The organism is Enterococcus sp. NBRC 3427 (assembly GCF_007996925.1).
GTDB lineage: Bacteria > Bacillota > Bacilli > Lactobacillales > Enterococcaceae > Enterococcus_B > Enterococcus_B lactis.
On the sequence record NZ_BJLL01000004.1, the window covers coordinates 1 to 57,671 of the forward strand.

At 38.2% G+C, this 57,671-nt stretch carries 44 protein-coding genes, 1 tRNA gene, 2 pseudogenes and 1 other annotated feature (1 of these 48 running past the window's edge); of the genes and pseudogenes, 11 read left to right on the plus strand and 36 right to left on the minus strand.

The genetic code is table 11. The features are described from left to right. Positions 1–86 precede the first annotated feature (86 nt). Positions 87–635, minus strand: a complete 549-nt coding sequence (gene aac(6') / locus ESP02_RS01560) for an aminoglycoside N-acetyltransferase AAC(6')-Ii (protein ID WP_002373947.1) — start codon at positions 633–635, stop codon at positions 87–89. 552 nt (positions 636–1,187) lie between these two features. On the opposite strand from aac(6'), the gene ESP02_RS01565 reads away from it, so the two are divergent. After that, positions 1,188–2,291 carry an iron-containing alcohol dehydrogenase family protein gene (locus ESP02_RS01565; protein WP_002373950.1) on the plus strand — a complete coding sequence of 368 codons (1,104 nt, stop codon included), beginning with the start codon at positions 1,188–1,190 and terminating at the stop codon, positions 2,289–2,291. Here ESP02_RS01565 and ESP02_RS13570 read toward each other — a convergent pair. The 7 genes and pseudogenes from ESP02_RS13570 to ESP02_RS01600 all read right to left on the minus strand — a co-directional run bounded on the left by ESP02_RS13570 (position 2,288) and on the right by ESP02_RS01600 (position 10,118). Then, a pseudogene (locus ESP02_RS13570) lies at positions 2,288–2,495 on the minus strand (hypothetical protein). The gene ESP02_RS01565 and the pseudogene ESP02_RS13570 sit on opposite strands and share 4 nt — an antisense overlap. Further along, positions 2,485–3,552, minus strand: a complete 1,068-nt coding sequence (rlmN, locus tag ESP02_RS01575) for a 23S rRNA (adenine(2503)-C(2))-methyltransferase RlmN (protein WP_002293564.1) — start codon at positions 3,550–3,552, stop codon at positions 2,485–2,487. Before rlmN ends, ESP02_RS13570 begins: the two are co-directional and overlap by 11 nt. A gap of 232 nt (positions 3,553–3,784) precedes the next feature. Continuing rightward, the gene (locus ESP02_RS01580; protein WP_002373952.1) at positions 3,785–6,232 is read right to left on the minus strand and encodes a DNA translocase FtsK; all 2,448 of its coding nucleotides are present in this window, start codon (positions 6,230–6,232) and stop codon (positions 3,785–3,787) included. 188 nt (positions 6,233–6,420) lie between these two features. Then, a complete protein-coding gene (locus tag ESP02_RS01585; protein ID WP_002373954.1) occupies positions 6,421–7,857 on the minus strand; it encodes a glycoside hydrolase family 1 protein in 1,437 nt (478 codons plus the stop codon). A gap of 132 nt (positions 7,858–7,989) precedes the next feature. Further along, positions 7,990–8,805 carry an amino acid ABC transporter substrate-binding protein gene (locus tag ESP02_RS01590; protein ID WP_002373955.1) on the minus strand — a complete coding sequence of 272 codons (816 nt, stop codon included), beginning with the start codon at positions 8,803–8,805 and terminating at the stop codon, positions 7,990–7,992. A gap of 17 nt (positions 8,806–8,822) precedes the next feature. After that, on the minus strand, positions 8,823–9,458 hold the full coding sequence (locus tag ESP02_RS01595; protein WP_002293345.1) for an amino acid ABC transporter ATP-binding protein: 636 nt from the start codon (positions 9,456–9,458) through the stop codon (positions 8,823–8,825). 18 nt (positions 9,459–9,476) lie between these two features. Then, positions 9,477–10,118, minus strand: coding sequence for an amino acid ABC transporter permease (locus ESP02_RS01600; RefSeq protein WP_002293344.1), 642 nt, complete (start codon positions 10,116–10,118; stop codon positions 9,477–9,479). Between the two features lie 44 nt (positions 10,119–10,162). Next, positions 10,163–10,508: a binding site (T-box leader), on the minus strand. A gap of 89 nt (positions 10,509–10,597) precedes the next feature. Here ESP02_RS01600 and ESP02_RS01605 point away from each other — a divergent pair. Beyond that, positions 10,598–11,083 carry a prolyl-tRNA synthetase associated domain-containing protein gene (locus ESP02_RS01605; RefSeq protein WP_002373961.1) on the plus strand — a complete coding sequence of 162 codons (486 nt, stop codon included), beginning with the start codon at positions 10,598–10,600 and terminating at the stop codon, positions 11,081–11,083. Positions 11,084–11,373: 290 nt separating this feature from the next. Here the strand turns inward: ESP02_RS01605 and ESP02_RS01610 are convergent. Together ESP02_RS01610 and ESP02_RS01615 are read right to left on the minus strand one after the other, a co-directional pair. Next, positions 11,374–14,098, minus strand: a pseudogene (locus ESP02_RS01610) (Cna B-type domain-containing protein). A gap of 501 nt (positions 14,099–14,599) precedes the next feature. After that, entirely contained in the window at positions 14,600–14,899 is a 300-nt protein-coding gene (locus tag ESP02_RS01615; protein WP_002289237.1) for a bacteriocin immunity protein, read from the minus strand. 350 nt (positions 14,900–15,249) lie between these two features. On the opposite strand from ESP02_RS01615, the gene ESP02_RS01620 reads away from it, so the two are divergent. Beyond that, positions 15,250–15,882: a pentapeptide repeat-containing protein gene (locus ESP02_RS01620; protein WP_002289236.1), complete on the plus strand. Its 633-nt coding sequence runs from the start codon at positions 15,250–15,252 to the stop codon at positions 15,880–15,882. A gap of 122 nt (positions 15,883–16,004) precedes the next feature. Then, entirely contained in the window at positions 16,005–16,643 is a 639-nt protein-coding gene (locus ESP02_RS01625) for a CPBP family intramembrane glutamic endopeptidase (RefSeq protein WP_002374728.1), read from the plus strand. A gap of 118 nt (positions 16,644–16,761) precedes the next feature. Here the strand turns inward: ESP02_RS01625 and ESP02_RS01630 are convergent. Then, a tRNA-Thr gene (locus ESP02_RS01630) sits at positions 16,762–16,834 on the minus strand. A 120-nt stretch (positions 16,835–16,954) separates the two neighbouring features. Between ESP02_RS01630 and ESP02_RS01635 the strand changes: the two genes are divergently transcribed. Next, a complete protein-coding gene (locus ESP02_RS01635; protein ID WP_002291542.1) occupies positions 16,955–17,197 on the plus strand; it encodes a hypothetical protein in 243 nt (80 codons plus the stop codon). A gap of 138 nt (positions 17,198–17,335) precedes the next feature. On the opposite strand, the gene upp is transcribed toward ESP02_RS01635, so the two are convergent. The 7 genes from upp to ESP02_RS01670 all read right to left on the minus strand — a co-directional run bounded on the left by upp (position 17,336) and on the right by ESP02_RS01670 (position 24,322). Then, positions 17,336–17,965, minus strand: coding sequence for a uracil phosphoribosyltransferase (gene upp, locus ESP02_RS01640; protein ID WP_002291540.1), 630 nt, complete (start codon positions 17,963–17,965; stop codon positions 17,336–17,338). 133 nt (positions 17,966–18,098) lie between these two features. Continuing rightward, positions 18,099–19,046 (minus strand): alpha/beta hydrolase, encoded by a 948-nt coding sequence (locus ESP02_RS01645; RefSeq protein WP_033795755.1) that lies wholly within the window; start codon positions 19,044–19,046, stop codon positions 18,099–18,101. 154 nt (positions 19,047–19,200) lie between these two features. After that, positions 19,201–20,445 (minus strand): serine hydroxymethyltransferase, encoded by a 1,245-nt coding sequence (glyA, locus tag ESP02_RS01650; RefSeq protein WP_002374734.1) that lies wholly within the window; start codon positions 20,443–20,445, stop codon positions 19,201–19,203. Between the two features lie 165 nt (positions 20,446–20,610). Next, a complete protein-coding gene (locus ESP02_RS01655) occupies positions 20,611–21,636 on the minus strand; it encodes an L-threonylcarbamoyladenylate synthase (RefSeq protein WP_002374736.1) in 1,026 nt (341 codons plus the stop codon). Positions 21,637–21,829: 193 nt separating this feature from the next. After that, on the minus strand, positions 21,830–22,669 hold the full coding sequence (gene prmC / locus ESP02_RS01660; RefSeq protein ID WP_002374739.1) for a peptide chain release factor N(5)-glutamine methyltransferase: 840 nt from the start codon (positions 22,667–22,669) through the stop codon (positions 21,830–21,832). Continuing rightward, positions 22,662–23,735, minus strand: coding sequence for a peptide chain release factor 1 (prfA, locus tag ESP02_RS01665; protein ID WP_002291519.1), 1,074 nt, complete (start codon positions 23,733–23,735; stop codon positions 22,662–22,664). The genes prmC and prfA overlap by 8 nt, the downstream gene beginning before the upstream one ends. A 2-nt stretch (positions 23,736–23,737) precedes the next feature. Then, positions 23,738–24,322, minus strand: a complete 585-nt coding sequence (locus tag ESP02_RS01670) for a thymidine kinase (protein ID WP_002291517.1) — start codon at positions 24,320–24,322, stop codon at positions 23,738–23,740. A gap of 319 nt (positions 24,323–24,641) precedes the next feature. On the opposite strand from ESP02_RS01670, the gene ESP02_RS01675 reads away from it, so the two are divergent. Further along, positions 24,642–25,244 carry a class I SAM-dependent methyltransferase gene (locus tag ESP02_RS01675; protein ID WP_002374740.1) on the plus strand — a complete coding sequence of 201 codons (603 nt, stop codon included), beginning with the start codon at positions 24,642–24,644 and terminating at the stop codon, positions 25,242–25,244. Between the two features lie 118 nt (positions 25,245–25,362). On the opposite strand, the gene lepB is transcribed toward ESP02_RS01675, so the two are convergent. From lepB to ESP02_RS01695, 4 genes are all read right to left on the minus strand, one after another. After that, entirely contained in the window at positions 25,363–25,932 is a 570-nt protein-coding gene (gene lepB / locus ESP02_RS01680) for a signal peptidase I (RefSeq protein WP_002316795.1), read from the minus strand. 173 nt (positions 25,933–26,105) lie between these two features. Continuing rightward, the gene (locus tag ESP02_RS01685) at positions 26,106–26,873 is read right to left on the minus strand and encodes a DUF6681 family protein (RefSeq protein ID WP_002291511.1); all 768 of its coding nucleotides are present in this window, start codon (positions 26,871–26,873) and stop codon (positions 26,106–26,108) included. Continuing rightward, positions 26,870–27,349, minus strand: coding sequence for a hypothetical protein (locus ESP02_RS01690; protein WP_002294107.1), 480 nt, complete (start codon positions 27,347–27,349; stop codon positions 26,870–26,872). The genes ESP02_RS01685 and ESP02_RS01690 overlap by 4 nt, the downstream gene beginning before the upstream one ends. 124 nt (positions 27,350–27,473) lie before the next feature. Beyond that, the gene (locus ESP02_RS01695; protein WP_002374742.1) at positions 27,474–28,211 is read right to left on the minus strand and encodes an epoxyqueuosine reductase QueH; all 738 of its coding nucleotides are present in this window, start codon (positions 28,209–28,211) and stop codon (positions 27,474–27,476) included. A gap of 160 nt (positions 28,212–28,371) precedes the next feature. On the opposite strand from ESP02_RS01695, the gene ESP02_RS01700 reads away from it, so the two are divergent. Beyond that, a complete protein-coding gene (locus ESP02_RS01700; protein ID WP_025478519.1) occupies positions 28,372–29,772 on the plus strand; it encodes a TrkH family potassium uptake protein in 1,401 nt (466 codons plus the stop codon). Between the two features lie 184 nt (positions 29,773–29,956). On the opposite strand, the gene ESP02_RS01705 is transcribed toward ESP02_RS01700, so the two are convergent. Both ESP02_RS01705 and ESP02_RS01710 read right to left on the minus strand, forming a co-directional pair. After that, positions 29,957–31,702, minus strand: coding sequence for a hypothetical protein (locus ESP02_RS01705; RefSeq protein ID WP_002374745.1), 1,746 nt, complete (start codon positions 31,700–31,702; stop codon positions 29,957–29,959). An 18-nt stretch (positions 31,703–31,720) separates the two neighbouring features. Then, positions 31,721–37,060 carry a QWxxN domain gene (locus tag ESP02_RS01710; RefSeq protein WP_002374746.1) on the minus strand — a complete coding sequence of 1,780 codons (5,340 nt, stop codon included), beginning with the start codon at positions 37,058–37,060 and terminating at the stop codon, positions 31,721–31,723. A 1,022-nt stretch (positions 37,061–38,082) separates the two neighbouring features. Between ESP02_RS01710 and ESP02_RS01715 the strand changes: the two genes are divergently transcribed. Both ESP02_RS01715 and ESP02_RS01720 read left to right on the plus strand, forming a co-directional pair. Then, positions 38,083–39,435, plus strand: a complete 1,353-nt coding sequence (locus ESP02_RS01715; RefSeq protein ID WP_002287244.1) for a Mur ligase family protein — start codon at positions 38,083–38,085, stop codon at positions 39,433–39,435. Beyond that, a complete protein-coding gene (locus tag ESP02_RS01720) occupies positions 39,428–40,126 on the plus strand; it encodes a type 1 glutamine amidotransferase (RefSeq protein WP_002315738.1) in 699 nt (232 codons plus the stop codon). Before ESP02_RS01715 ends, ESP02_RS01720 begins: the two co-directional genes overlap by 8 nt. 61 nt (positions 40,127–40,187) lie before the next feature. Here ESP02_RS01720 and ESP02_RS01725 read toward each other — a convergent pair whose 3' ends face one another. The 3 genes from ESP02_RS01725 to ESP02_RS01735 are packed head-to-tail and all read right to left on the minus strand — an operon-like array spanning position 40,188 to position 43,570. Beyond that, positions 40,188–41,339 carry a mannitol-1-phosphate 5-dehydrogenase gene (locus ESP02_RS01725; protein WP_002374747.1) on the minus strand — a complete coding sequence of 384 codons (1,152 nt, stop codon included), beginning with the start codon at positions 41,337–41,339 and terminating at the stop codon, positions 40,188–40,190. A 12-nt stretch (positions 41,340–41,351) separates the two neighbouring features. Beyond that, positions 41,352–41,789, minus strand: coding sequence for a PTS sugar transporter subunit IIA (locus ESP02_RS01730; RefSeq protein WP_002374748.1), 438 nt, complete (start codon positions 41,787–41,789; stop codon positions 41,352–41,354). Positions 41,790–41,803: 14 nt separating this feature from the next. Next, on the minus strand, positions 41,804–43,570 hold the full coding sequence (locus ESP02_RS01735; protein WP_002374760.1) for a PTS mannitol-specific transporter subunit IIBC: 1,767 nt from the start codon (positions 43,568–43,570) through the stop codon (positions 41,804–41,806). Positions 43,571–43,833: 263 nt separating this feature from the next. Between ESP02_RS01735 and ESP02_RS01740 the strand changes: the two genes are divergently transcribed. Together ESP02_RS01740 and ESP02_RS01745 are read left to right on the plus strand one after the other, a co-directional pair. Beyond that, positions 43,834–44,511 (plus strand): ABC transporter ATP-binding protein, encoded by a 678-nt coding sequence (locus tag ESP02_RS01740; protein ID WP_002374762.1) that lies wholly within the window; start codon positions 43,834–43,836, stop codon positions 44,509–44,511. Between the two features lie 2 nt (positions 44,512–44,513). Continuing rightward, positions 44,514–45,641, plus strand: a complete 1,128-nt coding sequence (locus ESP02_RS01745; protein WP_002374764.1) for a hypothetical protein — start codon at positions 44,514–44,516, stop codon at positions 45,639–45,641. Between the two features lie 198 nt (positions 45,642–45,839). Here the strand turns inward: ESP02_RS01745 and ESP02_RS01750 are convergent, their stop codons facing one another. The 9 genes from ESP02_RS01750 to ESP02_RS01790 form a co-directional block, all read right to left on the minus strand. After that, on the minus strand, positions 45,840–46,280 hold the full coding sequence (locus ESP02_RS01750; RefSeq protein ID WP_002287254.1) for a PTS sugar transporter subunit IIA: 441 nt from the start codon (positions 46,278–46,280) through the stop codon (positions 45,840–45,842). 10 nt (positions 46,281–46,290) lie between these two features. Further along, positions 46,291–48,324 (minus strand): BglG family transcription antiterminator, encoded by a 2,034-nt coding sequence (locus tag ESP02_RS01755; RefSeq protein WP_002374766.1) that lies wholly within the window; start codon positions 48,322–48,324, stop codon positions 46,291–46,293. Position 48,325: 1 nt separating this feature from the next. After that, positions 48,326–50,029, minus strand: coding sequence for a PTS transporter subunit EIIC (locus ESP02_RS01760; protein ID WP_025478520.1), 1,704 nt, complete (start codon positions 50,027–50,029; stop codon positions 48,326–48,328). A gap of 92 nt (positions 50,030–50,121) precedes the next feature. Further along, positions 50,122–51,072 (minus strand): mannose-6-phosphate isomerase, class I, encoded by a 951-nt coding sequence (gene manA, locus ESP02_RS01765; RefSeq protein WP_038399078.1) that lies wholly within the window; start codon positions 51,070–51,072, stop codon positions 50,122–50,124. Between the two features lie 38 nt (positions 51,073–51,110). Next, positions 51,111–52,136: a serine hydrolase gene (locus ESP02_RS01770; protein ID WP_038399080.1), complete on the minus strand. Its 1,026-nt coding sequence runs from the start codon at positions 52,134–52,136 to the stop codon at positions 51,111–51,113. A 207-nt stretch (positions 52,137–52,343) separates the two neighbouring features. Beyond that, a complete protein-coding gene (locus ESP02_RS01775; protein WP_002374774.1) occupies positions 52,344–53,213 on the minus strand; it encodes a VOC family protein in 870 nt (289 codons plus the stop codon). A 204-nt stretch (positions 53,214–53,417) separates the two neighbouring features. After that, positions 53,418–55,310: an ABC transporter ATP-binding protein gene (locus ESP02_RS01780; protein ID WP_002374776.1), complete on the minus strand. Its 1,893-nt coding sequence runs from the start codon at positions 55,308–55,310 to the stop codon at positions 53,418–53,420. Continuing rightward, the gene (locus ESP02_RS01785) at positions 55,307–57,034 is read right to left on the minus strand and encodes an ABC transporter ATP-binding protein (RefSeq protein WP_002374779.1); all 1,728 of its coding nucleotides are present in this window, start codon (positions 57,032–57,034) and stop codon (positions 55,307–55,309) included. The genes ESP02_RS01780 and ESP02_RS01785 overlap by 4 nt, the downstream gene beginning before the upstream one ends. 15 nt (positions 57,035–57,049) lie before the next feature. After that, positions 57,050–57,671 carry the 3' portion of a TetR/AcrR family transcriptional regulator gene (locus ESP02_RS01790; protein ID WP_002374782.1) on the minus strand. It continues 29 nt past the right edge of the window, so only the last 622 of its 651 coding nucleotides appear in the window; its start codon lies beyond the right edge, outside the window; it ends in the stop codon at positions 57,050–57,052.

Sequence of the window (57,671 nt, forward strand, 5' to 3'; positions counted from 1 at the left end):
CTCACAACCTCTTGATAAACGGTGTTCAATCAGCTGACCCCCGATATTAGCTCAGGTCAGGACGCTGATTTCACAACCTCTTTTTATTATTGAGAATCTGGTCGAGGAATAATCGTTTTTGCCATCCAAATATCCGGTTTGTCCCAGCCATTTGCATTTGGTAAGACACCTACGATTTTATAACCTAATTTTTCATAGAACTCATACGGATGTTCACGAAGGTTCTGGATGGAAGCCACTTTATCAAATGTATGCTCATACAGGTCCGTTTGACTTAACGTTGTTCCATGGTCTAAATCATCCGTACCTAAATAAATCGTTATTCCTCCTCTGGAAGCTACTTCTTTTTCTAAGTAATTGACTAATCGAGTACCTATTTGGTTCTTTCGTCGGGAGCTTTCTACGACTAATGGATGCAATTCCCAACCTGTGATACCGTATTGAGGGATTGCACCAATAAATCCTACTAACTCATCTTGGTCAACTGCTGCTACCGCGATCCGTTCTGGATTCATCATTTCTTCTACTTCTTCTGCCGAGCTGTCTCCATATTCTTCCGGCCATGTCAGTCTCAGTAAATCAGAAAGCTGATCTTTCAATACTAGATTATTACGGTCAAATTCACTGATTATCATACGTCTTCCCCCTTGTTCTTGCTTATTCTAACAGTCCTTTTGAAAAAACGAAATGTTCTCGCTCAAAAATCTTTAGCTACCAATCATTATCCCTATTCTTTCATTATTTACCTTACTTATAAAATAAAAAAATTATACAGAAACACTTTATTCAAAATAGGAAAGATCAGGAAGGCCATCAATTGGAGGGAAAAACTCTGTTTGTTCATCATGATATAGATTATCTTTTGCTTTTAAAAAAACCAATTATGAATTGACAAATGAAACACATTTTTGTAAAATAATCTAAATATTCAGAATTTTTAGATCATTTAAATAAGTAAGAGGAATCGTAGAAAATACTAAGAGGAACAAAAATTCATTATTTTCGTTTTCAATGTTTTTGTACTTATTTTATTTTTAGGATACTTATTGATGATTTCAAGGTGTTCATGCCACCTTATTCATTACTTATCCTGTCTTAGGTTCGCCTCTACTCCATCTACAGCCGCGGTCAGAAAGATCACTCTTTAAAATTTTAACCCGTTTCAACGAAGAAAGAAGGAAAAGAATATGAGTCAAAGTGTTTTCTTACCAAATTATACCATTGGAACAGATGCGTATGAAAAAGCAAATGGAATCGTCAAAGAATATGGGAAAAAAGTAGTGCTGATTGGAGGGAAGACTGCACTTTCAAAGGCAGAAAGCAAAATAAAAGCAGCTTTGACTCAGGAAATAGAAGTTATCGCCAGTCTCTGGTACGGGGGTAATTCAACTTATGGAAATATTGAACAGTTGATCCAGCATGAAAGTGTCCAAAAAGCAGACGTCCTGTTTGCAGTCGGCGGTGGCCGTGCTTGCGATACTGTAAAAGTCATTGGTGAAAAACTAGCTAAACCAGTCTTCACCTTCCCCACTATTGGTTCGAACTGTTCGCCCGTCACTGCGGTATGTGTCATCTATAACGAAGAAGGCGTAATGGACGGACTCTTCTTTCCTTCAAAACCACCTGTACACACCTTCATTGATACAGCAATTATTGCCGAAGCACCTGATAAATACTTATGGGCAGGTATTGGCGATGCTTTATCCAAAGAAGTCGAATCTACTTTTTCTGCTCGTGGCGATAATCTAGGCTACACGGATAGATTAGGAATCCAAATCGGAAAAATGTGCATTGATCGTCTCTTGACTTATGGTACGCAAGCATTGAAAGATAGTGCCGACAATCGTCCCTCATATGCAATTGAACAAGTCGTTTCGGATATCATTGTTACTACCGGATTGGTTTCTGTTTTAGTTAACAATAACTATAATTCTGCTATGGCACACTCATTCTATTACGGTACGACTGTTCTAGAAAAAATGGAGGGATACCTTCACGGAGCATCTGTCAGTTATGGTGTACTGACCTTATTGATGATGGATCAGCAGTTCGATTTGTTTAATAAAATCTATGTGTTTATGAAAAAGAACCAACTTCCAGTATCGTTAACCGACATGAATCTCAATGTCACGACCGATTTAGAAGCAATCTTAGATAAAGCCATGACCACAAATGATATTAAACATGTGCCTTATGAAATCTCCCGAGAAAAATTTAAACAGGCCATTCTTGACGTAGAAACTTATCATGCTACACAAGAAAGCCAGCAAGGATATAAGAAAATCAGTTAAATAATTGCTAAAACCCCCATCAAGCAGGCTGTCATCAAATTGAGGACATTTCTTTGCTTAATGAGGGCTTTTCTTGTCAAAAAACGCTTTATAACTTTCGCTATAGAATCTTTTCACTTATTTAAGTTGAACAGTTCCTTAATTAAGAAAGCTGCTCCTTTTATGGTAATTTAAAAAACGAAGTAGGCTACGATTATTTGGCAGCTGTTTTTTTCATTTGCTTGCTTCGCAATTGTCCGCAAGCTGCATCAATATCTGTACCATGTTCTTTACGTATCACACAGTTTACGCCGTTTTTCTTCAATACATCATAAAATCTCAATACATCAGCTTTTGGACTGCGAGAATATTGATCATGTTCACTGACTGGATTATATGGAATCAAGTTGACATATGCTAACTTTTTCTTATCTTTTAATAGATCTGCTAATTGTTGCGCATGCTCTGGTCTATCATTTACTTGATTCAACATGATATATTCAAACGTGATTCGACGGTTTGTTTTCTCTAAATACTCATCCACAGCTTCCATCAATTTCTCAATTGGGAAACTTCGGTTGATCCGCATGATCGATGTTCGCACCTCATTATTCGGCGCGTGCAAGGAAATAGCCAGATTGACTTGCAAGCCGTTATTAGCGAATTCCTTGATTTTGTGTGCTAATCCACTAGTAGAAACTGTAATATGTCGCGCACCAATCGCCAATCCTTTGGCATCATTGATAATATGCAAAAAGTCCATTACATTGTCGTAATTATCAAATGGCTCGCCGATTCCCATTACGACGACATGGGAAACACGTTCGCCAAGATTGCGCTCATCAAAATAATGTTGAACCATCATGATCTGCGCAACGATTTCTCCAGCGGTCAAATCACGGTTCTTTTTAAGCAACCCGCTTGCACAAAATGTACAGCCGATATTACATCCTACTTGTGTCGTCACGCAAACGGACAAGCCGTATTCTTGTCTCATTAGTACGGTCTCAATCATATTTTTATCAGGAAGTTCAAACAAATATTTAACTGTACCGTCCGAAGCTTCTTGGACGACCATTTGTTTCAGAGGATTGATGATAAAATGCGCCGATAACTTTTCTATCAATTGCTTTGATAGATTCGTCATTTCTGTGAAGTTACTTACACGTTTTTGATACAACCATTCCCAAACTTGGGCAGCTCGGAATTTTTTCTCACCGTTTTCTATAAACCAATTGATTAATTCTTCATTCGTCAAGCCATAGATGGATTGTTTTTCCAAAGTATTTTCCCTCTTTTTCTCAAAGTTTCGCTACATACTATACATGATTCGTTTAGTTAATGCAATACTTCACAAATAAATCGAATAGAACTTTAATCTCATAAAAATCAAAAAAGACAAGACATCGTACCGTATTAGAAAAGATGGGAAAAAAACCATTTTTCTCTTGGTATCATCATGTCTTGTCTTTTTTATATAGTTATTCGTTTTTCAACCGTTCATCGAACAAGTTTTACATATCATTATCTTCCGGCAGTGGTTCTGATGTTTCCTCTTGCTCAATGAATACTTTCCGAGGCTTACTTCCTTCTGATGGGCCAACAACTCCATGAGCTTCCAGTTCATCTACGAGTCGAGCGGCTCGGTTGTAACCGATTCGAAATCTTCTTTGGAGAAGGGAGATACTTGCTGTTTGCATTTCAACAACAAGTGCTTTTGCTTCCTCAAACAGCTCATCTTGTGGCTGTTCTGGGGCACCTGCCGTTTCAACTTCATCTGTCGGCATCATTTTCTCTTCATAATGAGCTTCTTGCTGATCTGTAACAAATTGAACGACCCGCTCCACTTCATGGTCAGAGATGAATGCTCCTTGCACACGGATAGGTTTATTCTCACCCATTGGCAAGAACAGCATATCTCCTCGCCCTAAGAGCTTTTCTGCTCCATTAGAGTCGATGATCGTCCGAGAATCTGTACCGCTTGATACAGCAAATGCCATTCTGGAAGGTACATTTGCTTTGATGATCCCTGTGATAACATCCACACTTGGACGTTGAGTAGCTAGGATCATGTGGATGCCCGCTGCCCGAGCCATTTGCGCTAAACGAATAATCGCATCTTCGACTTCGTTACTAGCTACCATCATCAAGTCAGCTAATTCATCTACGATTACTACGATGAATGGTAAGGTTGGATGTTTCGTTCCGTTTTCTAAGTTTTTCTGCTGAACAAATTCATTGTAACCAGAAATATTTCTTACACCAGTTGCCGCAAATTTTTCATATCGTTCTTCCATTTCTTGTACTACTTTTTGTAAGGCTTGTGCCGCTTTTCTAGGGTTTGTCACGACCGGCGTCAACAGATGAGGTATCCCGTTGTACATATTTAATTCAACCATTTTCGGATCGATCATCATCAGTTTTACTTCATGGGGCTTAGCACGCATCAATATACTTGTAATGATCCCATTGATTGCTACTGACTTCCCACTACCAGTCGAACCAGCTACAAGTAAGTGAGGCATTTTCGAAAGGTCAGCCGTTTGTACTCGTCCAGAAACATCACGTCCTAAAGGTACTTCCAGTAATTTATCTGGATGGTTTGGCTGAGCTTCGATGATTTCTCTAAAGGAAACCATACTGATCTTTCCATTTGGTACTTCAATACCAATCAGTGATTTACCTGGGATCGGTGCTTCCATCCGAACATCTTTCGCCGCTAAAGCAAGTGCGATATCATCTGTTAAGTTCACGATTTTACTTACTTTTACCCCTACAGCTGGTTGGACTTCGAATTTTGTGACGGATGGGCCTAAACTAGCTTTGACGACCTTAGCATCCACACCGAAACTTTGGAAAGTTTGTTCCAATACACCGATATTTTTTTCGATTTTTTTATACTCATCACTTTGATCCACAGTTGGTATAGAATCAAGCAAGTCAACTGTCGGCAATTCATAATCTTGATTTTCCTGTTCTGCTTCGATCTCAAATTCTAATGAGGTACCGTCATCCTCTGGCAACTCATCAGCAAAACCTTCCGCTGTATTGGTCTGTTTTGGTGTATCTGGTACTGGTTTTTCTAGATTCGCAGGATGGATATTTTCTTGAAAACTGTCAATTGGAACAAAACTTAACTGCTCAGGTTCGGCATTTTCTGGTTCCTGCCATTCATCAGGAGTATTTTTCCTTTGCTGGTTCACAGCTTTTTTCTTCTCATATTCTGCAGCTTCTTTTTCTGCTGCTTCTTGTGCCGCTAAGCGTCTTGCTTCTTTCGCTTCTGCACGCTGTTTCATTCTTTCTTCCTTTGCTGCTTGCTTTTGAGCTTGCTTGGCAGGATCACCTTCCAATAATTCCTGTACCCGTTCTCCAATTGATTGGATACCATTCAGCAGCTGATAGCCTTCCAAATTACTGAACAGGAATGCCCCACCCGCCAGTAATAGAACGGCTGCTAAATAACTTCCAGGCTGTGCAATCAAGAAATAAGTGAAATGATAAAGAATTGCTCCGATCATCCCTCCGCCAACGTTATTATCTACTTGACTTTGTTTTATATCGCTAGCCAATAAGTCCCATGTCGTCCCCATGATATTTGGTTCCCCAGTATGGAGTTTGCCGAATAAATGGGCATGTAGCAATAATAAGATACCGAAATAAAAGAGTATACCGCCAAACCAACGTCGGTTTTTGCCAATTGAAAACTCTGTATTCCTAATGACAATCCAAAATCCTAATACGGCTAATAAAAGACAGAGGATTTGGTAAGTATTTCCTGCAATGATCCGAAAGCCGTTTGCAATCAATATTCCTAAAAAACCTAATTTTAAAAAGCCGAATACAGCAAATAGAATCAAGGCAAATCCAACACCAATCGTCAGCATTTGTTCTTGCTGCTGTTTTTGCTTTTTCGTTTTTTTCGTCTTTTTCCTTTTCTTAGTAGGCCGTTTCTTTTGTGCCATTTATTATCCCTCATTTCATCAAGTTTCATTATACAAAAAAAAGCAAGGGAACTAAAGTTTTGTTTGAAAGAACTGTCGCTTTCTTTCATTTTTCAGCTTATTTTACAGTTTTTCTTAATTTCTAAATGATTTTATCAAAAAAAGGCACGGCCATATCCAGCCGTACCTTCTTGTTTTAAGTATGTGAACTAAAGGTTCTCTCCATTTTCTTCAATCAGTTTTTGGTACCAGTAATAACTGTCTTTCTTATATCGTTCCAAAGATCCTTCTTGTGTTTCATCTTGATCGACATATACAAATCCATATCGCTTTTGATAACCGTTCAGCCAACTCAGCAAATCTGTATAAGACCATGTACAATAGCCTAATACTTCTGCTCCATCTGAAATTGCTTCTTTGATTGCTTTGACATGGCTTTGTAAGTAATGGATTCGATAGTCGTCATGGATTTGTTTGTCTTCTGTCAACTTGTCATACTCTCCTAAGCCATTTTCCGTAATCAGCACCGGCATGCGGTAACGGCTCGTGATACGACGCAATCCGATCCTTAAGCCTTCTGGGTCGATCTCCCAGTCCCAATTTGTTCGTTCGACAAATGGATTCTCAACTTTTTTATACATTCCAGGAACCCCTGTTTCTTCTGATGAACCTTTTTTCCCAGTCGTATTCATTTTTCCTGCTCCAACCCCATCTAATGGATTGAATGCATTCGTCGCTGTTTGATAGTAATTGATCCCAAGAAAATCTGGCTTGGCCGATTCTAGCAATTCTGCATCGCCCGCTTCAATCGTAGGCGCCCATCCTTTTTCTTCTAAGAATCTCATAGCAGCAATAGGATATTTCCCCCACATGTAGACATCCATCCAATAATTGGCCATCAGATCTTCTGCATTTTCGGCTGCCAGAACATTTTCAGGATTACTGTCGATTGGATAATTTGGTGTATACGCAAAGCTTGGTCCGATTTTCCCAGGCATTTCTAACTCATGGAATTTGTTGATGACAGATGCATTTGCTAGATTTGCGATATGGTTGACTTCATACATTCGTTTTGGATCCGTCACGCCTGGCGGATGTGCTGCTAATAAATAGCCTAATGAAGTAAAGATATTTTGTTCATTCAAACTAATCCAGTAATGGACTTTCCCGCGGAATGCCTCAAATAATGTTTCTGCATAATTAGTGAAATCTTCAATGATCTGACGTGATTCCCAACCATTATATTCATCTTGCAATGCTTGTGGAAGATCCCAATGATACAAAGTCAACATAGGTTCGATACCGTTTTCAATCAGTTCGTCGATCAATCTCTCATAAAAAGCGAGCCCAGCTTGATTGACTTCTCCTCGTCCATTAGGAAAAATCCGTGTCCAAGCTACAGAGAAGCGGTAAGCTTTCAGACCTTGTTCTTTCATTAAAGCAATATCTTCTTTATAACGATGATAGTGGTCTACTGCCAGATCACCGTTTGTTCCTTTAAATGTCTTTCCTGGAATCCGAACAAATCGATCCCAGACTGATTCGCCTTTCCCATCTTCTTGCCAAGCTCCTTCTACTTGATACGCTGCAGAAGCAGAGCCCCACAGAAAATCTTTTGGAAATGAGGTAAGTTCTTTGTGTTCCATTCATCTCTTCCTTTCCTATAACCTTCAATCGTTCCTCTTTTAGAATAACACGAAACCCCTTCCACAACAAAATAAAATTATGTAAAAAAAGCAAAGGTTCTCAGATATACTAAGTCCCTTTGCATCTATTTGTTAATTTCTCGGCGTGACATCTTCACCAAACCATTTATTGGAGATTTTTTGGAATTCCCCTGTTTTTTCTAATCGGTCAAGTGCTTCATTTATCTTCTTCACTAACGTATCATCTGACTTACGCGCGCCAACCGCAAAATCCTCACTTTCGTAAGAACCTTTTGTCATGTTGAAGTCTTCTAGTTCGTTTCTTTGTTTCAAATAATAGTCCGCATATACTTTATCCATCAGCAAACCATCGATCCGTCCGCTTTTCAGATCAATCAGTGCTTCATTAAAACTATCATACAAAACAGCATCTTGGTTTTTGACAATCTCTTTTAATACTTCTGGTTGTTTCGTAAATACATCATAACCAGATGACCCATTTTGCGCACCTAATCTCTTATTCTTCATTTGCTCAAAGCTTGTGATTCCTGATTCTTTAGGTGTGATCAGCACTTGATCATTTTCCATATAAGGTTTTGTAAACTGCACTTTCTTTTCTCTTGCCGGTGTCTTGGAATAGCCGTTCCAGATCAAATCGATCGTTCCATTGTTCAATTCAAATTCCTTCATCGACCAGTCAATAGGCTGAAAGTCTACCGTAATCCCATATTGTTCAAAGACTGCTTTGGCTAAATCAATATCGAATCCTGTAAGCTTCCCATCTTTATCTCTAAATCCCATAGGAACAAATGTATCGTCCAAACCTATAACGATTTTTTTCTCTTCGTTGATAGCCGCCCAATTATCTGCTGAAGCCTTTTTATTCGAACAGCCTGCAAAAAGAAGAAGACCTACGAGCAAAGCGAATAGAAAACTGATTTTTTTCATCTCTATCTTCTCCTTTCTTAACGAATTGGGGAAACTTTTAATAGTTGATCACCGACATTTTCTGCAAATACGAGATCATGGGTGACAATGATTTGGGTTACCCCGTCTTCTTTCAATGATAGGATCAAACGCTCGACTTGCTGACGCAACTCAGGATCTAAAGCACTCGTTGGTTCATCATAAGCCAATACTCTCGGATTCATGGCCAATGCTCTGGCAATCGCTACACGTTGTTTTTGTCCGCCAGAAAGCTGATAAGGATAGTTATTCAATAAATCGCTAATCCCTAATGAAGCCGCTAATTCTTCTGCTTTTTTGGTGTATTCTTCTTTTGTCTGTTTCAGTACCATTTTCGGTGCTAAGGTAATGTTTTCAAAAATATTCAGATGTGGAAATAGCTGGAAGTCTTGGAATACCACTCCTACAACTTGTTCTTTCATTTTAAGCTCAAATGGGTTGAACGGTACACCGTCTAAATAAAATTCTCCGCTGTCAGAACTTTCTAAGCCAGCCAAGATACGTAAAAGCGTGGTTTTACCGCCACCGGAAGGACCTACGATAGCTAATGTTTTCCCATCTGGAATGATTAGATCCAAATCTTTGATTATTTCTTTTTCACCAAATGCTTTGTTCACTTTCTTCAATTCAATCATATTTCTTCCTCCTATCAGTTAGCGGTAATAATTTAATTTTCCTTCAACTTGTTTCATTACGATTGTTAGAATACCAGTCAATGTAAGATAGATGATTGCCACGCCTAGCAAAGGCAGTAAAGTCGCGTCGCGTTCCATCGCGATTTTCCCGGCACGCATTACGTCACCTAAACCTAATATATAGATTAAGGAAGAATCTTTGACCAAGTTGATAACTTCATTACCTACAGAAGGTAAAACAATCTTTGTCACTTGCGGGATGACGATTTTCGTTACCGTTTGAAAGGGACTTAATTGCAAAACTTGCGCTGCTTCATATTGACCTTGAGGAATCGATTGTATCCCTCCACGGAAGATCTCTGCAAAATAAGCTGCATAGTTCAAGATAAAAGCAATGAGCGCTGCTTCGAATCGATCAAAAACGATCCCAATCGTCGGCAAACCATAAAAAACAAAAATCAGCTGTAACAATAGTGGCGTTCCCCGCATGATCCATACATATGTTTGAAGAAAGTAGCGTAGTGGCTTAAAATGCAAGGACAATCCTAGTGCTAAAATAATCCCTAATGGCAACGAGCCAATCAAGGTAAATAAAAATAATTTCAATGTTGTGAGTGCTCCTACTAATAATTGCGGCATAACTTCAATTAAATACTCCATCTTCTTTTCCTCCTTTAAAATAAAAAAATCCTCTTGGCAAATGCCAAGAGGACGTATTATACGTGGTTCCACCTCTGTTTATTTTTTCCTTGCAGAAAAAACCTCACACAGTCGTTGCAAATCAGATGAAAACAAAAAGTCCTTTGATCCGAAGATCAAAGGACGTTAATCACGTGGTTCCACCTTTTTTTACCGGCTCCTCACGGAAAAGCCAGCCTTATCTGGTCATCTAGCAACGACCGCAGCTGTAACGGGCTCCCCGGATTTTCCTACTATACGCTTCAGAAAATCGACTCCAAGATGTGTTTCACGGTTAACTGCTGCCTCTTTCCACCAACCAGAGACTCTCTAAAAACACCTAACTGCTACTCTTCTTTTCGATGTCATTTATTTTAACTTTACGTGTAATTTACATGATTATTTTTCATTTGTCAACTCTTTTTTATGATACACTAATAAAAAAAGGAGTGTGAGGCGCGATGAGTCGTGCAACCGAACAAGAAGCTTATGAACTACTAAAAAAACTGGATATCTCTTTTCAAAAAGTCGATCATCCTGCGATTACGTCAGTCAAAAATGTCCCTTTTTCCCTACCTGGTCCGCAAGTAAAAAATCTATTATTGAAATCAAGAAAAGGAAAACAAATCTATCTTGTCATCTTGCCTGATGAAAAGAACGCCGATTTAAAACAACTAGCTGAACAATTAAAAGAAAAGCGCTTATCTTTTGTTTCTGAAGAACAGCTTCCTGACCTCCTAGGCGTTCCAGCAGGTACAGTGACTCCATTAGCATTGATGCACGACAAAGAGAAAAAAATCCAAGTCGTGATCGATACTGCTATTGATCGTCAAGATACCGTAGGCTTTCATCCAAATATCAATACCACTACGTTGATCATGGATTTTTCCGACTTTGAAAAGATACTTGTTTACTTAGAACATCTGCCAGTTTATGAAAATTTGTAATGATAGAGTAGTTTTCTTATTTCCCAATTCAAGCGTCTTTTTCTTTATTTAGCACAAAATATATCAGCAATTCTTTTAGCCAATCAAACAATGTAACAACTAATATGAACGCTGAAAACTAATACGAGTATTCTTCCATAGTTAGCCAAATCCATATTTATTGATTCTACGAAAAAAGAAGCATATATAAAAATGCTTCTTTTTTCAATTATAAATCGGAATTTTATTCTTTTGATTTCAGTCATATTTAACAAGAAATATTATATTCTGAATAACAAAAATTATTCTAACTAAACTTTTTTATATTTTTGTAAGAATATCCCTGTACAGATAGTTACTATCAATAAACCAATGATTACAGCAAAACTAGATTTTTTACTACTTGTTTTAGGAAGAATGCTTTTTGATTTATTTGTTATCTGTTTAGGTACAGCTCTCTCACTAATATAATTGGTTCTTTGTTCGCTGGATTCTCCTGTATGAGCAAATATTTGCAATTTTTGAGAGAATAGATTTCTAATTTTCTCTCTCTGTCTTCTCTGGAAAATTTTTCCACGGCGTTATATGGCTACCTGGTATAGATATATTTGTTTTTCCCGGTGTATAACTGTTTTTGATGTTATACCCGTCAATCGTCGTACTGTATTCGGGCACGTTGTCTTCCGTTACAGTATAGATGATTTCTTGACCGTCTTTGTATTTTGGTAGATTTGTGAAACGATAGCGCCAATCATCTTTTTCACTTACTTCTTTGTGTTGGATCGGTTGACCGTCGGCTAATAGATTCACTGTGATCGTCGTAGGTCGTTTGCCGTCTTGGTTCTCATTATCTTCCCATGTTTTTTGTCCTGAAACCTCTTTGGTTTCTGGCACATGAGTATTGGTAATGATGATATTTCCATCCTTTGTTTGTTTAACTTCACTGATATAGCCAGCTACTTTGGTCAGCTCTTCCACTCGATAAGTGATAGCTTGACCTTTCGCCTTTTCTGCCAACCCGTTCCAAGTGGTCGTCCAGTGATTCTCCTCGCTCAGTTCTATTGCTTCGCCTACTTTTTGGTTATTAGCATACAGCTGGACTTGGATACTTTGAGGTCGTAGCCCATCTTGGTTATTTCCATCATCCCATACTTTAGTAGCACTTAGGTTAGTTTTTCCCGGTGTATAACTGTTTTTAATGTTATACCCGTCAATCGTTGTACTGTATTCGGGCACATTATCTTCCGTTACTGTATAGATGATTTCTTGCCCGTCTCTGTATTTTGGCAGATTTGTGAAACGATAGCTCCAATCATCTTTTTCACTAACTTCTTTATGTTGGATCGGTTGACCGTCGGCTAATAGATTCACTGTGATCGTCGTAGGTCGTTTGCCGTCTTGGTTCTCATTATCTTCCCATGTTTTTTGTCCTGAGACCGAAATGACTTCTTTATTCTCATTTGTAACGACTAGCCCGTTTTCAATTTTTTGATAACCTGAAGGGACATAATCATTTCCGTTTTGGTCTACTTCTTGCACTTTAAACGTATATTCGTTTCCACTATCATCATACTGTTGGATATCTTCCCAAGTCACTGAAGTTATTCCATTGTCTAATCGTTTTGTTTCTGCATCAGGAACTGGTTCCCAATTGTTTGTACTTGCTCTGAATAATTTAAAATAAATACTCGGTCTTGGAGTGGTTCCACCGTTCCAAATTTTAGTTGCTGTGATGTTCGTAACCTTTTTCTTGTTATAAACAGGTAAAATGACTCCCTCTGTATCATTTTCATTTATGGAGAATTTGAGTTCATTTGAGCTCAATGGATCAAAGTCAATCCAATTGGGTGCTTCTTTTTCTTTTACAACATAGTCTCCTACTTGCAGACCTTTGATACTAGCTTCTCCCTGTTCATTCGAAATCAACAGGATACTAGACTGTCCTTGAATAGGCTGTTCATCTGCTCGTCTTAATTAGAAAGTCACATTTGGGATACCAATCTCTGTGCCATTGATATATTTGAAAATCTTCAATTCGCCTCTAACTGTACCGTTGACTCCACCAGAAGCTGAAATATTTTTAACTGTATGATTGAAACTTTCTCCATCAACAGCAGGTTTATTAAATTCTTTAAACCAAGCTTCCGAATGATTCTCAAAATTTGTTTGTTCTGGGTTTTCTATGATCGTCTTATAACTCACCATTATTTTCCTAAGATTGACAAAGTTTTTTGGTATAGTTATTTCAATGTAATTATCATTTACTGAAAAATCAAATGTAGCGCCGGGGAAATCTTGTAAAAATTGTTGGATTCCCTCTTCTCCTCTATAAACCTTCTGTTCACCTAAGTGTATTTGATTAATTTCAAACGTACTTGGATCTAATCTTTGTCCACTTTGGATTTCATCACTGATTTTAACTGGTTGTTCAACATAAGTGCCGTTATTGTTAATATTCAAAAACCATCGAATGTGCTTAGTATCTTCAGGAAGCATGTCTCCTGTTTTATAATAAAAAACGCTAGAAGAAGAACCAGAAGCTGGCTTTGTCACATTTACAGTAGCTGTTTTATTACCGCTCGTCACGGTGAATGGTCCCGTATTTTCTTCACCAGTATCGGTTACGTTTCTGGCCTGTATCTCAAATTGCCCCCAACCTTCTACTGAGTCTAGGTTTTTAATATTTTCATTAAACACAACTTGCGCAGAATCTTTTCTAACCGTTAAAGTTCCAACATTTTTATTTTCAATCATTAATGGGATTTCTTTTTGAAATCCTTCACCGCGAATATTTCCTTCACTTGGCCAATTGATCCAAAGATAATCACCTGGCTGGATATCTTGTTTTTTTTCGTCAAACGAGAATTTTACTTTTATGTTTCCTCCATCTGTAATATTCGTTGGGTCCACGGTCAACGAAGTGACATTACTGCTGATATCTCTGCCTGCATCCGCATAGACATGAACAGGAATCAGCGATGTTATATTAGTAATAATAAATAACATTGATAAAATAATATTTCTACACTTTTTCATTTTTTCTATCTCCCCTATTTTAACTAAAAATAAGCCATACTATATTAGTACTCAAAAACCCTTCTTCTCAAATCCTCCCTCACTCATTTCATTTCCAACCTTTCAACCATCAAATAGATAGTTATTTTACAAACATTTAGAAAAAATAAATATGCCAAAAAAACTTTTATATAAAGTTTTTCCTAATAATAATTATTTTTTTCACATATGTTCACTTTATTTTACTTATTGCTTTCATTTTTTCAAGCTATATTTCCAATTCTTGGCTTACAAAAATGCAACATTAATAAATAACGATAGTTTCATAAAATACACTTTTAATTAACATTATTAGTTTATACTAGCTGTTTTTGTGTTAATTAAAGGCTAAAATACAATATAAAGAAACATCTGTTTCTTTATTTAGAATAAAAAAATACAGACTCTGTTCAAATAAATGAACCTAGCCTGCATTATGTGATTGACTCTACTTTTTAATTCATTGAGATGAATAACCCGTTTTTATAAATGCCCAAAAGTAATCGGTGCCGAAGCCATTCCTCGACCTAATTCTTTTTCAAATTTTCCTATTGTTGATATCTCCATATAAAACGGTGATACTGGTTTAGACAATTCTCCCCTGATTGCTAACGGACGTAAACTACGTTCCAAATTATTTATGACTTTAGGATAATACTGACCTTTTTCTAAGCCTGTCTTTGCGTCTATCAAAAGTATACGTTCCTTTTCTTTGATCTCTGGATTTAAAACGAGATCATATAATTTTAGTACCATGTTTTCTATTTCTTCACTTTTAGACATCACGATTTCCTCCCAAAAATATATTTCTTCCCACTACATTCTATAAACAAAGTATACGCTACATCTAGATTTTTTTAAATCATTACTGGATTGTTAAAACCTTTCAATACACTGTTATGGCAACGATTTTTATTTTAAAAACATTCTAAATTAAATCAGTAAAAATTTTTATTCTAAGATTTTTATTAGAATTACACCTAATTTGTGTCTCTCAGGGCAATTCTAAGAACGTTTCAAGAGATAGCGACACTATCGTTATCGAAAAAGGTGAAAACCTATCTCATTTTCTGCTAATGTAAGTTGGTTTAGCTTTTGTTAATATGACTTTATGAAAATGGAGGTAATTAAATATGATTTTTCCTAAAGTTAATGAAGCAAGCTTGAATAAAGGATCCTTTTTTCATATCTATGAAAACGAAGATTTTGAACTGTATAATATCCTTTCACAAAAAGAGGTCATCGAAAACCAAATAATCTGCCATCCAATTATTTACAAATCTATTTTCAAGTATGCATTTTTTGCTTCCAATGATTTTCAAAGAATGGAGATTACCGACTGTATATTCGAAAACTGTGATTTTTCAGGCTGTATATTGACAAAAAGCATGTTGCATCGCGTGAAATTTGTCAATTGTAAATTAACAGGTACTAAATTGATGGAAAGTTATATTGGGAACACGTTATTCGAGAATTGTAAAATGGACTATGTAAATTTATCTGGTTCAAACATAAAAGAAAGTACCTTTGAGCACTCTGTCTTATCAAGCGCAGATTTTGTAGACTGTTCCCTCACTAAAATAATGTTTTCTACTAATGATTTAGAAAATGCTAGCTTTTTTGATACTGATTTAAAAAATATCGATTTAAGTAGCAACTCCTTTGAAATGATTGAAGTACGCTCGGAACATCTAAAAAATTGTACGCTTAATCAGTTGCAAGCACTTGGTTTTGCTAGAAAATTTTTACAAATAAAAGTAGTATAATCAAAATGAATATATAAGATAAATTTTTAGCAATACAAATATCCATAAAAAAACATTGCCTATTTTAACTCTTCATGTATACTGACTCTATCTTCAAAAACTGAATAGTAGGAGTTATTATCATGAATAACATTTTAGGAAAAAAAATAGAACTTAAAAAAGGGATATTGGGCACTATTGTCGTTGTACTCGGTTTGTTAGGGTTGCTATTTGCGCCATCCATTATTAGCATTTTTTCTTTAACTATCACTGGATTTATAGCATTTACACTTGTTTTCGGTAAAAAAGATACGAAAAAAATGTTCTCGAAACCTGTCGCTCCTGTCAAAAATATAGCCAAATATTTTTTTATCAATGTAGTAATCAGTGCCGCAGTCTCGGTATTTTTGCAACAAATTTTGAAATGGGATTTAACAGGCAATCCAATAAATGAGGCTTTCAGCCCGTTATTATTTATTATTTTGCCTATCATGATACTTGGAGAAGAATTGTTCTCAGTGTATTTTCTTGCTATTTTTTCTAGTAAGTTCAGCATTCCTGTCGCTAGTTTCTTGTCAGCGATCATCTTTGGATTCATCCATTACAGTACTTATGATAATGGAAATATTTTACACACTGTAGCACACATCCTTTTGATACAAGGGGTGGCAAGATTGTTATTCAACCAAGCTGCCATTAAAAGCAACTCGATCATTACAAGTTGGGCAGTTCATGTGATATTTGATTTCACATCTATATTGCTAGTCGTTTTATTCTCCTAAACTTTTATAGAAATAATACATGCTCTATTGCTAAGAAAGCATACTTTATTTCCTTTAAATAAAAAGACAGATGTATCAATGGATTAAAAATCCTTGATACATCTGTCTTCTCTTTTAATGCCAGCTATAGGGATCGAACCTACGACCTACGCGTTACGAGTGCGTTGCTCTACCAACTGAGCTAAGCTGGCCTTATCCAAAAGAAATTATATACTCTATTTGACTGATTGTAAAGAGTTCGATGGAAAATTAGTTTAATTTCATGATATTTTTCATAAAACGTGGTATAATTGATGTGAAAGGCAGGTTTTATGAAAATGGCAACTTTTGGAAAATTTGATACAACTATCGTACCATCGGAAATTGGTGAAAAATTCAAGATCAATACTCACGTAATGTTCACGATTCACGGCAAGCCGCAAACTGGAACGATTTCAAAACAATTGAAAAATTCCGCTGTTGTTGAGATTGATGAAACTGCAGAAAATGCGAACTTGATGACGCAAAGCAAGGGTGTAGTAATCGTTAACTACAAAGAACTTAAAAAGATTTGAATTTGACCATCTCTGCATTTTTGGGATGGTTTTTTTATATGCAAACGAAAGCTGTGAAAAAGCTGTTCTGCCTCAAACGTTAAAAATGACCAAAAAAGGATGTGACACAACTTTTGTCACATCCTTTTTCATTTTCACTTATTTTGTACCAAACAAACGGTCACCCGCATCCCCTAGTCCAGGAACGATATAACCATGTTCATTCAATTTTTCATCTAGAGAAGCTGTATAGATATCAATATCAGGATGTGCTTCTTGCAAAGCTTTTACTCCCTCAGGTGCTGCTACCAAACAAACGAATTTGATGTTCGACGCGCCACGTTCTTTCAATGCATCGATTGCCATGATTGCTGATCCACCTGTTGCCAACATTGGATCTACTACAAACAACTGACGTGCATCAATGTCTTCTGGAAGTTTGACGAAATATTCATGTGGCTCAAATGTTTCTTCATCTCGATAAAGACCGATATGACCCACTTTAGCAGCTGGAATCAATTCCAAGATACCATCAACCATTCCGATACCTGCGCGCAAGATTGGAATAATCGCTACTTTTTTACCGGACAACGTTTTTTGTGTTGTTTCAGTGATCGGTGTTTCGATCACGATGTCTTCCAACGGCATATCCCGTGATACTTCATATGCCATCAACATAGCGATTTCATCGACTACTTCACGAAAAACCTTTGTTCCGCAGTTTTTGTCCCGAATAATAGTTAGTTTGTGTTGAATCAATGGATGATCGATCACTTGAAATTTGCCCATTTTTTAAGCTCTCCTTTGTTCTGTCGTTTCTTTTTAATTGTAAAACAAAATCAAGTGATTGACTAGTCAAACTCGCCATTTTTCCTAAGAAAATCCTTTTTTGAAAAGAAGTTTTCCTGCGGACAAGCAAAGCTTATTCTTTTTCCATGATCCAAGAAGTAGATAATGCCATTGCTGCACGCGCTGCCTTTGTCTGATCCATAGCATTTACCATGATGAAATCATGGATGATTCCTTGGAAGCGTACTTGTGTAACAGGAACCCCTGCATCACGAAGTTTGCGTGCATAAGCCTCGCCTTCCTCTCTTAATACATCCGCTTCTCCTGTCAAAATCATTGCTGGAGGTAGATCTTTTAGTTCATTCAGGTCTGCTCTCAAAGGCGAAGCTGTGATTTCAGCACGTTCTTCTTCATTCGTCGTATATTGATCCCAAAACCATCTCATTCCATCTCTTGTCAAAAAATAGTTTTCTCCGAATTCATGATAGGAATCTGTATCGAAATCAGCGTTGGTAACTGGATAATACAGCAATTGTTTAGATATTGGGAGCCCTTTTCGTTCTTTTGTTAAGATCGTCATGACTGTAGCCATGTTACCACCTACTGAATCTCCTGCAACGATTAGATTCTCGAGATCCAGATTTTTTGACTTGGCTAATTTATTCAGCTGTTGCAACACAGCATAATTTTGTTCAATTGCTGTTGGATATTTCGCTTCAGGTGATCGACTATATTCTGGAAAGACAACGACAGAATTCGTGCGGACCGAAAGTTCTCTGATCAATTTATCATGGGTTTGAGCACTGCCAAAGACCCAACCAGCTCCATGGATATAAAAAATAACTGGTAATTTATCTATATTTCCTTCTGGTCGTACAAAACGAATATTGATTTTTCCCCATTCGCCAGTATCTACCATCAAGTCTTCAATATCAACGGAATATTTGTTCACAGGTGATTCTTGTACTTCTTCCAGTAATGCTCTTCCTTCTTCCGGTGCTAGTTCATAGATTCGCGGATGAGGTGCATTTGCATCACTGAATGCTATGGCTTCCTTTTCTAACGAGATACGATCAGTCATGACTTTTCCTCCCTGAGATTTAATGTGAAGACTAAAATTACACCTCATATACTAGAGAGCATCATCGATATTGTCAAAGAATCCGTTTTCTCCCAAAAAAATAAACAGAAAAGTCCAGCATTGAACTTTTCTGTTTTATATGGAATTTAAATTTTTATTTTTTATGCAATGGAAATTTTTCAGTTAATTCGCGTACACCTGTTTTGACTTCGTCTAATTGAGCATTGTCGCCTTTTGCTTGTAATGCTTTGACAACTAATTCAGCCACTTTTACAGCATCTTCTTCTTTAAATCCGCGAGTAGTGATTGCTGGTGTACCGATTCGGATGCCGCTTGTTTTGAATGGACTTAGTGTTTCAAAAGGAATCGAGTTTTTATTTACCGTGATATTCACACTGTCCAAAATACTCTCTGCTTCTTTTCCATTTATACCTAACTCACGAACATCGATCAGCATCAGATGATTATCTGTTGCTCCTGAAATGACTCTTGTTCCGATTGCTTGATTGAACACTTTGACCATTGCTTTTGCATTGGCAATGATTTGTTCACTATATTCTTTAAATGCAGGATCTAGTGCTTCTTTGAATGCCGCTGCCTTCCCAGCAATCACATGCTCTAGAGGTCCGCCTTGAATACCAGGGAAGACCGCACTATTGATTTTTTTCGCTAATGTTTCATCGTTTGTCAAAATCATGCCGCCTCGAGGTCCGCGCAATGTTTTGTGAGTGGTAGTCGTTGTGATATCTGCATAAGGAACTGGATTAGGATGAAGTCCTGCTGCTACTAATCCTGCGATATGTGCCATATCTACCATCAGTTTTGCGCCTACTTCATCTGCGATTTCTTTGAATTTCGCAAAGTCGATCGTTCGTCCGTAAGCACTGGCACCTGCTACAATCAATTTTGGTTGATGTTTTCTAGCTAAAATACGTACCACATTATAATCAATAACTTCTGTTGTCGGATCAACACCGTAAGCAACAAAGTGGTAGGTTTTGCCACTGAAGTTGACTGGTGATCCATGTGTTAGATGTCCGCCTGCGGAAAGATCCATTCCTAAGATCGTGTTCCCTGGTTCTACCAAAGCGAGATAAGCAGCCGTGTTGGCTTGAGAGCCGGAGTGAGGTTGAACGTTCGCAAATTTCGCTCCGAATAATTCTTTTGCACGGTCAATCGCTAAATTTTCAACGATGTCGACAAATTCACATCCACCATAATAGCGATGCCCTGGATAACCTTCTGCGTATTTATTTGTCAAGATACTTCCTTGCGCAGCCATCACTGCTTCGGAGACAAAGTTTTCAGAGGCAATCAGCTCCAAATTATGTTCTTGTCTTTCTTCTTCTTTGGCGATCGCAGCCCAAAGATCAGGGTCAAACGTTTTGTAATCTACCACAAACAACAGCTCCTTTTTATTTTCCTACAATTTTATTTTTCCTATCAAAAACAAATTGCCAAATATTCGTATCTCTTCTATTTACACTTCGTTTTTCGTTCACTAATAGAAGATTTACTTGATAGCATTGTATCATACTAAAAGAATGCGGCAATAACCAATTGATCATTTTTCAAAATAATTTTGCCCAGCTGCTTTTTTCAAGCGATTCATATAAGCATTCCCCAATCCAGTTTCTGGATATACTTGTACAAAAATCAAATCTAACCCAAGTGTTGGTTCATCTAATCCTCTTAGACCTGCAAACAATCCTTTAGCCGCCGCTTCTACTGAGTTGTCGTTATACATATAAACTGCTGCGGTATCTGTCCGCACTTGATCCGCAATTTCGGGGCTTGCTATGACACCTACACGGATCTTCTTATTTTTTGCCCATTGAACTGCAGTTGACCAATCGCCCTCTCTGACCATCAGAACACGTGTATCGGGTGAGTAGTGCTTGTATTTCATCCCAGGCGCTTTTGGTGTTTCATTTTCTTTTACAAGATGCTGATCAATAGCAACAGGAGATTCGATGACTGCTTCTATTTGTTCTTTCGTTACTGCACCTGGTCGTAAGATCATAGGCATGGCTGTTGGATCACTTAAATCAAGAACAGTGGATTCTACACCAATTCGCGTAGCTCCATCATCAATGATCCCGGTAATTTTTCCTTGTAGATCATGGAATACATGATCTGCAGTTGTCGGACTTGGTTTTCCCGACGTATTTGCACTTGGACCGACAAGCGGAACCCCTGAAAGTTCGATTACTTCTAGTGTTTTTTTGTTATCCGGCATACGAAATGCAGCTGTGGATAATCCTCCTGTTACAACTGAGGGCAAGGTGTCTTTTTTGATTTTAAATATCAAAGTTAGTGGTCCAGGCCAGAAGTTCTTCACAATCTTCTCTGTTTCTGGATGAAAGTTGTCCACATACTCTTTTACTTGTTCAAAAGAGGCGACATGGACAATCAATGGATTGTCTTGAGGTCTTCCTTTTACAGAAAACACTTTCTTGACAGTATTTGGCAAGAGAGCATTGGCGCCCAATCCATACACTGTTTCAGTAGGAAAAGCAACAAGTTCTCCTGCTTTCAGTGCTTTGGCTGCCTCTTTTAATTCAGTTTCATCATAACGTTTCGTTTCCACAGTTTATCCACAACCCCTTTTTCATACATTCTTGTTTTATCCAACTTTATCCTCAAGTTTTCCACTGACTGTGGATAATTCGTTTGTCAATAGTGGATAAACTTGTTGATAAGCCAAAAAGTCGTTTACATCCTTGTCAAATAAGTGTTTTTTTATAATAAAAAAACAAATAAAAATTTTTTCATCCACAACTTCAACTGTAAACTTGGATCATTCGTTCATTACCAAAAAGATCCTTTTTTATCGCCACTTTTTTATCTGGAAATGCTTGCTGGAATATTTTTTTTACTGCTTCACCTTGGCGAAATCCGATTTCTAAAAAAATCTTTCCATTTGGTTTTAGTACGCTTGGTGCTTCAACTGCTATTTTTTCATAAACAGCTAATCCATCGTTTTCCGCAAAAAGGGCCATCTTAGGTTCGAATGACCGAACACTTTCATCCATCAGTTCCCATTCATTCCGACTGATGTACGGCGGATTAGAAATAATCACATCAAATCGCCGATCCTGTACTGGTTCCAATGTATTCCCATGGTAAAAACTGATTTTCGTTCCTTCGTGCTGAGCATTTTCTTTCGCGACTTCTAACGCTTCTTCAGAAAGATCTACGGCAGATACATGCCAATTTTTTCTTGCTGCTTTCAAACTAATAGCAATCGCCCCAGTACCTGTCCCAATATCTATCACTTCCAATGGTACATCAGGCGTCTCGTCTAAACACCACTCCACTAACTCTTCTGTTTCTGGTCGAGGAATCAGTGTTGCTTCGGTTACCTTCAACCGATGATCATAAAAATCTGCATATCCTAGCAAATACTGAGGCGGATGATCTGCAAGCAGAAGTCGCAGATCTGTTTCGATCAACTGTTGTTCTTCTTTTGAAATCTCTTCGTTCATATGAAGGAGCCAATCAAGTTTTTTCCATCGTTTTCGTTCCAAAAATAAAAATTGGATACTGTATGCTTCTTTTCCATGTTCCTCTAAAAAAGAAGAAGCCCGTGACAGGACTTCTCGATAGGTCATTTTACCCATTTTGCATAGCTTCCAGTTTTGATGTTTGATCATACATGATCAATGCATCAACAATTTCATCTAATTTCCCTGCTAAAATCTGATCTAATTTTTGGATAGTTAATCCGATACGGTGATCAGTCACGCGATTTTGCGGGAAATTATATGTCCGAATCCGTTCTGAACGATCCCCAGTTCCGACTGCTGATTTTCGATTGGCATCATATTCACTTTGTGCTTCTTGTTGGATCTTATCATACACACGAGCACGCAAGATTTTCATTGCTTTTTCACGGTTCTTGATTTGAGAACGTTCATCCTGCATAGCAACGACAATCCCTGTTGGTAAGTGAGTCAAACGTACAGCAGATGCTGTTTTATTGACGTGCTGTCCGCCAGCACCTGAAGCATGATAGATATCTGTACGAATATCTTTATCTTCGATATCGATCTCTACTTCTTCAGCTTCTGGCATCACGACAACTGTTGCTGTGGAAGTATGGATACGCCCTTGCGATTCAGTTGAAGGAACACGTTGGACACGGTGTGCACCACTTTCATATTTTAATTTCGAATAAACATTCTCTCCGGTAATCATCATGATCACTTCTTTATATCCACCGATCCCGGTAACGTTTGCTTCCATCACTTCTGTTTTCCAGCCTTGTGCTTCAGCATACTTTTGGTACATATTGAAAAGATCACCCGCGAATAAGGCTGCTTCGTCTCCACCTGCTGCTCCACGGATTTCCATGATGATATTTTTATCGTCATTTGGATCTTTTGGTAAAAGCAGGATCTTGATTTTTTCTTCTAAGACTTCTTTTTCTTTTTTTAATTCAGATAATTCTTCTTTTGCTAGTTCAGCCATTTCATCATCCAGTTTTTCACCAAGCAGTTCTTCTGTATCGGTGATTCCTTGTACTACTTCTTTATAACGACGATAAACTTCGACTGTTTCGCGCGTGTTTGCTTCTTCTTTTGAAAGCTGCATAAAACGCTTTGTATCAGAAATCACTTCTGGGTCACTTAAAAGTTCTCCAAGCTCTTCATAACGGTCTTCAATTGATTGTAATTGATCGTACATGCTTATTCTCCTTCTGTAATCATTGATGGGTGAAAGTAATGTTTTCGACAAACGGGGTAATAAGCTTCATTTCCGCCAATTTGTACTTGATCGCCTTCATAAACAGGTTTTCCATCAATATAATGTAAATTCATGATTGCTTTTTTGTGGCAGAACCAACAGATCGTTTTCATTTCTTCAATCTTGTCTGCATAAAGCAATAAATATTTTGATCCTTCAAATAACTCGTTTCGAAAATCATTTTTCAAACCAAACGCCATAACCGGAATATCCAATTCATCCACGATTCTCGTAAAAGCAATGACATGTTTCTTTTTTAAGAACTGCGCTTCATCGATCAGCACACAATAGGGTTTGCTTTCCATGTTCTGAATCACGTCAAATACGTCTGTTTCTTCAAATATCGGCATTGCTTCACGTTTCAGTCCGATTCGGCTTGAAACAACGCCTAAACCATCTCTCGTATCAATACCGCTTGTCATCAAGACAACTGGTTTGTTTTGTTCTTCATAATTATGAGCGACTTTTAGGATCTCGATCGTCTTGCCGCTATTCATTGCGCCATACTTAAAAAATAGTTGTGCCATGCTCTTTTTCACCTTCCAGTTTGTTCCTATGGTATTATACTTGATTTTCAACATTTTTTACAGTGAGAATTTTCATCAAGCACAGATTATCGTTCAAATCCCTTGCTTACTTTTGTTCCAATTTTTTGACAAGAACTAAATAAGGCGATCCATTTATCTTATCTTTCTAGAAAAATTTCTGTCCTTGAAAATTCTTAGGATTTATAAAAATAAGTACATCTGCTAAATACTTTCTTTTTGAATTGAGTATAGCATGTTTTCTTTCTTTCACGTGCTATAATAAGTTAAAATTCCAAAGTTTTATGTAAGGAGCTATTTGATGACAAAAAATATTTTTGATTCCATCGCTAATCATTATGATTCCCTTGACCGACAAGCATTAGCCAAGATTATTCGCGAAGAACTAACTACTTATCTACCTCGCGACAACCACCAAAAAGTCCTTCTGGATTATGGAGGCGGAACTGGGCTTGTGAGTTTACCGCTTGCGGAAAGATTCAAAGAACTGATCATTGCCGATGCTTTGGAAACTATGTTGAAAATGGCAGAAGAAAAGATCCAAGCAGCAGATCTGAAAAATGTCCGCACGATCCACGCTGATGCTTCTGTCGAATTTCCTGCTGTCCAAGCAGATGTGATCCTTCTATCACTCGTACTTTTGCACATTCCTGATACGGAGACTATTCTCATGAAACTTTACGAACTTTTAGTTCCTGGCGGTCAACTGATTATTGTAGATTTTGACAAGAATGAACAAATCAGTCATCCGAAAGTCCATAATGGTTTTATCCAAGAAGAATTGAACGATCGATTGAAAAAAACTGGCTTTGTCTCTACTGCTAGTCATACTTTTCATCATGGAGAAAAGCTATTTATGAATAAACATGCTTCGCTTTTCTTATCCATCAGCCAAAAAGCTTAAAAAGAGGTCACGACAGAAGTGGGCAGCTTCAAGAAATAAGAAGCTACTTCTGGAACAACGTTTATTCGGAAAAAGAAGCTGTGACAAAATCATGTCACAGCTTCTTTTTATTTTTTCATCAAATGATTTTGATTTCTGAAAGAGGCCAGTAGCGGAAAACAACTTTGCCTTGAATCATATCTTTGTCGACTAACCCAAACATTCGGCTGTCTTTTGAAATCAAACGGTTATCACCCAGAACAAGATACTTTCCTTTCGGCACAGTATATTCAAAATCGCTCGTAAAGGTAGAGGCACTTTCTGCTTGTGCTTGGAACCCTGAACTATAAGCATACTCTCCTTGTAACTTATCTTCTGAAAATTCTTTTTTGAACTTATCTAGATAAGGCTCATCATACTTTTTGCCATTAATGGTCAATTGGTCATTTTCCATCTTGACTGTGTCCCCAGGCATACCAATGATTCGTTTAACGATCATTCGTTCTTCATCCCCTGGTTCCTTCGTAGTAATGATGTCCATTCGTTCATAGTTCGAGATTTTAGATGAAATCAGTCGTTGTCCATCACTTAATGTAGGGTCCATCGAATGTCCGTTTACAGTGACTGGTGTAAACACGTACACTCTAGCTAATAAAATAGCCGCTAATACAAGGATCAGAATCCCCCAATTTTTCAAAAATTCTTTCACAGCTTACCTCCTACTTATATTTCCTCGTTATTTATTACATTTTTTTACGATATTTCGTTGTACTCTCTTTATTCTACAATGTTTATAAATGAAAGGAAAGAATAAGTGACGTGTTCGTTCTATTTTTCTCGTTATATAAAAAAGGGGCATGACAAAAGTCATGTCACATCCCCTTATGAATGTCTTCTCCTTTGGCTCCGACTATAAACAACTTGTTCTTCTTGTGATTGTGCTTTTTTTGCAATTAATTTCAGGCGATAAGGCTCATGATAACGCAACCCGTCTTTGACAAAATCACCGCCAACGATGAACAATCCGACAGGTTCCAATGTGTCTTCTGTTGAGCTTAGTCGAATGGTCCCTACTTTTTCCATGTCCGAGTAGCTTCGTCCAATATTTAGAACATACTCTTTCTCTCCTGTTTTCTTGACATAGTAATAAGGATACAACGTATTTCTGTCGACCAAAAATCCATCCATGCGACCGAGTTCATTTGTTTTGATCTCACCATTTCCAATCAAATACCGCATATTCTCGGCTAATTTCAATTGGTAATCTTCGTCATAAGAAACCATGACCTCCTGTGTATTCACTTTATCGATCGAATTTCCATTATTGATTGTTTCTTCTGTCTGGATGTTGAACGCTTCATCAGGCAAATACTTCACAAAAAGCTGCGTGACATCGGCTTTCGTGTTTTTATCTAAAAAGTAATAAAATACATTTAAAACAGTAAAATAAACAAGCACTAGAAATGCAAGTCCATATAAGAAAAATTGAAGATAGTTTTGGTTTTGCCAAAGTCCATAAACAATTCTCAATAAATAAAGCGTGGGAATCACACTTAAAATCGTATATCCACGGTTAAGATATTTAGGACTGATGTCTAAATAGCCAAGGAATTTATGCACCCCATTGATAAGATCTAGTAAAAATGTCATTGAGAATCACCTGCTTGCTGGTTATACGTTTGTGTATTTCCTGAATCTTGGTTTTGCTGTGCTGTACGTGCGGCATCATCATTTTGCGTGTTATCATCTACAGTCGTACTGCTTGGTATCGTTTCGGAGCTAGCACTTGTATCCGGACTTGTACTTGGATTGGTTGAATCCGATGGAGTGCCATCTGGTACCGTATTACTTGTTTCGCTTGAGCTGTCAGTTGTATATGTCTCATCATACGACGAACTAGTTGTTGTATCGTCCCATGTACTTGTCGTAGTGGTTTCATTCAAACTTTCCGTTGTTGTTGGTTCAGATGTCGAGACTGAAGTAGTTGGTGTTGTTTCTTCTACAGTACTAGAACTTGAACTTGGTGCACGGTAGCTGGAACTATTCACAATACCTGTAGTAGTCGCGACAATCGTCGAGATTGTTAATACAGCGATTGGCTTCAAAATAGGTGCTACTTTTCGCATCTTATCTCTTCCTTCATTGAAATTTATTCTTGTTTCCTTACTTTACTACGGACAAATTATACAGTCTACCTTATTTCTACCATAAATTCTTTATTTTTTTCTTACGTTTTTCCGAAAGATTTCTTTAATTTTCATCAAAAACTACGGTCGATGTTTTTAAGTAAGCTTTTGCTTCCCGATTGATTTCTTTCAGATCACATCCTTGCTGCTTGGCAGCGAACACGCAACCACAATAACATTGGCGATAGATATCATACTCTTTGCACATTTGCAAAGAGCGTTCATAGCCTTTGTTTTTCTTGAAATCACTTGGCAAATATCGTGTCCCGTAAATCTTTTGGATATCCATTCCGATTTGATTGATCAAGGCTGCATTTTTCTTTGGTGAGATCGTCAGGGCACTTCCAAAGTAATCGTATCCTAGTTCTTGCGCTTTTTGCGCAACAAGATCTAATCGCATATTGAAGCATGCACTGCAGCGAGCACCACCTTCTTTTTCGTCTTCAAGATGGTTGGTTAAAACCATTTTGGTGAATTCACTTGGACGGTATTTATCAACAATCAGCGCTACATGATGGTCAGTTTTCTCATTAAATTGGTCTACAAATCGTTTTTGTTCATGTAATCTCCGTAAATACTCACTTTTAGGATGGATATTCGAATTTGAAAAAAATAACGTGATATCTGCATATTGAGACATGAATTCCAACGTGTGCGTACTGCAAGGAGCACAGCATGTATGTATTAATATCTTAGGCTTTACTTCTTCTTTCTCCCATTGCATAATCATTTTTTTCAGAACTGTGTCATAATTTATTTTTTGATTTTTCATTTTTTCTACGATTTGTTGGGCATTGATCAATTTGTTATTCCTCCTCCTTCTTTTTTCTAGGATTTGCTTTATTATAAGCCATTTCTATTTTAATCGAAAGCTGTATTGTTATCTGTTCAATAATTTCTTTGAGTATTCCTGATTCCCCTTGTATACTGGTAGAAACGACTATTGTCAGGAGGATAGTACTGTGCATGTTGATTTATTCTTTCGAAGGCTGCAGCGGCGAGGACAGAAGTTTGCTGCCAATCATTTCTCATCGATCCAAATCATCGTTTTTTATTATATATTGATGACGGTCTTATCACTCGTTCTATTTTATCTGCCGATTTTTCGCGAACCAGATAGCCATGTTTCTTTTGTGGACATGCTGTTCATGGCAATCAGTACAGTGAGCGTGACTGGACTATCGACTTTTGATATCAATTCTGTGTTCAATGATAACGGTATTATACTGCTGGAAATATTATTTCAAGTTGGTGGTTTGGGGATCATGATGATTTCTACTGCTTTTGTCATTTTTTCTAAACGACGAATCACATTGAAACAGCGGCAGCTGATCATGACAGATATGAATCAACCGCGTTTGTCTGGTATCGTCCGACTGATTCGTATCACTTTTGCTATTTTAATCTGGTTTCAATTACTTTTTGGGACATTCTTTTCTATTTATTTTTATTACAGAGGCTATTTTGATCGTTGGCGTGATGCCGTTTTTTACGGTTTTTATCAGGCGATATCGGCTGTCACGAACTCTGGATTTGACGTCACTGGGGATTCCATCAAGCCCTTTGCACATGACTATTTTTTCTTGATTCTGATCATGTTTTTGATTTTTGTCGGCGGAATTGGTTTTCCTGTATTGATGGAGTTTCGGGAGTGGCTGTTATATAAACGTTCCAGTGCAAAGCTTCCATTTCGTTTTTCCTTGTTTACCAAATTAGCCGTGTTGGCTTTTGTCATCTTGTTTGTTTCGGGAACTATCTTAATTTATCTATTGGAAAAGGACCATTTATTCCAAGATTCCAGTATGAGTGTCAAATGGATCAATTCGATGTTTTATTCGATTACGACTCGTAATGCCGGTCTCCAGATTCACGATTTGGGTGATTTTCAGATCACGACACTGATTATTTTTTCTTTACTGATGTTTATCGGATGCAGTCCTAGTTCTGTAGGAGGCGGGATACGAACAACTACTGTAGCGATCATCGGTTTGTATCTATACTCCTTCCTCAAGAGTGAGGATAATATCAATATTTTTGGACGGAGAATCGATCAAGATGATGTGCGAAAATCAGTCGTTGTCTTTATGCTTTCTCTTGGTATGTGTTTCTTTTGTATCGTTTTTTTATCTGCTACAGAGGACCAAACACTGATCTCGATCATCGTCGAAGTAACTTCTGCTTTTGGAACAACTGGTTTATCCTTAGGAATTACCGGCGACTTGTCTGTTGTAGGTAAAATCACGATTGCTGCCCTGATGTTTATTGGGCGGATTGGAATGCTGTATACATTGATGCTGTTCGTACCAAAAGAAACCCGAGATCTGGGCTATGAATATCCAAGTGAGAAAATCATTATCGGATAAAAGTAACGATAACTGCAAAGCCTCCCACTGATAAGCTTATCTGGTTCCTTGTCAATAGACAGTCCGGATAAGCTTTTTGTATTCGACAGATGAAGCAAGGAAGCAAAAAAACATCGAAGAAAATCGTTCATCTTCTCTTCGATGTTCTTCAATAGTATTAGCCAGCTGATACGTCATAGTCTTTTTAATTGAGCGAAGCACTAAGGGGAACGTTTTTTTGATTCCTCTCTGCGTTTTGCTTGAGTAAGTCGTTATTGACAGTATGGCTTCTATTTTTACCTTTGTCTACTGCATCTAGCAGGCTTCTCTTTTGCAGCTTCTCTGTTTCCTCCCATTTTTCGCCTTTTGTATTTGTCGTGTCCTTCTTTGAGCTCTCCTCCGTATGAGTTGAAACTGGATGTTCTGTGGCAAGCGCTGATTTTTCTTGTGTCTTATGCAAGTGAGGACTTAACCAGTATTGTTCTGGATTGAACAAAAATCCTAACGACAAGTTTAGAAACATCATTCCTTTGTCCTCTTCTGATTTCTTGCTGCTAAGGTTTCTTCGCACGCGTGGTCGTACGTCAAAATCTCTTCCTTGGGAAAGGTCTCTGATAATCGTCATGACCATTTCCGCATCCTCCAACTGTAAATTTGCTCGCAACATATTCATTTTCTTTTTCATTTTCTTTTCATTAGAAGTCAATGCTTTCGCCACAGCTTCTTTCGACAGCTTCGGCAATTTCTGATATTCTGCTAATCGGTCTACGAAATCCTCAAAATAAGGAGATGATAGTGCGTCACTAAACTTATTTTTGTAATCTTTTAGCACGTCTTGTCCACTACTAGCAAAACTTCTTGGTCTCCTCCTATAAACTATGAGATCGCCCGTGTATGAACTAAGATGTGTTGTTTCATGTATGATCGTCTCAGATGGAACTGGTCTTAACTCTAAACGTGGTATTATATCGGGATCTAAATGGAATGCGTCTGCTAAAATGAATATTCTACATTGTGGATCGTCTGGGAATACAAACGCATTTACAATATAACCTTCTGGAAACTCTGACACATAGGATTGTGAAAAATAGTCCCGTTTCAAATCAGTAGTCACGATCCAAACATTTTCAAAACCAATATCTGCCGTTTTTTGGAGGAACTGCTCTCCTTTTTCTGCTATGGATCGTAGTCTCTCGATAATTTTCTTCAATATCTGCTCTTGATTAGGCACATTCTCCAATTCGAACATTTGAATCAGGTATTTACCTTCATAAGTGTCAGAAATAGCTTTCTTTCTCGACAATCTTTGACATATTTTTTTCATATTATCATATATTATTTTCGTATTTTCGAATTCTAGTGCAAGCTCGACTTGAAATGGTTTGAGAAACTCTGGCGTCTTGCTTGCATCAAGACCAGCAAATACCCGAAAACTATTCTGAGGATGGGATTTAAGATATTCGCGTGTACACTCAAGAAACAAATTATCAATTTCTTTTTGAACTGTAACTTCGATAGGTTGAGTAGGGATGAAGTCATATAATTTTTTCGGCTTTTCCTTCGAATTCACTTTTCTTGCTTGTTTTGGAAGTGGAAGGTATACCTTGGCTTGTCTCAACTTATTCCATTCATCAGCTCTATCTTGAATGACAGGCAATCCATTAATCGTATATTGGCTTTGTAGTCGGGGCCCTGATGTTCCTGGTTTTGATGATCCTGGCTGTGATCCTCCTCTTGGACGTGACGGCTCTGGTTGTATTTTTGGATTTAACGGTTCTATTTTGGGTGAATTTTCCAGAGAAATAGCTGTTTCAATTTGTATATAACTTGCTTCTCTGATACCTCGTTCTTCCTGCCACAGTTTTTTCTCCAAAGGTGTTTCAACCTGGAATTGACCGCTTTCCGGGTGAAATCTCAAAACCGTCATTGGCTCGTTCGCGTCTTTTTTCACTAAATGATATCGTCCAGCTTACTTATCCAATAAGATGAGTGGCACATAGTGATTTTCTATCTTGATATAAGATCTTCCGGAATCATCTCGCATCAAACCTCGTTCATCTGGCGCAGAAAGATTCATTGGATCTTGTCGAGTTTCGAACTTCTCAAGTTGTTTTCCGATGCTTGTACGGACTTCCTCTGCCATAAAGGGGGACGTCTTTGCTTCGAAATACCACTCCATCCCATTAAAGTTAACAGGAAACAATTCTTCGCCAATCTTCGCATCATAACGCACACCATGTCCCACAATCGGCGTTTCTCTAACAGGAACCCACTGATTGTTCATTTTTATCAAGAATTGGTCCGGCTCTCCTTCTTCTAACACCGTCCTGATCCGCCCTTCGCCATAAGCCGCAGGGTTTAGATTTTTTTCATCAATCACTTTTTGATTGTCTTTTATCTTGATTGCCACGATATCGATCAGTCGTTTCTGTTCTTCTGAAAATGAGACTGGACCTTTAAACACTTCTAATTGGTTGTTCTTCAATAGATAGTAGTCACCAAAGCCGTTCCCTGTTTGTAGATCCGTCACCCGTACATATAAATGTTCATCTACACGTTTCACCGGAACTTCTGGTCCATTTTTCGGTAGCCGCGCCTTCACAAAGTTCTCTGAGATACTTGGCGTCTGCTTTTCCAGTTTTTCTAGCTTTTCTAAAAGATTTTTTATTTCTGTACTTCGAACTTTCGTGCTTAATTTCGCTAATCCTTTAGCCATCAGTTTACTGCTATCCGTTATCAATTCAACCCCTGGATCGATATAGCGCACAATACTAACTCCGAGTTTGCCTAATTCAACGGAGGTGGGAAGAAAATGCCCGCTGTTTCGTAACGCGCTTCTTAAGCCGCCTCGTGCAATCGCTCTTGCCACGCCTAATCCAAATTTTGTACTGAGCGCAACCGCCTCTCCTGCTACTGGGATCAATAATGCAACATCGATCAAACAAGAAGGCACCGCTTTTTCAATATCTTGTTCGATGATTCCTGTCACACAATCATAAAAAGGGACAATATGTGTGAGTACATCGAATGCTTTTTCTAGCGGTGTTTTTTCATCGCCTGACTGATAAAGTTTGTCATACAGTTCGTGACGGTGTTTATGACTGAGCCTTAACGCAAATACCGATAACTTCCCTTTCTCACTGCTTTGAAAATCCATATTTTTGAATCGTTCACTGTTTAGATTCACGTTAAGAGAGAATGTGTCGTATGTCGGCTCATGACTATTTATTTCAAACAATTGATATTTGACGTATAATGACGGGTCTTGATCTACACGATAAACGACATATCCGCCTTCATTTTCCAGTTTTTTCAATCCGTACACACGTTCTTCATCCCCACGTTTAGCTACAAACAGATCAGTCTTCTTCAGATCGCCATCCGTATAAACCGCTTCTAATTTATATTGAATATCTCCTCCCAATCCAATCACAGGAATACGCTTGAATTTTTTTCTTTTTATTTTTGCAGATGCCTCATAAATCTGCGTCTCTTCTGAAAAAAGAAACTGGGATTCATCTTGATTCATCGTTTCAAATGCGAGTTCGATCAGCTTTGTATCTAATTTTGCATAAGCATCTGCCACATTTCCAGTCAAGTCTTTGTACCATTCGTCTAAATTAGGAACTTCCCAGTGCGCTGTCGGGCAAGGATGTCCTCCGCTGATATAGCGAGCGATAGCGTCTGTCTCTGTGACAGGCAGCGCGCCATAATATACCAATAGTGGTGGCGGATACCCTTTTAGTGATGCTTTAGACTTGTAACACTCCCGAATCGTTTCTTCTGCCAGCACCTGTTTCCGCCGCCATTTAAGGGTGGCTTCTTGATAATTTTGAAATAGATGGTCGATCGTTTCTTGTTTTTCAACCAGCTTGAAATAGCCTTTTTGCCAATAGCTGATAAAGGTGCTGAGGGCTACTTCTTTATAGGTTCCTTCAGTCAAAGCTTCACGCAGGCGCTCTGGTTCCAGTTGCGCTGTCGCAAACAATGCAGGCATAAAAATTACTTGCAACTCTTCAAAGTTGAGCTCCTTTTTCTCAGCCACACTATCCAAGAAAACGGCTCCTAAGGAACTTTTTTCTGATTCATTGATTTTTGTACGATACTCTTCCCGTTCTAGCAGCTTATCACCTGTCAACTGCACGAGCAATTTCTGATCAGAAACCAGCCGTTTGCCTTCACTTAGATCGTCTGGTCGGTACAAACTCGGCAAGGTTTGTTTGAGTGATGCTTCCCAGAGTGTTTTAAACGTAAATGCCCCCGCCTTCTCTTTTAACGGCAAGTAATCAAACGACAGACCCATCTCATATGGACTGTACTCAAGCTGAGCTCTTAGATGATTGACTGTCATCTTAGAAGGATCGGGCATCGCAACGATGTTTCTAGCTAGATGTTCTTCAAGTGAACAGCCAAGAACATGCTCGAATAGCCACTTCATCACTGTCACTTCGGCATCTTTATCTGAGATTTTCTCTTCTTCTTTTCCTCCGTAAAGATTCAATTCTTTCAAGATCACTTGTGCGAGGGTGTGGAGTTTATCTGTACGAAAAACGGTGTCACCATCCTGATGTAAAAGCCACTTGCTCATGGCAATCAGTCGCTTTTCTTTTGTCACCTCCCCAGATAACACACCCTGTTCCTGAAAAAAGCGTTCTACTTGGCTCATCAACTTTTGAGATTGCCATGGATTTTCCTTCTGTGTGGATGTTGGCGGAGCTAAAGAACGTTTTACTCTTGACGTGTCAGGTAAGGCAGTAGAAGATCGTCTATCGAGCTCCATCTCTATAATCCAACGAGACACAATCCCACTTGCCTCTTCTTCTGAGAGGGACTCTTCTTCCTTCTTTCCAAGGAGGATATTGGCTAATTGCTTGATTTTGACATCGTATAATGTCTCCGGTATCGTTTCTTCAAGTGCTGTACTGGCAGAAGTTGTGGGATTTGCAGTTACTTCCTCAAGAGCTGTACTGACGGAACTTGTAGGTTTCGTAGGTGCTTCCTTGAGTAAAAGCCAGTGTGTGATTCCTTTGATCAGCTGTTGCGGTTCATGATTCTCACAAGCAATCCCATGTTCAATCAAAAAAGAGGAAACCTTTTCACGCTGCTTCTCTTTTTGATCCTCATCAAGTTCAGGAAGTAATTTTTTATTTGGCGGAGGGACTTCAATGTCATTTTCCTGAAGAAAAGTCGCAATTTCTTGCTCGATAAATACCGCCTCAATTGCTTGATCTGTCGTGTTTTTGCCCACTTCCTGCTTCTCAAGTATGTCGAAAGTTTTAAAACTATAACCTGCCTGTGCATTATTGTTTTCCCATTGCAACAAATAGAGTCGTGCCTCTATTGGAGACATCTTTTCCACAGTCATTCCGTAATTTAGACAAATCACCTCAGCGGCTAGTTGTTGTCTTACTAGCTTGATCTCGTAATTTTCTCCTGAAAGGATCCACTCTTGTAACTTTTGGACCAGTTCCCTTCGTGTTTGTATATCCTTCACGAAATTTTGATTAACAAGAAAGTACCAAACTTCTTCATTCACTTTTTCTGTTTTTTCCCGTGCATCAAACAGCTCTTCACTATAATAAATAGGAGAGAGCTCCTGCGTTTTGGGTATTGTCCCTGGTAAATTATTGATAAATTCATTGAATAATTGTTTGCCTTCTTTTTGATATTCGTTAAAAGAAGTGATTAGGACAGGATCTGCTCCAGACAGATCATACTGGCTCGTCTTATCAGTGATTGCTTTGTACGTATAATCTTCTAACCACGTATTGGTTTTCCATTGCAGAAAGATGTCCTGTAATTTATTAGCAGAGATGAATTCTCCCCACCGCACGTTTTCCATTCCATAATTTTTAAGGAGCGTGTACGCCAAAAAATGTTTTCTTTCCAATTGACTTAATTTATCTAAATTTTTATTCTCCATCCATGTTCGAGCAATTTCTGGTAGTTCACTCTCAGGAGTGGCGTCGTTCGCCAGCTTTTCTTTCATGAAAAATTCTTTAATTTTTTCATTCACGTGACTTGTTTCATTTTTTCTCTGAAAAAGGGCACGATCATAAAAGAAGACCGGTAACGGTTCCTGATAACGTGTGGAAGGCAACTGATCAGTGATGATCGTCTTATTGATGTGATGGACTTGTTCTGTTTCAAGATCAACAGTAGATAACGTTGGGCTATCCAACTGATTGGTTCGCTTATCTACCGACTCATCTGACATCATTGGTTCAGTCATCGCCACATTTTCGTCTGGTGTGTTCTGCTGCTCCTCAGAAATCGGGATGGCTTGCGCGCCTAAGTGTTGGATTACATCCAAGCTTTGGACGAATCCACTTAATAAGTTTCCCAAGTCATTAGTTAACTGCCAAAGCTGTGCAGAGATAGACGCTTCTTCTTGTTTCAAAATAGATTCGCTTTTTAGAGGTCCATCTTGGTTTATCGGCATTGGGTTATCTGAAAACGTCCGCTTCATCAAATGGATAAAATGATCCATCACCGAACTGCCTGACACGTCTGCTTGGTTTTCTGTGTAGGACGTGTGTTCAAATTGACTGAAAAAATTGTAAAAAGTCGTAGTTAGATCTTCCCAAAAAGCTTTTTCGATGGGCGGTGCGGTCTCTCTTGGAACCAGGCCACTTTGCTTTTGGGTTTCTTCAAATGAAGCTTGAAAAGTCTGTATTAGCTTCTCGGCAGCATCTTTACCAGAAAAATAATCAGAACTATTTTTATTAGGGTGTTTAGAAAATGATGGAGTGGCTTCATTTGTTTCCTCTGATCGACCGCCATTCAACTTCTGCGATTCAGTGATTGCTGTCTGACGAATGTTTCTGAAATCGGATTGCTTGCGTTCCTTCTCTCTTACACCTTGTTCACTCTGAGACTCAGTCGCTTTATCTGGTAGATGGTTCGAAAACATCGTAATTCCTTGCGCTAACTGCTGGATTTCAAGGCTCCATTGACGTGCGGCATCTGTCAACGTGACAAACTGATTTTGGGATAGGCTTTCTGGATGAAACTCCCTTACTCTTGTCGTATTTGTTGGTGTTTCTTGTCTCCTACGAATAGAACGCGAAGACTTCTGAACATTCTTAGACTGGTTCGGCGGTGGATCCGGCAGTGTGAGTGCACTCAAAATACTGTAGACATAGAGATATCCGCTTAAAGTCTTAAGTCCTTCCCTTGTTGGACGTTGTCCCATGCTTGCAGCAAGCTCATTTAATGCTCTTTGGTTGCGTTCTAGTCCAAATGGAGTCTGTGTTTCACTCGTGTACTTCCCCACTTTAGCTCTGTGTTGGTTGATGTCATTCGGCATTGTTTTTCACTCCTTAGATTTCAATTACTAGAAAAGACAGTCTCATTTCTTTAAATCTGTAAGTTCCATTCTCCTTGTTTTTTTCAATAACTCGAACTAGTCTATGTCACTTCCTTGTATGTGTTAGTTCTTACTCACACGCTTTTCTTAAAACAACATGGTTTTCTTTTTTGCTTGTTTTTTTACGCTCTCCTTTATTAAGTATTTAAACACATTTCAATAGTTCATATTTATATCAAAAAAATTTTTTTTCTGTGGATAGAAAAAAATGGACTGTGATTAAACATTTGTTATTTCTCACTATTCCATTATCTGATGACTGTTTTTTTTATGTATACGTCAAAAATATGTTGTGTTATTTATAATAAGAAATACAATGGAATGATTTTTACTTTATCCTAGTATGCTACTTTACTTTATTTACAAAGTTACTTTCATACATCAAGAATACTTGGCATTTATTGTCGAATCAAATAAAAAATTTCATCTTTCTTTTCCAAATCTATCTGAAAATAAGCAAAAAAAAATGGAAAGAAGCGACCTCTCGTTATCATGAACAAAACCTTATTTTACGGTTAAAAGTCTTTTACCTTCACGAAAAGGATTCTGAAAAAAATCATGTGTTTACCCTTATAAGATACATTTTAAGTTGAACAAACTATTCTAAATAATAACCTTTTCAACTAAAATGATAGAAGAACTAAATATGTTTGATTTGCAAGGGGACCTTACGGCGTTGAGAAGGTAAAACCTGACCCTTTGAACCTAGTGGTTAATACCAGCGTAAAGAGCAAATGCCCCTTTTTTTGATTTTAAGGTACACAAAAAGCACTCATCCCTGTGACCAAACCCAACCAGAAAGGAAGCGAGTGCTTTATGTTTAAAAACTATACTATCTTTATCATTATTCTTTCTGACATAACCTTTTCTTAAGAATAAGAAAAGCAATTTAACCTTTTTTTCAACATATGGTATGATTAGTTGAATTTATTCGTCAGCAAATCGTTTTTGGAGGTTACATAATGGGAATACGCAGTCATTTTGCGATTGCAGTTGGGAAAACGTCGCAATGGGCATTAAAAACTTTTTTTAAAGGCGGATCAAGTTTACCAGGTAAACTAGCGCTGAAAGTCGATCCACATATATTAGATAGCTTGGCAAAAGACTACCAAGTCGTCGTTGTTACCGGAACAAACGGTAAAACATTGACTACCGCTTTAACAGTCAATATTTTGCGCCAGCAATTCGATGAAGTTCTAACCAACCCTACTGGTGCGAATATGGTACAAGGAATTGTATCGACTTTCTTGCAGGCAAAACCAAAAAAAGGACAGAAAAAATTTGCTGTCCTAGAAATAGATGAAGCAAGTTTGAGCAAAGTCACAGAATATATGAAACCAGAACTATTTTTATTTACAAATATTTTCCGTGATCAAATGGATCGGTATGGAGAAATTTATACGACTTATAAAATGATTGTAGACGGTGCCGCAAAGTCACCAAATGCAACGATTATCAGTAACGGTGATTCACCGATATTCAATTCGATTGAAACAGTTAATCCTAGAAAATATTATGGCTTTGACCATGAAGAAGATCGTGAACAAATGGCGCATTACAATACAGACGGTGTCTTGTGTCCAAATTGTCATCACATCCTGCATTATAAAATGATCACTTATGCAAACTTAGGAAAATATTACTGTCCAAATTGTGATTTCAAACGTCCTGAACTGGATTACCGATTGACTGATATGGTACGGATGGACAATGTTTCAGCAGATTTTGTGATCGATGGTCATGAATATGGAATCGAAGTTGGTGGTATGTATAACGTCTACAACGCTTTAGCAGCTACTGCAGTGGCGGAGTATTTCAATGTCGATCCTGATAAAATCAAACAAGGGTTAGGATATGACGAGAAAGTGTTCGGCCGACAAGAAGTCATCAATATCAATGGAAAGAAATGTACATTAGTACTTGTCAAAAATCCTGTAGGTATCAATCAAGTAATCGATATGATTGGTCTAGCTCCTTATCCATTTTCTTTAGTGGCTTTATTGAATGCCAATTACGCAGACGGAATCGATGTCAGCTGGATTTGGGATGGTAATTTTGAAAACTTTGCCGATATGGATATCCCAGCCGTTATTTCTGGAGGAGACCGTCATACAGATATGACTTTACGTCTGAAAGTTGCCGGGATTCCAGAAAATAAATTGACAGAAACAAAAGAATTACCAGAAGTAATCGAAAAAATCAAAGAATTGCCAACTGAACATGTCTATATCTTAGCTACTTACACTGCTGTATTGCAGCTACGTAAAGAACTAGCGGCTCAAGGATTTATCAAAGGAGGAATGAATCGTGGCTAATTATGAACTCAATATCGCCCACCTTTATGGAAATTTGATGAACACATATGGCGATAACGGAAACCTTTTGATGTTGAAATATGTAGCAGAAAAAATGGGGGTTTCTTGCCATACGGAGATCGTTAGTATACATGAACCTTTTGATGCTGATAAATATGACTTGGTTTTCTTTGGCGGTGGTCAAGACTTTGAGCAACTGATCATTTCAAAAGACATCCAGAAAAAGAAAGATTCTTTGATCAACTATATCGAAAATGATGGTGTCATGTTAGCCATTTGCGGTGGTTATCAATTGCTAGGTCACTACTACATGGGAGCCAACGGAGAAAAGATCCAAGGTATCAGTGCACTGGATCACTACACATTAAGTCAGGAAAATAACCGGTTTATCGGTGACATTGTCATCCATAATGAAGAATTCAATGAAACTTATTATGGATTTGAAAACCACAATGGTCGGACTTTCTTAGGTGAAGGTGAACGGCCTTTGGGGAAAGTGGTACAAGGTCAAGGAAACAATGGGGAAGATCAATCCGAAGGTGTCATTTACCGAAATGTCTTCGGTTCTTATTTCCACGGACCTATCCTTGCAAGAAATGAGAAATTAGCAGCTCGCTTGATCCGCCTAGCTTTAGAACAACGTTACGGTAAAGAGTTGGACCTGCCCTATCTTGAAGGACAAACAGCCTAGTTATTCGAAAAAGGGGAATGTGACAAAAGTTGCGTCACATTCCCCTTTTTCGTATCCTATTTTAAGCGACTTGCTTGGCATAACGGTTCACGTTTTGCTTGATATTCCCGATTGTTTTCGGATCATTGATTCCTGTGACTTCTTGGATCAATTGTTCTAAGTTTTCATGGATCTTCATTTCATGCAGTTGACGGCTTTGTTCATCTTCAGGATCATAGTAATTAAAAATAATACCCATTGTTGCCGTTAAATGTGGGCAAGTCAAGTTATGTTCTTGTAGTTCTCTCACTGGCCGTGTAAACCGTTCTTGATAACCTAACTTACGTAATGGTGTCCGAGCGACACGTGTGATCGCATCAGAGATATTTTTGTTTTGGAAGCGATGGATGATTTTTTCAATATACGCATGATGCTGCTCTGCATCAACCCCCCATTTGGCAATCAGCAAACTTCCTGTTTCCTGCAGAACTGATTTTAATTGTGCCACAACTAACGCATCTTGCATTGCTTCATCAATGGTCTGATAACCTAACAAGGCACCTGTATAAGCGACAGTCGCATGACCAGTATTGACACTAAATAGTTTGCGTTCGATATATGGTTCTAGATCATCTACATATAAAACCCCTTTTAATTGGATTTCTTTATTTTTTCTTTGGCTATCGTCAATGACCCATTCCTTGAAAGGTTCTACTTGGACGAATAAAGGATCTTCATGGTGTTGTAATGGGACGATTCGATCGACTGCTGCATTTGGAAAGCCGATATATTTGTCAGTAAATGATGTTTCTGGAAGATATTTATACACTTCTTTTTCTAGAAATGCTGAACCGCCAATCATGTTTTCACAGGCAATGACATCTAAAGGTGTTGTGTTTCCTTCCATTTCTCTTTCTTGGATACCTTTTGCAATCAACTCGGCAATAAAAGGTAAGATATTCGGGCCAATGGCGGTAGTGACTAAATCTGCTTCAGCGATTTCTTGGATTACTTTTTCTGGATTTGTTTGATTGTTGATTCCTTTGACATTTTTTACAGTGATTCTTTCTTTTGATTCGTCTGCTAATTCGATTTCGTATTCTTTTCTTTCATTTAAAGCATCAATGATTGTGTGATTCACATCTACGAAAGTAATCTCAAATCCATTAGCTGCCAAAACTTCTCCAATAAATCCTCGACCGATATTTCCTGCACCAAAATGTACTTCTCTCATTTTTCTCTCTCCTTAAGCAATTGCTAGATTTTCCGTTACTTCTTCTTTGCTGAGCGCGTCTGCTAGTTGGACAACATTGTCCATATCACTGCAATAAAGTGCGATTTTCTGTACAAGTTGCAGATGCTCATCGCCGACTCCTGCTATACCGAACAAAACAGTCGCAATCTTTTCTTCTTCTTCCGTACCAAAATTGACACCGTCTGGCACCTGTACGACACAAATGCCGGATTTTTTCACATATTTTTTTGCTTCATCTGTTCCATGAGGAATCGCGATAAAATTCCCCATGTAAACAGATAACATGTTGTCTCTTTCTACCATGGCATCGATATATTCCTCATCAACGCATCCTGCTTCTACAAGCTTTTGACCGCAATAGCGGATCGCTTCTTCTTTGGTTTTAAATGATCGATTGAGCTCGATCATGTCGAATGGCAAACTTTGCATGCTGTTTTCCTCCCTTAAGCTGTGTGTTTCAAATATTGTGCAATTGATTCAAATTTTTGTGGGTTGACCATGCTATTAACCGATAAATGAATGGATTGGGGTGCAGCCATCTGTGCTTTTTCTGCTAAACTTTCTTTGGCTACGATCAGTGAATCAGGCTCCCCTTTTAACTCCTGGATGTTGACTTTTCGTAACGGGATAGTTAAATGGTTCTTGTCTAATATATCTTTGAGCACGGTCATCCCCATTGTTGCTGATCCCGAACGATCATCGTGGACAAGTAGAATCTCTTTGATTTGTTTGATGTTTGCTGAAAGAAACTCTTCTGTTGGCTCGTTCTTGATTTCAGAAACTGATGGTTCCTGTTTGCTGCTCAATTCTTGAATGATTTCATCATATCGAGGTGAATTCAAAAAGTTTTCTACTGAGACAAAACGCGCGCTCGGTGCTTTTTGTTTTGCTCTTTCTTGTAGTTCGACCTGAGTAACGATCAATGTATTCGAGTCATCTGTCAGTTGGCTGATTGCTTGGTTAGTCACCGTTTGAGGCAAGTCTGCTTCCTGTACTTTTTTTCTCAAGATCGAAGCGCCCATCGCACTTGATCCCATCCCTGCATCACAAGCAAAAATGATTTTTTGTACGCCAGATAGCGCAGTTCCTTGAGGAAGACTTTGGGCACCTTTAGATGCTTGTTTAGCTGCTTTTGTCTCTTGCACAGACTTTTCAAAGTCTTCATTTGTATCTTTCGCATCCGCTTTCAAAATCACTGCAGAAATACCGAATGAAACAGCTGCGGCAACAATCACGCCCAAAATAACAGGAAGGTAAGAATTGAACGGTGTCATCGCTAGAATCGCAATGATCGATCCTGGAGAAGCTGGCGCTCTTAGTCCAGCATCCATCAATTGGAAAATGAAACTTCCTGACATTCCTCCGCCTATAACTGATAAGAATAATAACGGTTTCATCATGACGTAAGGAAAATAGATTTCATGGATCCCACCTAAAAAGTGAATGATCATAGCACCTGGTGCTGAAGATTTTGCTGCTCCTTTGCCAAACAAAGTAAAAGCAAGTAATACACCAAGTCCTGGACCAGGATTTGCTTCAAGCAAGAATAGAATAGATTTTCCAGCCTCTGCTACTTGTTCAGTTCCTAATGGTGTCAAAATCCCATGGTTGATTGCATTATTCAAAAATAAGATTTTTGCTGGTTCAATAAAAATACTTGTCAATGGAATCAAATGGGCAGATAAAATGATCTCTACACCTTTTGCCATTGCTTGAGTCAATGCATCGACAACTGGACCAATCGCAGAAAAACCTAATAACGCTAATCCAAAACCGATAAGACCTGCTGAAAAATTATTGACCAACATTTCAAAACCGGATTTGATTCGTTTTTGGAACAGCTGATCAAACTTCTTGATGGCATATCCACCAAGAGGTCCCATGATCATTGCGCCTAGCATCATTGGAATATCTGTTCCGACAATCACACCCATCGTTGCAATTGCTCCCACAACTGATCCGCGGTCACCAGCAATTACTTTTCCGCCAGTATAGCCGATCAATAAAGGAATCAGATAAGTTAGCATCGGGCTTACCATGGTAGCAAAAGCTTCATTTGGCAAATAACCATCTGGGATAAATAAAGCCGTTAACACACCCCAAGCAATCAGTGCTCCAATGTTTGGCATGACCATGCTTGATAAGGTACTGCCTAATTTTTGTACCTTCGCTTTTAACGAAATGTTGTTTTTGGGAATCGTCCGTTCCATTTTGTCTCTTCCTCTCTCCTTTTGATACTCTAATTGTATCCGCTTACTAAAAAGAGAAATAGTCGTACTTTGGCACGAAACTTTGTGCCAAAGGTTTGAGGATATCAGCAAAATAAAAAAATTTCGGGATCAGCAAACTTTACTTTTAAATAAAAATGTTATTTTAATTTTTTTATAATATATAAATAATAACTTTTGTCAGCATTTTATTTGAATATTTTTTGTTTTATTATGATATTAAAATTTATATTGGAGGCCTATCTATGACATTACTGATCAAAAACATGAACATGAAACGTGGTAAAAAACGTGTGATTCGACAATTGGATCTTTTAGTAGAATCAGGAGAAGTAGCTGCTTTGATTGCCCCGAACGGATTTGGCAAAACAACTTTGCTGAATGGCATTGCCCAACTGCTGCCAACAATTTATGATCAATTGTCCCTTCACAACATCTCTCCTACTGCTTATACAGATTACCGTCGGTCTTTCTTTTTTCTAGAATCAACGAATCAGTTATCCGATTATCTATCGGCTGTTGATTATTTGACTTTGATCAAATACTATTGGCAGAGCAAAGTAGAATGCCAAACTGTTTTCCAACGATTGAACATGACTGAGTACCTTACTTTGCCGATTGGAAAAATGTCTCTAGGAATGAAACAACATGTCTTGCTTGCTGCTTACTTGATCAGTGATTCATCTGTCATGTTATTCGATGAACCGTTGAACGGGTTAGACCCAGGAAGTATTGATGTCTTGAATAGGCTGATCAGACAATGGCAGGAAGAGGGGAAGACGATTCTTCTTTCTTCCCACGCTATCGCGAATATCCAATCGATTTGTTCTAAAGCATGTTTTCTAAAAAATGGAGAAATCGTCACAGAATCCTCAAATATGGAAGAGATTTTAGCTATTTATCGTAAATTGTATGAGGTGTAACTATGACTTTATTTACATTTGAACGCAATCTCTTACTAAAAAACAAAGTAAACTTTTTATTTCCTCTATTGTTGGTCGTGCTCTTTGCATTCCCACTTTTTTTTGATTATGAACTTGCTTATACAGAATTAGATGAACTGAATCATAACTATGAAGAGACGCAACGTTTGATTGAAACGTTGAAAGAAGATGAGAATGAGAAAGAATTTGTGGAAAGTTTAGAGAAAAGCAACAAACTGATTGAAGCAATTTTACGTGCAAAAAACACAGGGAATGTCCAGGAAATGGTCGAAGCAACTTATCATTATGAAAAAGATATACTGGATCGACTGATTTCTGGTCAAAGACAAGGAATTCCAATCATTGAACAACAAAAACGTGTCGAGTTGCTCCGTTATATGAAAGAACATCAGATCCAAAGATATTCAATTTTTGACTTGCCAGCGCACCTCCCTTTAGCGAATTACTACGAAAATATTTTTTCAGGAATGATTTCTAGTTTTTTGATTTTATGTATAACCGCCTTGTTTCTTTCCTCGATCATCTCTTATGAAAAAAGAAAGCAGGTAATCTCTCTAGTCAATCTATTACCGGATAGTATAGTAAAGAAACATAGCATCCGTTTTACCGTTTATTATGGTGCAGCTATGCTAAGTCTCGTGATTCCATTTTTGTTCGTCTCTATACTAGTAGTAATCAAAAATGGTTTGGGAGACTTCCGTTATCCTGTAGGAACGATCATTGGTCAGGAGATACGAATCCTTCCGATGTATGTGTATCTTTCCCAGAGTTTTCTGTTCCTGTTGTTGTGGGTGCTTTTTTTAAGTACAATCAGTTTTCTTCTATCTGCTTTATTTGAACATTCTCTAGTCAATCTTTTAGGTACACTTCTTTGTCTTTTCTTAGCAGAGTATCGCTTGTTTTCTTCGATTGGATGGATAGAATCAATCAGTCATTACTTGCCAACTTCTTATGTTGATTTTCAAAATGTGATCGTAGGAGGAGATATGTTCTCGCCACTAGCTTCAGAACAGGTTACTTTCATGAATGGTATCTTGACACTTGGTACATGGAGTATCGTTCTATTATTCATAGGTATGGGCGCTATCTATATAAAAAAGAGTTATTAAAACACAAAAATAATAGGAGCGGTGACAAAAATCTTGTCACCGTCTCCTATTTCAAATAAACGGTTTTCTAGAATAAATAGTTTTCAAAAGCTTGCATCCGCAGTAATAAGAGCGACCAAACAAAAATAGTTCCTCCTATTTTTCCCTTGGTTGAAGTTATTACTTGATGCAAGGCAGCTTTTTTACTGAGAACATTGGTTATATATGTCCATGTTCAAAAATCATTTGGACTTCTTCAATGGTTTCCGCATCACTGAGCGCCATTACTTGGTCGATGTCTGAACAGAAAAATGCTAAATCTTGTAGCACAGCTAACTGATGTTCTTTTTTTAAAGCCACTACAAATAAGAGTGTCGCGATTTTTGGTTCCTCTTTTGTTCCAAAGTCCACACCATCAGGCACTTGGACTAAATAGATCCCTTCTTCTACTACTTCTTCATCTTTGTCAGTCCCATGTGGCAAGGCTACGAAATTCCCGATATAGACACTCGCTTTTTCTTGTCTTTCGATCATTGATTGGATATATGCCGGTTTGATTCCCCCTTGTTGGGTCATCCACTGACCGATCTCGGTCAACGCTTCTTTCCAATTTTGATAGGATTGATCGAGCAATATTTTTTCTGCTGGTAGCTGGATCATCTTTTCACCCTCATTTCTTTATTTCTTCAATCAGGATTTTCGCTAACAATTGATAAACGATTTCTTTATTTCCTGAGCGGAAGATCTCGGTGTTCAAATCGTTCATGATGATTGCTCCACTGATTTTTCCTAAAAGAATCCCGTCTTTTTCTTGGATTGGCGAAGGCGCCAGCATAACTAACATACGGGACAAATCGACTGGCTGTCTATCCATCCCGTCAATTGTCAACGGTTGTTTCAAATTGAAAATACAAAAGATCGGTTTAGAAACCAATGAGCTGGTTGTATGGAATAACCCCATATTTGTATGAGGAATTCCGATAGGTGCTTGTTCGTATCGCTTAAGCAATCTGCGATGAACCACCTCTTCATCCGTTACTAGTCCTTCAGGAAAATAAGGAAATAAGCTGCGAATCGTTTCGGAGACCGTATTAGGGTTATCTAGTTCTTGAATAAAGAAACGATCAAGTAATTGATTGATTTGCTCCATGAAATGCATCGTTTCCTCATAAGTATCTTCTAGCATCCACTCGTTATTGCTGTTATACGTATTTTTTTGCCTTTTTTTCTTCTCAATATGCGAAAAAGCTTCTTTTAGCTGTTTGACTTCCTCTTCCAGCAGTAGCGGGGAGACTAAAATATATGTTCCATTATATCCTGGTAGAATAGATGTAGAAATAACAATATCATATTCTTCTTGTAAATCAATTTTTTTCAAATCAGCGATCCGATAGAAATGAATCTGTTGAATGAAAGGAAAATAACGTTTCAAACGCAGTTCCAACATGCTAGTAGAAGCTAAGCCGCTTGGTGAAAATCCTGCAATACTGATATTGCTTTCTTTCGGACTTTTTTCCAATGAATTTGCAAAATGAAGGACCATATATGCAATCTCTTCTTCTGATAATTTCTTTTCTTGAAAAATCCGCTCTACTGCTTTGCGGATTGCATTGGCAATTTCCTCATATTGAACCATGATTTTTTCTAAAATCGGATTAGTCAGTGTCTCTTCTTGTAAAACAGCTCTTGAAAACACACCAGACAAATGGGTCAAAAGCATTTTGTACAAAGTTTCATCTTCATAAAAATGAACATTCGTCTCTTCACCTACTTCTTGAATCAGTTGTTTTACTAAATAAGCAAGCTGTGTATCGAACGTTTCTTCAAAGAAATTCTGATCAAATGAGTTCGTGAAGTCATTTAATAATCCTGCAAAAAAGACGATTTCATTTACTGGATAAAGTTGTTTTGTCTCAGAAGCAATCCGTGAGAATAATCGTTTAGCGGTCTGAAGCAATTCTTTGTTTGCCAGACCATTATACGTCTCATTTGTCAGTAAATGATTTTTCGTTACACGATCCATCGTCAATGTCAGCATCAAAACCAAATGTTCAAGTTTTCTATCACTTAGATTAGTCTTTTTTTGGATCAATTCTTCCCCGACTACTTGGCGTGCAAGAGACAGATGTTGCGGATCAACGAATTGAAAAAAGTAATTCAGCGATGAATCAAAAGAAATACTATGAAAAAGTTCATATTCATTGATTTCTAATTCTAATACATTCGCTGTTAGAAGCCGACGGTATTTTTCCGGTCCTACGATCTCATATCCTTGGTTCCGAATGATTTCCAAAGGCAGTTGGCGGATACTTTCTTCCAACTGTTTGATATCTGCATAAAAAGTAGTATTACTGATGCGGTATAATTCCATAAAATGGGCAAGACTCAACGGTTCTGTCGTTAATAACAACTCGGCTAAAATTGCGTGTTGGCGTTTAGCAGTAGGCAAATCATCGCTTTTCCCATCTGTATTTTCTTTTAATTGCTCCATTACTTCTTCCGATGCCTCAATGACAAACGAACCTCTTGCTACTTTTTTCAACGAAGCATTTACTGATTGCAATGAGATTTCAAGATTATCTAATTCGCGGTAAACGGTCCGCTTGCTGACTTTCAATAAATTCATCATTTTTTGGATAGTCACAGGTGGGGGACTGCTGAGAAATTCTGCTAATAATTGTTTTTCTCTGGGCGATAAGTACATCTTATTTTTCTCCCTTCACGAGTTTTTCGTATTCATTCGTAGCTACCCAATGTTCCACTAGGACTAGCTGAGGGATCTTTTCTTTTAGCTGTTCATTTACAGCTAGTTCTCTTTGGGCGATATAAATCGTTTCTTCTTGGATTTTGAGCTGTTCGATTGGTTCCTTTAAGATAACAAACTGTTTTTTCTCTTTTTTTGCTAATTGACTTAAAATCGCCATGCCCATGGTTTGTGAACCTCGTCTATTATTTTTATACAAAAACACAATGTTGACGAGCGACTTTTTCTGTTCTGCTACTTCTACTCTCTCTTTTTTTTCTTTCCAATTTGGTTCGTGGATCGCTTCTTTTATTCGTGACAGCAAGATATCTGTTTCCAAAAAGTGATCCAATACGAAAATTTGACTTTGAGGTACTTTTTCTCTTGCAAGATCCGCTAATTCATGTTGGACGATAACAAGCTGATTTACTTGATTGTTCAATTCATAGACAGAGCTGTATCCGACAGCGAGATTAATTTTTTCCGCTGCTAATTTCTTCTTCAGCAGGGCGGCTCCCATAGCGCTTGATCCCATGCCTGAGTCACACGCAAAAACGACAGAATGAATGGTAGATAGTTCCAAAATTTCTCCCCTTTCTTTGACCGTGTTGTCTCCTTTTTCTTTTTTCGGTAATTTCAATAGCAGCGTTGCACAAATGAAGCTTACAGATGTACTGAGTGCTATCCCTATGCTTACCCCAGCTAGTTGCGGATAAGGCGTATTGGCAAAAATCACGAGTAGTGACCCGGGCGATACAGGAGTAGCTAATCCCGCATCTAACCATTGGAATATCAACGTGCCGCTTGCTCCACCAACCATTACAGCTAAAAACAGAGATGGACGCAACAAGACAAACGGAAAATAAATTTCGTGAATCCCACCAATCGCATGGATCATCAACGCTCCACTTGCGTTTACTTTTTCCTGTTTTTTTGCAAAACAAAGGATAGCAAGTAAGATCCCTAAACCAGGTCCCGGATTTGCCTCCATCAAAAACAGGTAAGAGTGTCCGACTGCTTGTGAGAATTCGATTCCTAAAGGTGTCAACACACCATGGTTGATTGCATTATTAAAAAATAATACTTTTAGAGGTTCTAGGATCAAACTGACAAGCGGCAACAGATTCATTTTGACTAGCCAAGACACGACGGAGACAAGCAACAGGTGGAAACTATTTAAAGCTGGCTCAATAAAAACGATTCCAATTATACAAATAACACTACCAATCAGCCCTACTAGTAAGTTGCTGACAAGCATTTCATACCCAGCTCTGAATTTCGCATGAAATCTAGAAACAAATTGTTCATACAAGATGCCGGCAAGTGGCCCTATAATCATCGCTCCTACGATTTGCGGGGCATCAGAACGAGCAATCAACCCTAAAGAAGCGATTGCACCCGCGACTGCCCCTTTTTGTCCCCCTACCGATTTTCCGCCTGAATAGCTGATCAAGATTGGTAACAGCAGTTGAATCATCCAGTGGCATACCTTTTCCAACGTGGCGTGCAAATCGCCAGACACACCTTTTATTACTAATGACAAGATTCCCCAAGCAATAAACAGACTTAGGTTTGGCATGATCATTTCATTCAAGTGGTGTCCGGCTTTTCTTAGTTGTTTCGTAAACACTCGACTGCTGCCGTTTGCTTTCCATTTGTATTCCATCTTTTTCACCATACTTCTATTTATTGATAGACGGATTTTATGTAGAAAAAGCAGCAAACGAAAACCGTCTGCCGCTTTCAGCTATCTGGGAACTATTTGCCTGGTTCAGACGCAATGATTGCTAGTTCACCTTGGACCGTCCACTCAGAAACGCCACTTGGAATGATACAGCTTGTTCCTTTTTCTAATGGATATGTTTTTCCGTCAACAACAAGGTCTCCTGCTCCTTCAATCACTGTCATCAACGTATAAGGGGCTTGTTTTTTGAAAGATGTGATTCCTTTAATATCCCACTCATATACATTGAAAAACTCAGTTTCTAAATAAGTGACGATTGATGAATTCCCTTTTCGGACTTCTTTGATTTGTAATTCTGGTGTTTTCGCAGGGACAGTTGTTACATCGATCGATTGTTGGATATGTAGCTCTCTTGTTTGTCCTTGCGCATCTTTTCTGTCGTAGTCATACACGCGATAGGTCGTATCGGAGCTTTGTTGTGTTTCTAAAATCATGATTCCTTTACCAATAGCATGGACCGTTCCGCTTGGTACATAAAAGAAATCACCTTTTTTAACTGGTACTTTCTTCAAAAGGTCATCCCAGCGCCCATCTTTGATCATCTCAGCTAGTTCTTCTCTTGTCTTTGCATGATGACCGTAGATGATTTCTGCACCAGGTTCAGCATCGATGATATACCAGCATTCAGTTTTTCCTAATTCACCTTCATGTTTCATCCCATAGGCATCATCTGGATGTACTTGTACAGATAGATCATCTTCTGCATCTAAGATCTTGATCAATAATGGAAACACTGGTTCTGAAGGATGGCCAAACAATTCCTTGTGTTCTGACCATAGTTCATCTAATCTTTTCCCTTTGAATTCGCCATTTTCTACTACACTGACACCATGAGGATGCGCGCTGATCGCCCAATCTTCTCCGATTTTATCGTTAGGGATATCAAAACCGAAGACTGAACGTAAACGGCTTCCTCCCCAAATTTTTTCTTGAAAAACTGGTTTTAAAAACATAGGTTCCTGCATAATTCAAACTCCTCTCATTTTTCATAGCTATTATAGCATTATTTCTGTAATACCGCTTTCTCTTTCAAAAAGTTTTCAACAATTTCATCTCGACATATGAGATACTCCGCACGATGATCGACAGGATGTACGCGATTTGACAAAAATATCAACGCTTCTTGTGTTTTTATATCGATCAAGAAAAACGTACCTGTATAACCAGTATGAAAAAGAATCGCATGACCGTCTTCTACATCTTTTTTTAAATCCCACCCTAGAGAACGATAGCCATTTTTTTCTGGAGTTTGATCTTGTAGTAAAGAATCAATCGTTTCTTCTTCTAAAAACCGACCATTACTGATTTTTCCCTTGTTCAAATACATTTGGACAAAAGTAATGCTGTCGTTCAAATCGATAAAGAGCCCAGCATTTCCTGCATGTTCAGCTAAAACTCTTGCTTTCGGATCATGAGTTTGTCCACGCAAAACCTCACCCGAAGGCAGTTGTTCTGTGGGAACGATTTTTTTGGAAGGAAAAGGAAGAAATAAGCTGTTCATCATTCCTAATGGTTCCAATACTTGTTCTTGAAAGATTTCCACTGCAGTTTCTTGGTAAATTTTTTCCAGCATCAATCCAAGAAGAATCGTTCCGGCATCTGTATATTTTACTTCTTTTCCTAGTTGCTCACCTGGTTCTAGCTTCAAATAAGCGGCAATCAATTCTTCCTGAGATAGCTCATCTCTGTTTGGTATCCATGTTTTGATATCAGAAGTATGTGTCAGTAAATGACGCAAAGTGATTGTCTGATTTTCAAATTCAGAAAGATATTTATGCAGTGGTTGATCGAGTTCTATTTTTCCATCTTCTAATAGACGCAAAACTAATGAAGTGGTTGCAACGACTTTCGTCAGTGATGCTGCATCAAACAACAGATCTTCTGTCATCGGCTGTTTTTCAGGAACGACTTGGGCAAAGCCAGCTGTAAATGATTCTACTTGATTTTCTTTGATGAAGGCGGCTGCTACACCTGGATAAAATCCTTCTTCCATTTTTTTCAAAATAAGCTGTTTCGTTTGTGGGTACATCTTTTTCTCCTGCTTTTCTGTCAGATTCTTACAGTCCAAGCTTAAAGCTTAATCTATGAGGAATCAACCTTTTTACACAAAAAAACTGCGCGGAAAACCACGCAGTTTCATTCGGTATACTGTTTGCTCTTTCTATCTCTAGAACAAGTGATAGTATGACCGTTCATAAAATGACGAGACATGCGACAATCGTTAAGAAAGAAAAAGTTAAGCGTCGCATCGAATGTCAGTTTTATTCTTTTCTTTTGGCTCACTGACGAACCACCATTCGATTCCTATGGCATCATAGATTGTGAGTACTGTATGCTTTTTGTCCAAGAAGAAATCGACTGATAATTGCTGCAAGTGAGCAATCAGTCCTTCCATGCTTTCAGTATCAATCATGAATTTCAGAAAATCAAGGCCAATCACTTCATCTGTAGGCAAATCGATGGCATCACCACTTGCTTCTGTCAATCCAACATGGAAATCTCCTTCATTCAATACATGGATGCCCTCTTCTTCATTATGTACCTTCAAACCAAGGACACGATTAAGAAATTGGCGTTCTTTTGCTAAATCAGTAACATTTAAATGGATTTTTTCAAAATAAGATCCTGCTGATAGTTTACTGAATTTTTCTTCAGATTTTCTTAACAACGCTTCTTGATCCATCGTCTCTGGAACTTCTCTTTGGTCACTCTTATTCTCTTCATGGTAAATTTCTAATTCATTCTCTTCGGGGTCTACGAGTAAAATCCCCATACGTCCATGATCTTCTAAAGCTTCTTTGATTGGATAATTCTTTTTACGTATACGGCAAAGAATATCTGCCATTTCTTCTGTGCTAGGGATAATCAATGAGAAACGGTTCAGCTTTTTGATCTCCCCCATGTGATCATTCGCTCTAGGACTTTCTTCCAGCAGCAACATTTCACTTCCAGCTTCTTCTGTTCCTAAAATGGCTAATTCGTTTTCTTCTCTTTTCAAATCAAAGCCAACAACGTTCTTGTAAAAATCAATCATTTTATCTCGGTCTTTCACCCGAATGGCTACACTTTTTAAATAGGTGGCAGCCCCCAATTGAAAATCTCTCATATTTCTTGCTCCCCTCTACGTCAAGCTTTATTTTAACGATGGATTCTTCTTCTTTCAAGCAATAACTTTGATTTTGTTAAAAAAAGTGTGAGAAACTTCGCATTTTACTTGTTTTTTGTAAATAAATGAGTAAAAAACCACATGAAACTCATTTTCTTGAAATGTGCTTCATGCGGTAAAGAAAAATAATAAATTTGTACGTTTCTATGAAGCTTCTTCTTCAGAAAACTGACTGTTATAAAGATCTGCATAGAATCCGTCTTTTTCCATCAATGTATCGTGGTTTCCAGTTTCTACGATCGAACCATGATTCATCACAATAATGTTGTCTGCATCGCGTATTGTAGACAAGCGGTGAGCGACAACAAAACTTGTTCGGTTTTCCAATAGGCGGTTCATCGCTTTTTGAATCAGTATTTCTGTTCGTGTATCTACACTAGATGTTGCTTCATCAAGGATCAGGACATCCGGATTTGCTAAGAATGCCCGCGCAATAGTGATCAGCTGACGCTGTCCTTGCGAAATATTGCTTGCATCCTCGTTTAATACAGTGTTATATCCTTCTGGCAATTTACGAACAAAATCATCTACGTGAGCGGCTTTAGCAGCTTCAATGACTTGTTCATCTGTTGCATCGTCGTTCCCATATTTGATATTGTCATAGATACTTCCTGTAAACAGCCACGTATCTTGCAGTACCATTGAAAACTGTGCGCGCAATTCATCACGTGAAAGGTCACGAGTATCTACACCATCGTAACGAATACTGCCTCCAGAAACATCGTAGAACCGTTCAAGAAGGTTGATCAGTGTCGTCTTTCCTGCACCGGTTGGCCCTACAATAGCGATCATCTCGCCAGGTTTGACATCCAAGTTGAAATCAGTCATTAGCAAGTTATCTGGTGTGTAGCCGAATTGAACATTTTCAAAACGAACTTTGTATGGTGTATCTTTTTCTTCTGGAAGGCCAGATTTTTCATTGGACATCTCTTCTTCATCCAACACTTCAAATACCCGTTCGGCTGAAGCAACCGTTGATTGGATAGTGTTCATCAAACTTGCAAGTTGAGTGATTGGTTGAGAGAACTGTGTCGTATATTGCAAGAATGCTTGAACATCCCCTAATGTCATGTTCCCATTTGCAACTTTTACTCCGCCTAGTACAGCGACGAACACATAGCCTAGATTTTTAACGAAATTCATCAGCGGCATGATGATTGCCGAAATAAATTGAGCTTTCCAACCAGCAGCATACAGATTCTGATTTTCTTTTTCAAATACTTCCTGATCTTTTTCTGTATGATTGAATGTTTTAACGATCGTATGACCACCATATGTTTCTTCTACTTGGTTATTCAATAAACCTAAACTTTTTTGCTGATCTGCGAAAAATACTTGTGATCTTGGCGCAACGATCATCACGATGATCAAGCTTAAAGGAATCATCAATAACGCGACTAACGTCAATTGCCAGCTGATTGAAAGCATCATCACGATGACTCCAATCAGTGTGACCGCACTAGTTACAAATTGAGTCAAATTTTGCTGCAACGTGCTCGCGATGTTATCCATATCATTGATTGCTCGAGACATGATATCGCCATTTGTATGTGTATCATAATAGGAAATCGGTACACGATTCATTTTGGCTTCCAAGTCATGACGCAACTCATAAACTGTCCGCTGTGAAACACGCGTCATAATAAACTGCTGTAAAAAGTTGAATACAGCAGAGATCAAATACATCACGATTACTGTTGCAATGATCTGCGCAATTTTATCAAAGTCTATCGGAAATTTTGTTACTTGTTGCCCTTGCTGCATCTGTTGCGCGCCAGCCATTACACCTTTGAATATTTCTGTGGTTGCTTTCCCCAAAACTTTTGGTGTTTGGATTTGGAAAATCACGGCTGCTATTGCTAGTACAAATACAGCGATGATTGCAACCATACGTTTAGACATATAGCCAAACAATCGGCGTACCGTTCCCCAGAAATTTTTAGGCTTTTCCCCTTTTACACCGAGATTCCTGCCAGGTCCGCCGTGTCCTGGACCGCCTGCTGGTCCATGAGAGGGACGTGTGTTTGTTTTACTCATGCTAAGTCCTCCTCTCTTAGTTGTGAATGAACGATTTCTTGATAAGTTTCATTTGTTGCCAATAGTTCTTCATGTGTTCCTTTGCCAACCAGTTTTCCTTCATCTAGCACAAGGATCATATCTGCATCCATTACTGTACTTACTCGTTGAGCAACTAAAACCGTGATACTTTCTTTCATATTCGTTTTCAATGCTTGGCGAAGATTGGTATCCGTTTTGAAATCCAATGCTGAGAAGGAATCATCAAACACATAAATGTCGGCTGTTTTGACTAATGCCCGTGCAATTGCTAGACGCTGCCTTTGTCCGCCGGAGAAGTTTCCTCCTCCTTGTTCCACATGGCTATCTAAGCCATCTTCCATCTCTGAAACAAAATCTTTAGCTTGTGCGATTTCTAACGCTTTCCAAATCATTTCATCTGTTGCATCCGGCTTACCATACTGCATATTGTCTCGGATCGTTCCAGAGAAAAGAACTGCTTTTTGAGGAACAAAGCCCATTAGCTCCCGCAAATTATATTGAGTCATTTCACTGATGTCCGTTCCGTTTATTTGGATCGAACCAGATTCGATGTCATATAATCGGGGGATCAAATTGACTAAGGTCGTTTTACCTGAACCAGTTCCTCCTATGATTGCGACGATCTCGCCTGACTTAGCTTGAAAATCAATATCTTCCAATGCAAGTTTTTCTGCTCCATGATATCGATAATTGACATGATTGAAGGCCAATGTTGCTTCTTTTCCAGCAAAAGAAACTGTTTTAGGATTTTCAGGGTCATGGATACCGATTTTTTCATCCAACACCTCATTGATACGGTCAGCTGAAGCTTGTGCACGAGGTACCATGATAAAAATAGCGGAAAGCATCATAAAGCTGATCAAGATCTGCATCGCATAAGTCATAAATGCAATCAGATTACCGACTTCCAAGGTCATATCTGCTATGTAGTGTCCACCAAACCAAGTGATTGCTACGTTTGTACCGCTCATGATCAATGTCATCATCGGCATCATCAATGCGACGATCGTATTAACTTTGATTGCCGTATTTGTATAATCTTTATTCGCTAAATCAAAACGATTTTCTTCAAAGCGCGTCTTATCGAATGCTCGGATGACTCTGACACCTGTCAACCCTTCTCGAAATACCAAGTTCAAACGGTCAGTTTTCTTTTGCATGCTTTTGAATAATGGAACAGCAAAATACATGATTCCGCCAATCAAAATAATCATTACTGGAATGACGACTAAGAAGATTTTTGTCAACTGATGATCTTTTTGATAAGCAAGTATGCTTGCGCCAATCAACGTGATTGGTGCATTGATCATCATACGTAAAAACATTTGTGTGACCATTTGGATTTGAGTCACATCATTGGTCGTTCTTGTGATCAAAGAGGCCGTTCCGTATTTGTCAAACGCATCTTTTGTCAGGCTCTCTGATTTTTTATAGACATCCGTGCGCAATTGCTTACCCAGTTTCTGTGATTCTCGAGTAGCAAAAAATGTATTTGCAATAGCAGCTAAGATACTGATCAAAGAAAAACCGATCATCACAAAACCTGTATGCCAAATATAATCGACATCTCCTTGTGCTACCCCTTTATCAATAATATTGGAGGTAAGTGTCGGCAAATATAAATCTGCCAGTACTTGGATCACCATGAAAACTGCAGCTGCAATTGCTGAAGTCAAGGAGATCCGTTTTACGATTTTTAGCATCTAATTCCCTTCTTTCTATTTATATACTCCGTTTTTCAGCCAAGAAAGTTTCAAATTGAATTCACTGATTGCTTGCTCTACTGAGTAATCTTCAGTTGTTGAAAATAAGCGATACGAATGCGCAATTGTTGTAAAGACAGTATTCATCACTAATTGGATCAGTAATTCCAATTCATGATCATTTTTTACTTTCAGCTTCGTCCGATCAATCAATTCAAGCAACTCTTTTGCATCTTGTTTGTGTTCTTTATGTGGATCATGAGGCGTTTTTTGGCGACTCGTATGAGGAGCGACTTTTCTTGAGGCACGGTAATCCATGTTCATAAACAAGTTACGATAAAAAGAAGCATTCTCACCTTCCAAAATCTCATAAATCATTTTAGAAAAATAGGATTCGAATCCTTTGAATAGATCACCATCGGATTCTTTCATTAGTTGCAACATATCTTTAGAGCTGTCACGTCTCATTGTCTCAAAGTAATAAAAATAAAGATCCTCTTTATCTTCAAAATACTGATAGAAACTGCCTCTAGGGATATCCGCTAATTTGACGATATTAGCAATCGAGGCTTCTTTCAAAGGTACTCTAGAAAACTCGATTCTCGCCGCTTCAATTAACCTTTTTTGTTTTTCTTTC

Coding starts and splice junctions, on each gene's coding strand:
- ESP02_RS01565 (WP_002373950.1), top strand. CDS start 1,188: ATGAGTCAAAGTGTTTTCTTACCAAATTATACCATTGGAACAGATGCG.
- ESP02_RS01580 (WP_002373952.1), bottom strand. CDS start 6,232: ATGGCACAAAAGAAACGGCCTACTAAGAAAAGGAAAAAGACGAAAAAA.
- ESP02_RS01585 (WP_002373954.1), bottom strand. CDS start 7,857: ATGGAACACAAAGAACTTACCTCATTTCCAAAAGATTTTCTGTGGGGC.
- ESP02_RS01590 (WP_002373955.1), bottom strand. CDS start 8,805: ATGAAAAAAATCAGTTTTCTATTCGCTTTGCTCGTAGGTCTTCTTCTT.
- ESP02_RS01595 (WP_002293345.1), bottom strand. CDS start 9,458: ATGATTGAATTGAAGAAAGTGAACAAAGCATTTGGTGAAAAAGAAATA.
- ESP02_RS01600 (WP_002293344.1), bottom strand. CDS start 10,118: ATGGAGTATTTAATTGAAGTTATGCCGCAATTATTAGTAGGAGCACTC.
- ESP02_RS01605 (WP_002373961.1), top strand. CDS start 10,598: ATGAGTCGTGCAACCGAACAAGAAGCTTATGAACTACTAAAAAAACTG.
- ESP02_RS01615 (WP_002289237.1), bottom strand. CDS start 14,899: ATGTCTAAAAGTGAAGAAATAGAAAACATGGTACTAAAATTATATGAT.
- ESP02_RS01620 (WP_002289236.1), top strand. CDS start 15,250: ATGATTTTTCCTAAAGTTAATGAAGCAAGCTTGAATAAAGGATCCTTT.
- ESP02_RS01625 (WP_002374728.1), top strand. CDS start 16,005: ATGAATAACATTTTAGGAAAAAAAATAGAACTTAAAAAAGGGATATTG.
- ESP02_RS01635 (WP_002291542.1), top strand. CDS start 16,955: ATGAAAATGGCAACTTTTGGAAAATTTGATACAACTATCGTACCATCG.
- upp (WP_002291540.1), bottom strand. CDS start 17,965: ATGGGCAAATTTCAAGTGATCGATCATCCATTGATTCAACACAAACTA.
- ESP02_RS01645 (WP_033795755.1), bottom strand. CDS start 19,046: ATGACTGATCGTATCTCGTTAGAAAAGGAAGCCATAGCATTCAGTGAT.
- prmC (WP_002374739.1), bottom strand. CDS start 22,669: ATGGGTAAAATGACCTATCGAGAAGTCCTGTCACGGGCTTCTTCTTTT.
- prfA (WP_002291519.1), bottom strand. CDS start 23,735: ATGTACGATCAATTACAATCAATTGAAGACCGTTATGAAGAGCTTGGA.
- ESP02_RS01670 (WP_002291517.1), bottom strand. CDS start 24,322: ATGGCACAACTATTTTTTAAGTATGGCGCAATGAATAGCGGCAAGACG.
- ESP02_RS01675 (WP_002374740.1), top strand. CDS start 24,642: ATGACAAAAAATATTTTTGATTCCATCGCTAATCATTATGATTCCCTT.
- ESP02_RS01685 (WP_002291511.1), bottom strand. CDS start 26,873: ATGACATTTTTACTAGATCTTATCAATGGGGTGCATAAATTCCTTGGC.
- ESP02_RS01690 (WP_002294107.1), bottom strand. CDS start 27,349: ATGCGAAAAGTAGCACCTATTTTGAAGCCAATCGCTGTATTAACAATC.
- ESP02_RS01710 (WP_002374746.1), bottom strand. CDS start 37,060: ATGCCGAATGACATCAACCAACACAGAGCTAAAGTGGGGAAGTACACG.
- ESP02_RS01715 (WP_002287244.1), top strand. CDS start 38,083: ATGGGAATACGCAGTCATTTTGCGATTGCAGTTGGGAAAACGTCGCAA.
- ESP02_RS01725 (WP_002374747.1), bottom strand. CDS start 41,339: ATGAGAGAAGTACATTTTGGTGCAGGAAATATCGGTCGAGGATTTATT.
- ESP02_RS01730 (WP_002374748.1), bottom strand. CDS start 41,789: ATGCAAAGTTTGCCATTCGACATGATCGAGCTCAATCGATCATTTAAA.
- ESP02_RS01735 (WP_002374760.1), bottom strand. CDS start 43,570: ATGGAACGGACGATTCCCAAAAACAACATTTCGTTAAAAGCGAAGGTA.
- ESP02_RS01740 (WP_002374762.1), top strand. CDS start 43,834: ATGACATTACTGATCAAAAACATGAACATGAAACGTGGTAAAAAACGT.
- ESP02_RS01745 (WP_002374764.1), top strand. CDS start 44,514: ATGACTTTATTTACATTTGAACGCAATCTCTTACTAAAAAACAAAGTA.
- ESP02_RS01750 (WP_002287254.1), bottom strand. CDS start 46,280: ATGATCCAGCTACCAGCAGAAAAAATATTGCTCGATCAATCCTATCAA.
- ESP02_RS01755 (WP_002374766.1), bottom strand. CDS start 48,324: ATGTACTTATCGCCCAGAGAAAAACAATTATTAGCAGAATTTCTCAGC.
- ESP02_RS01760 (WP_025478520.1), bottom strand. CDS start 50,029: ATGGAATACAAATGGAAAGCAAACGGCAGCAGTCGAGTGTTTACGAAA.
- manA (WP_038399078.1), bottom strand. CDS start 51,072: ATGCAGGAACCTATGTTTTTAAAACCAGTTTTTCAAGAAAAAATTTGG.
- ESP02_RS01770 (WP_038399080.1), bottom strand. CDS start 52,136: ATGTACCCACAAACGAAACAGCTTATTTTGAAAAAAATGGAAGAAGGA.
- ESP02_RS01775 (WP_002374774.1), bottom strand. CDS start 53,213: ATGAGAGATTTTCAATTGGGGGCTGCCACCTATTTAAAAAGTGTAGCC.
- ESP02_RS01780 (WP_002374776.1), bottom strand. CDS start 55,310: ATGAGTAAAACAAACACACGTCCCTCTCATGGACCAGCAGGCGGTCCA.
- ESP02_RS01785 (WP_002374779.1), bottom strand. CDS start 57,034: ATGCTAAAAATCGTAAAACGGATCTCCTTGACTTCAGCAATTGCAGCT.